Annotated in this window: 50 protein-coding genes and 1 tRNA gene (2 of these 51 cut by a window edge); 19 read left to right on the top strand and 32 right to left on the bottom strand. The window is 65.8% G+C overall.

Annotated elements, in window-relative coordinates:
• Together IP68_RS05480 and IP68_RS05475 are read right to left on the bottom strand one after the other, a co-directional pair.
• Positions 1–453 carry the 5' end (the start) of a hydroxymethylglutaryl-CoA lyase gene (locus IP68_RS05480; RefSeq protein ID WP_054133963.1) on the bottom strand. The gene continues 453 nt to the left of window position 1, outside the view, so 453 of the gene's 906 nt are visible here — the first part of the coding sequence; it begins with the start codon at positions 451–453; the stop codon falls past the left edge of the window.
• A gap of 53 nt (positions 454–506) precedes the next feature.
• Positions 507–1,193, bottom strand: coding sequence for a GntR family transcriptional regulator (locus IP68_RS05475; protein WP_054133962.1), 687 nt, complete (start codon positions 1,191–1,193; stop codon positions 507–509).
• 179 nt (positions 1,194–1,372) lie between these two features.
• On the opposite strand from IP68_RS05475, the gene IP68_RS05470 reads away from it, so the two are divergent.
• The 4 genes from IP68_RS05470 (at position 1,373) to IP68_RS05455 (ending at position 5,543) form a co-directional block, all read left to right on the top strand.
• On the top strand, positions 1,373–2,125 hold the full coding sequence (locus tag IP68_RS05470; protein ID WP_054133961.1) for an aspartate/glutamate racemase family protein: 753 nt from the start codon (positions 1,373–1,375) through the stop codon (positions 2,123–2,125).
• Entirely contained in the window at positions 2,125–2,556 is a 432-nt protein-coding gene (locus IP68_RS05465) for a nuclear transport factor 2 family protein (protein ID WP_054133960.1), read from the top strand. The genes IP68_RS05470 and IP68_RS05465 overlap by 1 nt, the downstream gene beginning before the upstream one ends.
• A complete protein-coding gene (locus IP68_RS05460) occupies positions 2,556–2,954 on the top strand; it encodes a nuclear transport factor 2 family protein (RefSeq protein ID WP_054133959.1) in 399 nt (132 codons plus the stop codon). Before IP68_RS05465 ends, IP68_RS05460 begins: the two co-directional genes overlap by 1 nt.
• 72 nt (positions 2,955–3,026) lie before the next feature.
• Positions 3,027–5,543 carry a TonB-dependent receptor gene (locus IP68_RS05455; RefSeq protein WP_054133958.1) on the top strand — a complete coding sequence of 839 codons (2,517 nt, stop codon included), beginning with the start codon at positions 3,027–3,029 and terminating at the stop codon, positions 5,541–5,543.
• Between the two features lie 73 nt (positions 5,544–5,616).
• Here the strand turns inward: IP68_RS05455 and IP68_RS05450 are convergent, their stop codons facing one another.
• From IP68_RS05450 to IP68_RS05420, 7 genes are read right to left on the bottom strand one after another with little or no spacing between them, the layout of a single operon-like run.
• A complete protein-coding gene (locus tag IP68_RS05450) occupies positions 5,617–5,943 on the bottom strand; it encodes a DUF423 domain-containing protein (RefSeq protein ID WP_054134331.1) in 327 nt (108 codons plus the stop codon).
• 2 nt (positions 5,944–5,945) lie between these two features.
• A complete protein-coding gene (locus tag IP68_RS05445; RefSeq protein WP_054133957.1) occupies positions 5,946–7,028 on the bottom strand; it encodes a PLP-dependent cysteine synthase family protein in 1,083 nt (360 codons plus the stop codon).
• Positions 7,025–9,070, bottom strand: a complete 2,046-nt coding sequence (locus IP68_RS05440) for a M3 family metallopeptidase (RefSeq protein ID WP_054134330.1) — start codon at positions 9,068–9,070, stop codon at positions 7,025–7,027. Before IP68_RS05440 ends, IP68_RS05445 begins: the two co-directional genes overlap by 4 nt.
• Before the next feature lie 53 nt (positions 9,071–9,123).
• Positions 9,124–11,199, bottom strand: coding sequence for a tetratricopeptide repeat protein (locus tag IP68_RS05435; RefSeq protein ID WP_054133956.1), 2,076 nt, complete (start codon positions 11,197–11,199; stop codon positions 9,124–9,126).
• Positions 11,183–12,592 carry a PEP-CTERM-box response regulator transcription factor gene (prsR, locus tag IP68_RS05430; RefSeq protein WP_054133955.1) on the bottom strand — a complete coding sequence of 470 codons (1,410 nt, stop codon included), beginning with the start codon at positions 12,590–12,592 and terminating at the stop codon, positions 11,183–11,185. The genes IP68_RS05435 and prsR overlap by 17 nt, the downstream gene beginning before the upstream one ends.
• 2 nt (positions 12,593–12,594) lie before the next feature.
• Positions 12,595–14,715, bottom strand: a complete 2,121-nt coding sequence (gene prsK, locus IP68_RS05425) for an XrtA/PEP-CTERM system histidine kinase PrsK (RefSeq protein ID WP_082382152.1) — start codon at positions 14,713–14,715, stop codon at positions 12,595–12,597.
• Positions 14,716–14,719: 4 nt separating this feature from the next.
• Positions 14,720–16,105, bottom strand: coding sequence for a TIGR03013 family XrtA/PEP-CTERM system glycosyltransferase (locus IP68_RS05420; RefSeq protein WP_054133954.1), 1,386 nt, complete (start codon positions 16,103–16,105; stop codon positions 14,720–14,722).
• Between the two features lie 105 nt (positions 16,106–16,210).
• Between IP68_RS05420 and IP68_RS05415 the strand changes: the two genes are divergently transcribed.
• On the top strand, positions 16,211–16,432 hold the full coding sequence (locus tag IP68_RS05415; protein ID WP_054133953.1) for a hypothetical protein: 222 nt from the start codon (positions 16,211–16,213) through the stop codon (positions 16,430–16,432).
• A 510-nt stretch (positions 16,433–16,942) separates the two neighbouring features.
• Here IP68_RS05415 and IP68_RS05410 read toward each other — a convergent pair.
• Together IP68_RS05410 and IP68_RS05405 are read right to left on the bottom strand one after the other, a co-directional pair.
• Positions 16,943–17,242, bottom strand: coding sequence for a hypothetical protein (locus tag IP68_RS05410; RefSeq protein WP_231683752.1), 300 nt, complete (start codon positions 17,240–17,242; stop codon positions 16,943–16,945).
• A gap of 78 nt (positions 17,243–17,320) precedes the next feature.
• Positions 17,321–18,718, bottom strand: coding sequence for a short-chain fatty acyl-CoA regulator family protein (locus IP68_RS05405; protein ID WP_054133952.1), 1,398 nt, complete (start codon positions 18,716–18,718; stop codon positions 17,321–17,323).
• Positions 18,719–19,111: 393 nt separating this feature from the next.
• Between IP68_RS05405 and IP68_RS05400 the strand changes: the two genes are divergently transcribed.
• Entirely contained in the window at positions 19,112–19,471 is a 360-nt protein-coding gene (locus IP68_RS05400) for a hypothetical protein (protein ID WP_054133951.1), read from the top strand.
• Positions 19,472–19,495: 24 nt separating this feature from the next.
• Here IP68_RS05400 and IP68_RS05395 read toward each other — a convergent pair whose 3' ends face one another.
• From IP68_RS05395 to IP68_RS05385, 3 genes are all read right to left on the bottom strand, one after another.
• Positions 19,496–20,089, bottom strand: a complete 594-nt coding sequence (locus tag IP68_RS05395; RefSeq protein ID WP_054134328.1) for a DUF3501 family protein — start codon at positions 20,087–20,089, stop codon at positions 19,496–19,498.
• A 17-nt stretch (positions 20,090–20,106) separates the two neighbouring features.
• Positions 20,107–21,450 (bottom strand): heterodisulfide reductase-related iron-sulfur binding cluster, encoded by a 1,344-nt coding sequence (locus tag IP68_RS05390; RefSeq protein ID WP_054133950.1) that lies wholly within the window; start codon positions 21,448–21,450, stop codon positions 20,107–20,109.
• Positions 21,451–21,579: 129 nt separating this feature from the next.
• Positions 21,580–22,005: a rubrerythrin family protein gene (locus tag IP68_RS05385; RefSeq protein ID WP_054133949.1), complete on the bottom strand. Its 426-nt coding sequence runs from the start codon at positions 22,003–22,005 to the stop codon at positions 21,580–21,582.
• 237 nt (positions 22,006–22,242) lie between these two features.
• On the opposite strand from IP68_RS05385, the gene IP68_RS05380 reads away from it, so the two are divergent.
• Positions 22,243–22,518, top strand: coding sequence for an HU family DNA-binding protein (locus IP68_RS05380; RefSeq protein ID WP_054133948.1), 276 nt, complete (start codon positions 22,243–22,245; stop codon positions 22,516–22,518).
• Between the two features lie 158 nt (positions 22,519–22,676).
• Positions 22,677–24,146 (top strand): ATP-binding protein, encoded by a 1,470-nt coding sequence (locus IP68_RS05375; RefSeq protein ID WP_054133947.1) that lies wholly within the window; start codon positions 22,677–22,679, stop codon positions 24,144–24,146.
• Positions 24,147–24,236: 90 nt separating this feature from the next.
• Here IP68_RS05375 and IP68_RS05370 read toward each other — a convergent pair whose 3' ends face one another.
• Positions 24,237–25,565 (bottom strand): dihydroorotase, encoded by a 1,329-nt coding sequence (locus tag IP68_RS05370; protein ID WP_054133946.1) that lies wholly within the window; start codon positions 25,563–25,565, stop codon positions 24,237–24,239.
• A gap of 47 nt (positions 25,566–25,612) precedes the next feature.
• Here IP68_RS05370 and IP68_RS05365 point away from each other — a divergent pair, with 47 nt between their 5' ends.
• From IP68_RS05365 to IP68_RS05355, 3 genes are all read left to right on the top strand, one after another.
• Positions 25,613–26,350: a folate-binding protein YgfZ gene (locus tag IP68_RS05365; protein WP_054133945.1), complete on the top strand. Its 738-nt coding sequence runs from the start codon at positions 25,613–25,615 to the stop codon at positions 26,348–26,350.
• 87 nt (positions 26,351–26,437) lie between these two features.
• The gene (locus tag IP68_RS05360; protein WP_054133944.1) at positions 26,438–27,085 is read left to right on the top strand and encodes a TetR/AcrR family transcriptional regulator; all 648 of its coding nucleotides are present in this window, start codon (positions 26,438–26,440) and stop codon (positions 27,083–27,085) included.
• A gap of 83 nt (positions 27,086–27,168) precedes the next feature.
• A tRNA-Val gene (locus tag IP68_RS05355) sits at positions 27,169–27,243 on the top strand.
• A gap of 76 nt (positions 27,244–27,319) precedes the next feature.
• Here IP68_RS05355 and IP68_RS05350 read toward each other — a convergent pair.
• From IP68_RS05350 to IP68_RS05305, 10 genes are all read right to left on the bottom strand, one after another.
• Positions 27,320–27,589: a zf-TFIIB domain-containing protein gene (locus IP68_RS05350; protein ID WP_054133943.1), complete on the bottom strand. Its 270-nt coding sequence runs from the start codon at positions 27,587–27,589 to the stop codon at positions 27,320–27,322.
• Between the two features lie 173 nt (positions 27,590–27,762).
• Complete coding sequence (locus IP68_RS05345) at positions 27,763–28,719, bottom strand: DMT family transporter (protein ID WP_082382151.1); 957 nt, start codon at positions 28,717–28,719, stop codon at positions 27,763–27,765.
• The gene (locus tag IP68_RS05340; protein WP_054133942.1) at positions 28,719–29,735 is read right to left on the bottom strand and encodes a low specificity L-threonine aldolase; all 1,017 of its coding nucleotides are present in this window, start codon (positions 29,733–29,735) and stop codon (positions 28,719–28,721) included. Before IP68_RS05340 ends, IP68_RS05345 begins: the two co-directional genes overlap by 1 nt.
• Positions 29,736–29,782: 47 nt before the next feature.
• Positions 29,783–31,531, bottom strand: a complete 1,749-nt coding sequence (locus IP68_RS05335) for a ShlB/FhaC/HecB family hemolysin secretion/activation protein (RefSeq protein ID WP_156317955.1) — start codon at positions 31,529–31,531, stop codon at positions 29,783–29,785.
• A complete protein-coding gene (locus IP68_RS05330; protein ID WP_054133940.1) occupies positions 31,528–34,281 on the bottom strand; it encodes a filamentous hemagglutinin N-terminal domain-containing protein in 2,754 nt (917 codons plus the stop codon). Before IP68_RS05330 ends, IP68_RS05335 begins: the two co-directional genes overlap by 4 nt.
• A complete protein-coding gene (locus tag IP68_RS05325; protein ID WP_054133939.1) occupies positions 34,278–36,575 on the bottom strand; it encodes a CHAT domain-containing protein in 2,298 nt (765 codons plus the stop codon). The genes IP68_RS05330 and IP68_RS05325 overlap by 4 nt, the downstream gene beginning before the upstream one ends.
• 84 nt (positions 36,576–36,659) lie before the next feature.
• Positions 36,660–39,272, bottom strand: a complete 2,613-nt coding sequence (gene mutS / locus IP68_RS05320; protein WP_054133938.1) for a DNA mismatch repair protein MutS — start codon at positions 39,270–39,272, stop codon at positions 36,660–36,662.
• A gap of 91 nt (positions 39,273–39,363) precedes the next feature.
• Complete coding sequence (locus tag IP68_RS05315; RefSeq protein ID WP_054133937.1) at positions 39,364–40,986, bottom strand: GMC family oxidoreductase; 1,623 nt, start codon at positions 40,984–40,986, stop codon at positions 39,364–39,366.
• 49 nt (positions 40,987–41,035) lie between these two features.
• On the bottom strand, positions 41,036–41,977 hold the full coding sequence (locus tag IP68_RS05310; protein WP_054133936.1) for a sterol desaturase family protein: 942 nt from the start codon (positions 41,975–41,977) through the stop codon (positions 41,036–41,038).
• A 10-nt stretch (positions 41,978–41,987) separates the two neighbouring features.
• A complete protein-coding gene (locus IP68_RS05305; protein WP_054133935.1) occupies positions 41,988–42,368 on the bottom strand; it encodes a hypothetical protein in 381 nt (126 codons plus the stop codon).
• 168 nt (positions 42,369–42,536) lie between these two features.
• On the opposite strand from IP68_RS05305, the gene pheS reads away from it, so the two are divergent.
• From pheS to IP68_RS05280, 5 genes are all read left to right on the top strand, one after another.
• Positions 42,537–43,628: a phenylalanine--tRNA ligase subunit alpha gene (pheS, locus tag IP68_RS05300; protein WP_054133934.1), complete on the top strand. Its 1,092-nt coding sequence runs from the start codon at positions 42,537–42,539 to the stop codon at positions 43,626–43,628.
• On the top strand, positions 43,625–46,036 hold the full coding sequence (gene pheT / locus IP68_RS05295) for a phenylalanine--tRNA ligase subunit beta (RefSeq protein WP_054133933.1): 2,412 nt from the start codon (positions 43,625–43,627) through the stop codon (positions 46,034–46,036). The genes pheS and pheT overlap by 4 nt, the downstream gene beginning before the upstream one ends.
• Positions 46,029–46,910 (top strand): aldose 1-epimerase family protein, encoded by an 882-nt coding sequence (locus tag IP68_RS05290; RefSeq protein ID WP_054133932.1) that lies wholly within the window; start codon positions 46,029–46,031, stop codon positions 46,908–46,910. Before pheT ends, IP68_RS05290 begins: the two co-directional genes overlap by 8 nt.
• 122 nt (positions 46,911–47,032) lie before the next feature.
• Positions 47,033–48,598, top strand: coding sequence for a peptide chain release factor 3 (locus IP68_RS05285; RefSeq protein WP_054133931.1), 1,566 nt, complete (start codon positions 47,033–47,035; stop codon positions 48,596–48,598).
• Positions 48,599–48,638: 40 nt separating this feature from the next.
• A complete protein-coding gene (locus tag IP68_RS05280) occupies positions 48,639–49,442 on the top strand; it encodes a 3'(2'),5'-bisphosphate nucleotidase CysQ (protein WP_054133930.1) in 804 nt (267 codons plus the stop codon).
• Positions 49,443–49,491: 49 nt separating this feature from the next.
• Here IP68_RS05280 and IP68_RS05275 read toward each other — a convergent pair whose 3' ends face one another.
• Positions 49,492–50,022: a helix-turn-helix domain-containing protein gene (locus IP68_RS05275; RefSeq protein ID WP_054134326.1), complete on the bottom strand. Its 531-nt coding sequence runs from the start codon at positions 50,020–50,022 to the stop codon at positions 49,492–49,494.
• Between the two features lie 172 nt (positions 50,023–50,194).
• On the opposite strand from IP68_RS05275, the gene IP68_RS05270 reads away from it, so the two are divergent.
• Together IP68_RS05270 and IP68_RS05265 are read left to right on the top strand one after the other, a co-directional pair.
• The gene (locus tag IP68_RS05270) at positions 50,195–50,533 is read left to right on the top strand and encodes a hypothetical protein (RefSeq protein WP_054133929.1); all 339 of its coding nucleotides are present in this window, start codon (positions 50,195–50,197) and stop codon (positions 50,531–50,533) included.
• Positions 50,534–50,742: 209 nt separating this feature from the next.
• Positions 50,743–52,836: a bifunctional (p)ppGpp synthetase/guanosine-3',5'-bis(diphosphate) 3'-pyrophosphohydrolase gene (locus IP68_RS05265; protein ID WP_054134325.1), complete on the top strand. Its 2,094-nt coding sequence runs from the start codon at positions 50,743–50,745 to the stop codon at positions 52,834–52,836.
• A gap of 10 nt (positions 52,837–52,846) precedes the next feature.
• Here the strand turns inward: IP68_RS05265 and IP68_RS05260 are convergent, their stop codons facing one another.
• The 3 genes from IP68_RS05260 to IP68_RS05250 form a co-directional block, all read right to left on the bottom strand.
• A complete protein-coding gene (locus IP68_RS05260; protein WP_054133928.1) occupies positions 52,847–53,578 on the bottom strand; it encodes a GIN domain-containing protein in 732 nt (243 codons plus the stop codon).
• Positions 53,575–54,231 (bottom strand): class I SAM-dependent methyltransferase, encoded by a 657-nt coding sequence (locus IP68_RS05255; RefSeq protein WP_369814820.1) that lies wholly within the window; start codon positions 54,229–54,231, stop codon positions 53,575–53,577. Before IP68_RS05255 ends, IP68_RS05260 begins: the two co-directional genes overlap by 4 nt.
• Positions 54,232–54,339: 108 nt before the next feature.
• Positions 54,340–55,104, bottom strand: a complete 765-nt coding sequence (locus tag IP68_RS05250; RefSeq protein WP_054133926.1) for a head GIN domain-containing protein — start codon at positions 55,102–55,104, stop codon at positions 54,340–54,342.
• A 175-nt stretch (positions 55,105–55,279) separates the two neighbouring features.
• Between IP68_RS05250 and IP68_RS05245 the strand changes: the two genes are divergently transcribed.
• Positions 55,280–56,263 (top strand): LacI family DNA-binding transcriptional regulator, encoded by a 984-nt coding sequence (locus IP68_RS05245; protein ID WP_054133925.1) that lies wholly within the window; start codon positions 55,280–55,282, stop codon positions 56,261–56,263.
• Positions 56,264–56,276: 13 nt separating this feature from the next.
• Here IP68_RS05245 and IP68_RS05240 read toward each other — a convergent pair whose 3' ends face one another.
• From IP68_RS05240 to IP68_RS05235, 3 genes are all read right to left on the bottom strand, one after another.
• Positions 56,277–56,681: a DUF2177 family protein gene (locus IP68_RS05240; protein WP_054133924.1), complete on the bottom strand. Its 405-nt coding sequence runs from the start codon at positions 56,679–56,681 to the stop codon at positions 56,277–56,279.
• A gap of 128 nt (positions 56,682–56,809) precedes the next feature.
• Positions 56,810–56,980 (bottom strand): hypothetical protein, encoded by a 171-nt coding sequence (locus IP68_RS20145; protein WP_156317954.1) that lies wholly within the window; start codon positions 56,978–56,980, stop codon positions 56,810–56,812.
• A 117-nt stretch (positions 56,981–57,097) separates the two neighbouring features.
• Positions 57,098–57,671, bottom strand: partial view of a prolyl oligopeptidase family serine peptidase gene (locus IP68_RS05235; RefSeq protein ID WP_082382147.1) — the 3' portion only. Its footprint extends 1,586 nt past the window's final position; 574 of the gene's 2,160 nt are visible here — the last part of the coding sequence; its start codon lies off the right edge, out of view; its stop codon occupies positions 57,098–57,100.

Here is a 57,671-nt window from a genome sequence, read left to right as displayed (position 1 = left end):
ACAGCCGAACGCCGCGGAAATCGTCACCTGCGCGACCAGCCCTTCGGCCTTGGCAAAGCGGATCATCTCGCTGGCTTCGGCGATCCCCTCGGCGACGGTCTGCCCCTGGTTCTTCTGGCCAAAGGTGTCGGTGGCAACGATGACGCAGCCGATCTCGTCGACGCCGCGGCGTCCGCCCTCGCGGGTGGCCAACGCGCGCAGCACGCCGCGCTTGTTGAGCGTGAGGCCGATGTACGAAACATCGTCGCGGTCGGGGAGCCCGGCGATGACGGCTTCGGCGTCCGCCATCTGCGGCACGCGCTGCGGATGAACGAAGCTTGCAACCTCGAGCCGCCGCACACCGGCATCGATCATCGCGCCGACCATCGCAAGCTTGTCAGCCGTCGATACGATGTCGGGCTCGTTCTGCAGGCCGTCCCGTGGGCCGACTTCAACGATCTGAATGTGTCTCATCGTGGAGTTTGTATACAAAATGATTTTTCCCGTCCAGCCACGTTAGTTGGCGTTCAGTCGTTTGCGCGCTGCTGCTGCTCTTTTCTCCGCAGGGCGGTTATGCTGAAGGCATGGAAGGCGCGGCGGATGTGACTGGTCATCACCGCGCGCGCCCAGTGTGAATCGCGCGCGATGAAGGCCGCAATCAGTTCGCGGTGGTCGCGCGCCGACTGCAGCAGTTCCCCTACCCGGTATTGCTTGGCGGTGCGGCTCACCACAGGCTGCTCGATCAGCATCGGCAGCATCGCGCTCAACCGGGGCGACCGCGCCGCCTCGAGGATGATGTCGTGAAAGGCGCGGTTGTGCGCCAGAAACGCCGCCACATCGGGGGGATTTGCTGAAACCGCCTCATCCAGCAGATCCGAAATCCGCGCGATCTCTTCCAGCTGGCGCGCGGTGATGTTGCGCGCTGCGCGACTGGCGGCATGCCCCTCCAGCATGCCGCGCAGCACGAACATCTCGTCGATGTCGTCGGCCGACCAGTCGGCGACGAACAGCCGCTTGGAATCGCTGCGCACGATCAACAACTCGTTCTCAAGCCTGCGCACCGCCTCGCGCACCGGGGTGCGCGACACGCCCGAGATTCGCGCCAGCTGCTCCTCGGTCAGCTGCTCGCCAGGCTCTGCATGTCCGGACAGAACGAACTGGCGAATCTTGTCATAGGCAATATCGGAAGCGCGCGGCGACGCAGCTTTTTCCATTGTTTTCAATCCCATCCCTTTGCCCGGCGTTCGTCAGGGTCCCTCGCCGGGCTGTTGCCACTTTGCATCATGCGGGCTTCAACTGAATTTGCCTATTGACGATAGACATTTGTATACAATAGCGTCAACCTGTAATGGATCGATGAGGGGGTGCTCACGATCCGGGAAGAGGGGTTTGCATGCCGGACGATTGCCGAATCAAAGTCATCGTTCCCATCCCCATGGATGCTGCAGGCGTAGCCTCGCGCGCGGCGCAGCTTCCTGCCGATTTCGTCCGCCCCGGCTTCACCCCCGAGTTCATCGCGGTGCCTTGGGGCGCGGCGTTGGGCGACAGCTATCACGACATGCTGCTGATGGACTGGACCGTGTTCCAGAGCGGGATCACCGCCGAGGAAGAGGGCTATTCCGGCGTGTTGATCGATACGGTGAGCGATTCGGGGCTGCGCGCGCTACGCTCGCGGCTGACCATCCCGGTGATCGGCCCGGGCGAAGCAGCCTTTGCCGCCGCAATGATGCTGGGCAAGAAGTTCACCGTGCTCACCATGTGGCCCGAATGGTTTCCGCTCTACCAGAAGACGCTGACCGAATACGGCCTGTGGGACCGCGTCGCCTCGCTGCGATCGATCAACACACGTCCCGATGTCACCGAACTGCTCGCGGGCAAGGAAGAGGTGATCTTCGACAAATTGAAGGCAGAGGCGACCCGCGCGATGGAGGAGGACGGCGCAGATGTCATCGTACTCGGCTCCACCACCATGCACCAGTCGGCGGCGTTCCTTGCGGCAAATCTGCCGATCCCGGTGATCAACCCCGGCCAGATCGCGTGGAAGTTCCTCGAAAGCCTGATCGAATGCGGGCTGACGCACAGCAAAAAGGCGTTTCCGATGCCGGAAGTGCCCAAGGATGCAGACATAAGAAAGGGTTGGTTCTGATGGCAGACTGGTCACCCGGATGCGGAGGCCAAGCGCCTTTGCCGTATCCGTTTTACATCGACATCGTCACAAAGCGCTATTTCGACGGTGTCGACAACAAGAACATGGACCAGGTGCTCAACTGCTTTGCACCCGATGCCACGCTGACCGAAGTCACCTCGAACACCGTGCACCAGGGCCGCGAAGCGATACGCGCGATGTTCATCAAGCTTTTCGCCGATTTTGAGCAGATCTGGCACGGCAATTTCGTGCATGTCGCCGACCCCGTATCGAATGCGGTGTGCTCGCAGTTCACCGTGCTGATCACGCCCAATGGCGGTGAGCAGCTGCGCTACGAGAACTGCAACCGCTTCTACCTCGAAGACCGGCTGTTCAAGGATGTGCATGTCTACATGAGCGGCGACAATCTGCTGAAAGAAGGGGACGCCTGATGCAATATGCACCCACGCTCAGCCGTGACGAGCTGATCACCTTCGCCACGCAGACCTATTTTGCCAGCGTCGATGCTAAGGACATGGCCGCCACGCTTGCCTGTTTCCATGACGAGGCGCTGTTCACCGTCCAGACCAGCTTCACCACCCACGCGGGCAAGGCCGAGATCGAGCGGATGTTCGTCGATTTCTTCGGCGCATGGGAAACGATCGTCCACCGCGACTTCACCTGCACCGTCGATGAGACCAACGGGCGGATAGCCGCGAGTTTCATCGCCGATCTGACCGCCGCCGATGGCAGCGTGACCAGCCTTACCAACACCAATTTCTGGCGCCTGCGCGACGGCAGGTTCCAGGAAGTCCATGTCTATATGAGCGGAGCCAATGTGCTGGTCTGACGACCACATTTGAACAGCCGCCAAAACAGCATCCGGTTCGGGGGAACCAAAGCACTTCAGGGAGTTCACAGCATGCGCCTATCCAGCCTCTTTGCCGCAGCATCGGCCACCGTTCTTGCCAGTGCGCTGGCGACGCCTGCGCTCGCCCAGGCCACCGACCAGACCGAAGCGGTGGACGATTCGGTCATCATCGTCACCGCGCGCCGCCAGAATGAAAGCCTGGCCGATGTCCCGGCTTCGATCACGGTGTTCACTGCCGATTCGATCCAGAAGACCGGGGTCGAGACCGCCGACCAGTTCGTCCAGCTGACCCCGGGCGTCACCATCGTCACCGGTACTGCGGAAGCCGGCGACACCCAGATCAACATCCGCGGCATCAACGGCGCGCGCGACGCGGAAAGCTCGGTCGCTCTGGTCGTCGACGGCATCCTCAAGACCAACACCGCGCAGCTCAACCAGAACCAGGGCACATTGAGGCAGATCGAAATTCTTAAGGGTCCGCAGGGCGCGCTGTATGGCCGCAACGCGGCAGCCGGCGCGATCGTCATCCAGACGCTGAAGCCCGGCGACACGCTCGAGGCGGGGATCGAATTGAGCGCCGCAGAACAGCAGACCTATCGCGGCAACGCCTTCATCTCGGTGCCCTTGGGCGAAAACGCCGGGTTCGTGCTGTCGGGATCGTATTTCAAGACCGATGGCTTTTATCGCAACATCTTCCTGAACAACTCCAAGACGATCGACGACCAGGAAATCTGGTCGGTCGACAGCCGCTTCGTCGCACAACTGGGCGACCGCACCGAGATCGACGCCAAGGCGCGCTATTCGGACCTGACCGGCGCCTCGATCAACTTCAACGCGGCGTTCCACCTGCCCAATTTCGCGGGTGCCAACCCGGCGTTCTTCGAGGATGTGAACCGGCACCCGTTCAACTTCTACAACAACATCCGTCCGACCAACGACCAGACGACGTTCGATGCCTCGATCAAGCTCGAGCATGAGTTCGATTTCGCCAAGCTGACCCTGTGGGGCCTGTACAGCGATGTCGACCAGTCGCTGACCGCCGATGGCACCTCGGCGGACTTTGCCCGCTTCACTTTCCCCGGCGCGACCGCGGCATCGCGTGCGGCCTCCAACGCCTGCTTTGCCAGCACCGCACAGCTGCGGGGCTTCCCGGTCAACCAGCCCGGCTTCATCGGTGCAACCCCGGTGCCGTTCATCTTCGCGCCCGCGACCGGATCGACCTTCGGTCCGTACAGCCCGACCACCTGCGATGGCACCCAGTATCAGATCCGCCAACAGGAAGACTTCAGCGGCGAAATCCGCCTGTCGTCGAACGGCGATGGCCCCTTTAACTGGCAGCTGGGCGGCTATTATCTGAACATCAGCCGCGACGTCGGGGTCAGCCTGGGCGCGGATCTGGGCCAGGGGATCATCCGCCAGCTCTACAACGCACCCAACACGACCAACCCCACCACCCAGCTGTATTTCGACCGGTTCAGCACCGACGTCTACGCCGCGTTCGGATCGGCGGATTACAACTGGAACGATGTCATCAACATCGGCCTGGCGCTGCGCTATGACATCGAGGATCGCAGCGTGTCCAACCGCGTGCCTCTGGTCACCGATCCGTTCACCGGCGGCCCGATCAACCCCGGCCAGGCGCGCGGCCCGATTGCCGACAAGTCGGCCAGCTACAAGCAGCTCCAGCCCAAGCTGACCTTCCGCTGGGCGGTGGCAGACAACGTCAACCTCTATGCCAACTGGGGCATCGGCTTCAAGGCGGGCGGCTTCAACAACTCGGGCTCGGCAGCGGTGATCGACCAGTCTTTCAACCAGTTCATCGGCTCGAACGTCCGCATCACCGACAATTACCGCAAGGAAAAGTCGAGCGCGTTCGAAGGCGGCATCAAGGGATCGGTGTTCGACGGCAAGGTCACCTTCGATCTGGCCGGCTATTACACCGATGTCGATGACATGCAGTTCTTCGAATTCTTCGTCGGTGGCTTTGGCCTGCTGCGCGTGGTGTCGAACATCGACGAGGTGCAGATCTACGGCGCCGAGCTCAACCTCAATGCAGAGGTGACCCCGGGCTGGACGATCTTCGGTGCGCTCAACGTCACCGAAAGCGAGATCAAGGCCAATGCCTCGCGTCCGCAGACGGTGGGCAACAAGTCTCCCTCGACCGCGGATTACACCATCAACCTGGGCACCCAGATCGTCGCTCCGATCTCGCGCAGCTTCGATCTGGTCGCACGCGCCGATTATCGCATCACCGGCCCGACCTGGTTCCACACGCTGCAGGAAGACAGCGTGCCGACCATCTTCAGCGGGCTGCTGCCGGGATCGGCGCTGGCGCTGCCCGCGTTCGTCGGCGATGCGGACTATTCGGTCACCCGCCGCCAGGCATTCGGGGTGCTCGATGTGCGCGCCGGGCTAGAGGGCGAAAAATGGCGCGTGACGATGTTCGCCGACAATGTGCTCAACCGGCGCTATCTCAACGAGGTGATCACCGCGGCCGAATTCGGCGGATCGTTCATATCGCCGGGCGGTCTGCGCCGCCTCGGGGTCGAGGTCGCCTACAAGTTCTGACACTGCACTCCTGGCCACCGTTGCCCGCGTGCTTGCGCAGGCGGCGGTGGCCATCCCCTTTATTGGCGGCCCTTCAGGCCTTAGCGTAGATCCAGGCCGCCCAGAGCCAGCCTGCGATCAGCAAAGTGCCGCCGATCGGGGTGACCGCGCCCAGCCAGCGTGGCGCGCCCAGCGCCATCAGATACAAAGTCACCGCAAAGATCGCAGAGCCGGCCAGCAGGGTGAGCGCAGGACCCCTTGCGGTCCCCATGATCGCCAGCGCCGCGACCGCGTGGACCAATTGATACATGCCGCCGGTGCGCAGCCATTCGGCCTGCTGCTCACCCGCGGCGGCATGCGCGCCGAACGCGCCCGCCGCCACCGCAAGGGCTGCCGACACGGCAGCCAGAACCGCGATCATCATCACAGAATTCCCTTATCGTTCGGACGCAGCATCGCAGCGATGTGATCTGCCGAAGACTGCCAGTCGATGCCGCAGCCAGCCAGCCACGCATCGTCGTAATAGGTGCCGCCATAACGCTCGCCGCCATCGCACAGCAGGGTGACGATGCTGCCGGTCTCGCCTGCGGCTGCCATCTCCTGGATCAGCGTGGCGCAGGCGACCAGATTGGTCCCGGTCGATCCGCCCACGCGCCGTCCGAGCCGATCGGAGAGAGCGCGCATGGCGCCGATGCTGGCGGCGTCTTCCACCGCGATCATCCGGTCGATCACGCCCGGAATAAAGCTGGGCTCGACGCGCGGGCGGCCGATGCCCTCGATCCTGCTGGCGCAGCCCTCGGGCAGCACCGTTGCCGATCGGTCGTAATAATGGCGGTGGAATACCGAATGCTCAGGATCTGCAACGCATAGCCGCGTGGGGTAGCGCTGATAGCGCAGATAGCGGCCGATCGTGGCCGATGTGCCGCCGGTGCCCGCGCCGCAGACGATCCAGTCGGGAACGGAGTGCTCCTCCTGCGCCATCTGCGCGAAGATGCTTTCGGCGATGTTGTTGTTGCCGCGCCAGTCGGTCGCGCGCTCGGCGTAGGTGAACTGGTCGAGATAATGCCCCCCGGTTTCCTCGGCCAGCCGGTGCGCAACATCGTAGACCGTGCGCGGATCATCGACCATGTGGATCTCGCCGCTCTGGAAGCGGATCGCATCGAGCTTGGGTGCGGCGGTTGTCGCGGGCACGACCGCGATGAAGCGCAGCCCCAGCATCCGCGCGAAATACGCTTCGCTCACCGCGGTCGAGCCCGACGACGCTTCGATCACGCAGCTTTCGGGGCCGATCCACTCGTTGCACAAGGCATAGAGAAACAATGAGCGCGCCAGCCGGTGCTTGAGGCTGCCCGTGGGGTGCGAGCTTTCGTCCTTCAGATACAATGTGATGCCGGGATAACGCGGCAGGTCGAGCCGGATCAGGTGCGTGTCGGCCGAGCGGTTGTAGTCCGCTTCGATCCGCCGCACCGCCTCGTCCAGCCAGCCGCGCGGGCACAGATCGCTCATTCGGCAACGTCCTGCAGCCCGTGCCGCACCAGCATCGCCACCGGATCGGGATCACGGCCGCGGAACGCGCGGAAGCTTTCCGCCGCAGGCCGGGTCGCGCCGCGCGCCAGCACCTCGGCGCGGAAGCGATCGCCGGTAGCGCGGTCGAGCAGGCCCGCTTCGGCAAATGCCATGAAGCCGTCCGCCGCAAGCAGTTCGGCCCACAAATAGCTGTAATAGCCCGCCGCATAGCCGCCGGCGAAGATGTGGCTGAACGCGTGCGGGAAGCGGTGCCATTCCGGCGGGCGGATCACAGCCACCTCGTCGCGCACAGCCTCGATCACCTCGACCGGATCGCTGCCCATGGTGCCCAGATGCAGCAGCATGTCGAACAATGCGAACTCGATCTGGCGGATCAGGAACAGCCCCGCCTGGAAATGCCGCGCCTTGACCAGCCGGTCGAACAGATCGCCGGGCAAGGGCTCGCCGGTGCGGTGGTGGCCCGACATCGCGGTGAGCACGCTGCGGTCCCAGGCGAAATCCTCCATCAACTGGCTGGGCAATTCGACCGCGTCCCATTCGAAACCGTTGGTGCCCGCGATGCTGGGCCGGTCGACCTGGGTCAGCAGCAGATGCAGGCAATGGCCGGTCTCGTGCAGCAGCGTGCCGACGTCGCTGTGGCTGAGCAGCGAAGGCGCATCGGCCCCGGCGGGCGAGAAGTTGCACACCATATAGGCGACCGGAACCTGACTGAGATCGCCATCGCTGCGCCTCGGTCGTGCCTCGCCCATCCACGCGCCGCCGCGCTTGCCGGGCCTTGCGAACAGATCGAGATACAGGCCCGCGACCACGCTGCCGCTTTCATCGACGACATCGAAGAAGCGCGCGTCGGGGTGATAGAGCGAGGCGTGGGACCGCTCGGCCAGCGTGATGCCGAACAGCCTGGCGAGCAGGTCCTGCCAGCCCGCCATCACGCGTTCGACCGGGAAATAGGCGCGCACCTCGGCCTCGTCGACCGCGTACAGCGCCTGACGCAGCCTGTTCGAAGCAAAGCCGACATCCCAGGGCTGCAGGTCGGCGATGCCGAGCTTTTCGGCGGCGAAGGCCCGCAGTTCGTCGAGGTCGCGCTGGGCGGCGGGGCGTGCACGGCCCGCGAGATCGCGCAGGAAGCTCAGCACCGCGCCGCCGTCCGAGGCCATCTTGGTGGCGAGCGACCATTCGACCGGATCGGCAAAGCCCAAAAGCTGAGCTGCCTCTCGCCGCAGCTCAAGGATCCGCGCGATGCGCTCGGAATTGTCGAACTCGCCCGCATTTGGTCCCTGGTCGGAGGCGCGGGTGCCGAAGGCGCGGTAGACGCGCGCGCGCAAATCGCGGTTTTCGGCGAAGGTCAGGATCGCATTGACGGATGGCATCTGCAGCGTCACCCGCCAGCCCGCCTCTCCCTTGGCGGCAGCAGCGGCGGCGAACATCGCCTTGTCGGTGTCCGAGACACCCGCAAGCTCGCCTTCGTCGGTGATCAGTTCGCCCCAGGCGTCGGTCGCATCGAGCACCGCGCTACCGAAGGTGTTGGACAGCGACGACAGCTCGACCGAGATCTGCTCGAACCGCTGCCGCGCATCGGCCTCCAGCGCGACGCCCGAGAGCCGGAAATCGCGCAGCGCATGCTCGACCGCCACGCGATCGGCCTGGGCCAAGGCGGCAAACTCGGCCGTCTGCGACAGCGCGGTGAACACGTCGAACAGGTCGCGATTCTGCCCGACCTTGATCGCGTTGGTGACCAGCCGCTGCTCGCCTTCCTGATAGGCGGCGCGCAATTCAGGCGAATCCGCCACTGCATGAAGGTGCGACACCGCCGCCCAGATGGCGCTGAGTTCGGCTTCGGCGCGCTCGAACGGCAGCCAGGTATCCGCAAAGCTTGCGGGCCGCGTGGTCGTCAGCGTTTGCACAGTCGCGGCGTGGCGCGCCAGCGCCTCGTCGAGCGCAGGCGCGATCTGGTCGGCGGTGATTTCGGCAAAGCGCGGCAGCGCGCGCGTATCGAGCAGGGGGTTGGGGCTATCGATCATGCCTTCCCCATAGCCCAAATCGGCGGGCGGTCAGGCAAAAAAATCGGGCTTCGTCAGCCGTCCCGAAGCTCGCGCAGCATCGCTGCTGCCTGCGGCCGTTCCGGAAACGCGCCAAGCGCCAGCGACGCCCTGAGCGCGCCCACCGCCTGCGCGGTCTTACCCGCCTCGGCATAGGCCTGCGCCAGATGATAGCGCAGCCAGGGATTGCGCGGATTCTTGGCGCCCGCTTTTTCGAGCATCTCGACCGCGACCATCGCCTGGCCGCCCTGCCCGGTCAGCGTCAGCCCGCGCATGTGGGTAGCAAGCGTGTTGGCGGGCTGGACGCGATAGGCCAGCCGCGCGTCATGCGCGGCGGTGGCCCCATCGCCGCTGCGCAGCCGCGCCAGCGCCAGGTCGGCGAGCAGCAGCGGCTGGTTGTTGCCCAGCCGCGCGTGCAGCGCGCCCAGCGTCAGGATCGCGCCGGGCCAGTTGCCGCGATCGATATAGGCGTTGGCGAGCAATCGCAGCCCACCTGTATTGGCGGGGCTGTAGCCGACGAACCGCACCAGCAGCGCATCTGCCTCATCGGCGCGGCCGGTTTCGCGCAGCGCCAGCGACAGGCGGCGGACCACGGGTTCGGACAGCCGGATTTCGGCCGCGCGCCGGTACAGCGGCAGCGCGGCTGCGGCATTGCCCGCAGCAAAGCGCACATCCCCTAGCAGCATCTGCGCATCGGGCACGCCGGGGTTCGCCTCGGCCAGCGGCTCGGCAAACTCGGCCGCCTGCACAAAGTCGCCATTGGCCACCAGCATGCGGACATAGGGGATCACCGCGCGGGCATCGCGCGGTGCGGCGCGCGCGGCATCGGCGAGCATCCACGGCTCGTCAGCCTCGGCCAGCCGCACCATCGGCGCGGTATCGGGCTCGGCAGCACGCGCGAGATAGTCGGTCGCCTGTGCCCCCTCGCCGATCGCCTCGAGCGACCGCGCGACCAATGTCAGCAGATAGGCGCTGGTGCCGCCCTGGTTGGCCACGCCACGGAATCGCGCGAGCAATGTCTCGTGCTCGCCTTCGGCATAGAGCGCGCGCGCCAGCAATTCCGAGGCGCGGCGGTTGTACGGCTGGGCATCGGCGAGCTTCTCGAACCGGTCGATCGCCTGGCGATAATTGCCCAGCTGGAACTCGACCACGCCTTCGACCTGCATCACCGCGGGCACACGCTCCAGCGCGCCGCCGGTCTTCTGGATCAGATTGCGCGCCAGGCTGTAGTTGCCTGCGCGCGCGGCCAGCACCGCCTGCAGGAAATAGCCGCGCGGATTGTCCGGCTGCAGCGCCACGATCTGCCGCGCGGCGGCCAGCATGTCGCGCATCCGGCCCATGTCACCCAGCGTCGCTGCATATTCGCCCAGCACGCTGACATCATTGGGATCGATGCTGAGCGCGCGCTCGAACCAGGGCAGCGATGCGGCCAGTCCATACTGGCTGCGCACCAGCTCGCCGCGCAGCTGCAAAGCACGAACATTGCCGCCATTCAGCTTGACCGCATGATCGGCCGCCTCGACCCCGCCCGCCTGATCGCCCGAAGCGACGCGGAAGCGCGCGATATCGGTCCACAGCATGCTGTCGTCGGGCGCAAACTGCAGCGCGCGGTCGAATGAGGCGCGCGCGGCATCCATGTTGCCCAGCGCCAGATGCGCGCGGCCCGATGTGCGCGCGGCAAACCCCGCATCGCCCGCGGGCACGGGGCCTTCGCTGAGCCAGGCGAGCGCGGCATCGGCGCGGCCCTGCAGCAGCAGGGCTTCGGCCATCGGCGCGCGCACGATATCGCGATCGGCGCCCAGTTCGATCGCACGGCCGAGCTCGGCTTCGGCGCCGGTGGCATCGAACAGCGACAGGAAGACGCGCGCCTGCGCGATCCGCGCGGCAGGCAGGCGCGGCGCAGCCTTGATCGCGTTCATCAGCTCGATCCGCGCGGCGCGGTTGTCGCCGCGCGCGCGATACTCCTCGGCGCGCGCCATCGCCTGACGCGCAGCGCCAAGGTCTTCTGCCTGCAAGCGCGTGGCCGGACCGCCCAGCATCAGCGCGCAGGCGACCAGCGCCAGCGTCAGCCGGCGGCCAGGACCGGATCGAGGTTCAGCTCTGGATGTCATATTGCCTGAGCAGATCGTACAATGTCGGCCGGCTGATGCCCAGCAGCTTGGCCGCGCCAGAAATATTGCCCTCGGTCCGGGCCAGCGCGTGGCGGATCGCCTTGCGGTCGGCGAGTTCGCGCACCGCCTTGAGGTTCAGGAATTCGGGCGTTTCGGGTTCGGCGCGTTCCAGATCCAGATCCTCGGCGCGGACCAGCCGGGTTTCGGCCATGATTACCGCCCGCTTCACCCGGTTCTCCAGCTCGCGCACATTGCCCGGCCAGTGCCAGGCATCGAGCATCTTGAGCGCATCGGGGGCAAAGCCCTTGACAACCGGGTTCATCTCGGCGGCGAACCTACCCAGAAAATGCTTGGCGAGCAGCACCGCATCGCCCGGCCGTTCGGCCAGCGCCGGGATGGTCACAACGATCTCCGCCAGCCGGTAGAACAGGTCCTCGCGAAAGCGCTCTTCGGCGATCATCTTTTCCAGGTTCTGGTGCGTCGCGCAAACCACCCGAGTATCGACCGGGATCGCATTGCGCCCGCCTACCCGCTCGATCACCCGCTCCTGCAGGAAGCGCAGCAGCTTGACCTGAAGCGGCAGCGGAATGTCGCCGACCTCGTCGAGGAACAAAGTGCCGCCCTCGGCCTGTTCGATCTTGCCGATTGTGGTCTTGATCGCGCCGGTAAACGCGCCCTTTTCATGCCCGAACAGTTCGGATTCGAGCAGGTTTTCGGGAATTGCAGCGCAGTTGATCGCGACAAAGGCCTTGGCCCGGCGGTTGCTCTTCTCGTGCAGACCGCGCGCGAACAGCTCCTTGCCGGTGCCGCTGGCACCCAGCAGCATCACCGAAACATTGGTGTTGGCGACACGCTCGATCATCCGCGCGGCCTTCACCATCTGAGCATCGGCGGTGATCATGCCGCCCAAGACGGTATGGTCGTCGCCCGATTTCTGACTGAGCCGCGCATTCTCGCGCTCGATCTGCTGGACGTTGAGCGCACGGCGCACGATCAGCGCGAGATCATCGATCTCCACCGGCTTGCGATAGAAATCATAGGCCCCCTGCGCGATCGCATCGCGCGCGCTCTGCCGCTCGCCATGGCCCGAGGCGATGATCACCTTGGTGTCGGGCTTGAGCCGCAGGATCTCCGCGAGCGTGGCAAAGCCTTCGCTGACGCCATCGGGATCGGGCGGCAGGCCGAGGTCGAGCGTGACGACATCGGGCTCCTCGTAGCGCAGCAGGTCGATCGCGCTTGCGCGATCGCTGGCGCACAGCACCTCGAAATCGTCGAACGCCCATTTGAGCTGACGCTGCAGACCGACATCGTCCTCGACCACCAGCAGTCGCGGCAGCCTGGGCTGGCCCTTGCCGCCGCCGTTGAGCGCTGGATTGGGGGTGAGGTCATTCATTGTCAGATTACCTTTGCAGCCAGGTGCGGCTCTTCGGCCCCGCCCTGGTCATTCTCTATCCGGGTGGCGAGCGGCAGGTGAACGGTGAACCGGCTGCCCTCGCCTTCGCGGCTTTCCACCTCGATCCGGCCATGCATCGCTTCCACCAGCAGCCGCGCCTCATAGGCGCCAATGCCAAAGCCATCCGCCTTGCTCGAGATGAACGGCTTGAACAGTTTGGCGCGGACGAACTCGGCAGACATTCCCGCCCCATGGTCGACGATCTCGATCACCCCGTTGAGGCCGTCGCGCGACAGGCTGACATACACCGGGCTTTCAGGCTCGCTGGCGTCGATCGCGTTCTGGATCAGATGGCCCAGCACCTGTTCGAGCTGGACGGGATCGGCCATCAGCGTCATGCGCGGCGCACTGCTGGCGACGAGCTTGTGGCCCTGGGCCTTGTCGGCGATGACCGCGCGCACGATGCGTTCAGCATCGATCGCGCGGATGCCGTCCCCGGTCGATCGCGCATAGCCGGTGAGGCGGCGGATCAGCGTGTTCATCTTGCCGACCGAGTTCTGCAGCGTCGCAATCATGTCGGCGCGGAATTCGGGGTTGTCGGCATGCCGCTCGGCATTGCGCGCGACCAGGCTCAATTGGCTGACCAGGTTCTTGATGTCGTGCATCACGAAGGCCATGCGGCGGTTGAACTCGTCGAACTGGTCCGCCTCGCGCAAGGCTTCCTGGCTGCGCGCCTCGGCAAGATAGCTCGCCAGCTGCCGCCCGACGAGGCGCAGCAGATCAAGATCCTCCCAGTCGAGCTGCCGCTCAATCAGCGGGCGCGACAGCACCACCAGCCCGGCCAGCCTGTCGAAATGCACCAGCGGCACGATCGCCCACGCATTGCTTTCGGCGATCACCCAGTCGGGGATCGCGCGCCGGTCGGTCAGCGTGTCCTTGCCTGAGCGCAGCGCGTCGAGCTCGACGATGCGGCCCGTCGCCTGGAAATAGCCGATCGTGCCTGCGGTGCACGCCTGCGCAGGGACATCGGCAGTGGGCCAGTTGAACCGCGCCTGCAGCTGCAGCCGTCCGCCCTCGGTGGGGGCGAGCAGCAGCCCCGCCGGGCTGTCGCTGATATCGGCCGCCGCCTTGATCACGCGTTCGTGGAACGGCGCGGTGCCATCGCCGGGCCTTCCGATGGTTTCGGTAAAGCGGATCCATTCGGCGCGGTAATCATAACGGTGCTGGAAAAAATGCTTGGTCGCCTTGACCTTGAACCAGGCACGGAAGCGGTCCGACGGCAGCAAGGCCAGCGCAGCGATCGACATCCCCAGCACCAGCAGCAGCTGAGCGCCCGAGGCCACCGTCCCGCCGACCGACCGCAGCATCTGCGCGACCGCGATCATCGTCACCAGATAGCCCAGAATCGCGAACACCGAGAGCGAGCGATAGGCGACCTTGCGCGACAAGGTGAGCTTCCACCCGCCCGGGCGGTTGGCCGCGAGCGCGAAGAACGGCACCGCCAGGATCATCATCACTCCGCGCAGCGCCACCAGATCCGCAGGCAGGGCGCGGCCCAGATAACCCACGGTATAGAGGTTGAGATCGTACAGCCACATCGCGGCAAGCGCAGTCAGCGGCAGGCGCAGGCTGGCGCGGGTCTCGGCATCGGCAACCGAATAGAGATTGTTCGCCAGAACCAGCGCGCCGACGACGAAGATCATCCGCAGCAGCATCGCGGCGGAATAGCCGAGCTCGTCGAGCTGCGGCACGCCCCGGTTGGCGACATGCCAGACATCGACCAGAGGCTGGGCGACCAGCACCACGACGAGCACCATGTACACGGCCGTGACCGTGCGCGGCTGCGCGCGGGCGGAGCGGACCATCTGGAACAGGAACGCCAGCCAGGCAAGGTTGCGCATCGTCTCGCCCAGCCCGGCAATGGCGTGGTTGCCGCCCATGCTGGCTGCGGCAAAGGCCCACAGGCTGGTCGCCAGCAGCGCCAGCAGCAGCGCGGCATCACCGAGCGAGGGGCGCGTATCGCGCAGGCCCGCCCAGCGCCGCAACAGCCAGGCCGCCACCAGCATGGTCAGCGCCGCTGCGGCGGAATGGCCCCAGAGCCCTATGTCATGCCAGTTGGCCATCGGCTCAACGCGCGCCGTCCGGCCACAGCACCACCCGCAGCGTCTGCAGGATGATCAGCAGATCGAGAAACGGGGTATAGTTCTTGGCATAATACAGGTCGTATTCGAGCTTGTGCCGCGAATCCTCGACCGAGGCGCCATAGGGATAATTGATCTGCGCCCAGCCCGTGATGCCCGGCTTCACCATGTGCCGCTCGTTGTAATAGCGCATCTGGGTTTCCAGGCTGGCCACGAACTCGGGGCGCTCGGGGCGCGGGCCGACAAAGCTCATGTCGCCCTTGAGCACGCTCCACGCCTGGGGCAGCTCATCGATCCGCACCTTGCGGATGAAACGCCCCAATCGCGTGACGCGCGGATCGTTCTTCTGCGCCCATTGCGCGCCATCGACCTCGGCATCGATCCGCATCGAGCGCAGCTTGATGATCTCGAACGGCTGGCCATAGAGCCCGACGCGTTCCTGCTTGAAGAACGCAGGCCCCTTGCTGTCGAGCTTCACCAGCAGCGCGAAGAGCAGGATGATCGGCGCGGTCAGCGCGAGCAGGATGGAGCTGACGACCAGATCGAACAGCCGCTTTGCGATCGTCGAAATGCGGCGCCCTGCGGAAAAGCCGTCGGAAAAGATCAGCCAGCTGGGATTGACGGTGTCGAGATCGACCCGGCCCGTCTCGCGCTCCAGAAACGTCGACAGATCGTTGACATGCACGCCTGTGGTCTTGATCCTGAGCAGGTCGTTGACCGGGAGCGCGTTGCGCCGCTCCTCGAGCGCCAGCACCACCTCGGTGACGTTGAGATTCTCGACATGCTTGGCGAGGTTCTTGATCGCATCGCGGTTGATCGCTTCCTCGACCACCAGCGCGCCATCGTTCATCGCGACGAAGCCGACCAGCACGAAACCGGCGTCGGGTCGGTCGGCCAGATCCTGCACCCGCTGCGCGCGCTTGCCTGCGCCCAGCACCATCAACCGGCGCTTGAACGCGGTGGTGCCCAGCAACCCGCCCAGCAGGATGCGAATGCCGATCAGAAACAGGATCGACAGGCCCATCGCGTACAGGCTGTTCGATCGCCACAGGGTGGCTCCGGGCAGGATGAAATAGGTGACCGAGAGGAAGATCACGCCCAGCGAGACCGCCACCAGCAGCCGCGCCGCGGCAAAGCGGATCGATTGCAGCGCATCGGGTCCATAGACCCCGACCGCGATCATCGCCATGTGGACGAGCAGCGCGAAGGTGATGATCGGCATCGGTCGCTGCGAGAGCGGCTCGATGTCCATCCCAATCTCGTGCGCGCGCCAAACCCAGCCGATTTCGGCCGCGAGACCCAGCAGCGCGAGGTCGAAGAAGCCGAGCAACAGCACCGCGTGCGGCACGTAATGTTTGAAGAGCCTGAACATGGCTGCGGCTATAGCCGGTCAGTCGTGAAGTGTCGGTTAATTTTACAGCCGCAACTGGGCCATCGCCGCTGATTTTCGATCAAAGTGTCAAAGGTCTTTACGCCTTTGACCAACCGCAATCATCCCAACAATGGTCCGCTATCTGATGTGCATACTATCGCCAAGCCCGACGATCTGGATAGAAAGCAGCCCACGTTGTCGCTCAAACACCCGTTCGTCCGCACCGTGATCATCCATCCAACGACGGACGCCAGCGCAAATGTCGGAGCAAAATCGGTCGACCTGCAGATTCATCTGATCGCCGACTTGGATCAGGTGAAGGCCTAGGCCGCGAGGGACAGGCTGACGAAAACTAAATCGCGCCAATGCTTCCCGTGCTCGCTGCTCTGCAATATCGTCCTGACCTTGGTGAAGATAGGCGCATCGCAGCGCATACGCATCGCGGCCACTTACAAAGACGTGGGGGTAGCCAGGAATTTTGCTTGTATACCTAGGGGCGATGTAGACGTTCCACCACGCTACGTACCGTTCCTGAGATCGTCTTTGAGGCGACTGAAGTCTGCCACAAATATTGGGAAGTGTTAGAGAAAGAGAAAGAGCAGCAAGCCAACTCTCTCCGACCAAGGCGCTTTCTACAGCTTCAACAAAAGGCAGCATTTGGTGATCATAACAGCGATTTGAAGCAGGCTCCACCCAGCATCATCGCAAAGTTCGACCGGTGCATTGCTTTCTACGCCAGTGCGCACGCTTTTCGATTTCCGCAAAGTAGGATGCGCACCAGCCGCAATTTGACAGTAGGTGTAAGTCGCGCGCTTCGCCGCCATCGAAATAAATTAGTTATTCCCCGATCTTCTGTGCGGCTTCCTGCGCGGCATCGCCGACCTTCTGCGCGGCGTTGCCGACCTCTCCGGCGGCGCCAGCCACCGCATCGGTGCGAACTTCCCCCTGCTTCATGAACTGGAACGCGAAGAACCCGCCTACCACCAGCACCAGCAGCACCAGCGCCATCATGATGCCCGATCCGCCACCCGAGCGGCTTTCGATGACGGTGGTGTGGGTCTGTGCCGGCGCGGGGGCCGCTGCGCCCGGTGCGGGCTGTTCGGTCACGATGGTTTCGGTGCGATCGGTCGGTGTCATAGCATATCCCCAAACACGTGATGTGTGGGGCGCTTACGTGCCGGACAGCAGTAGGTTCCGTCCGCCGGAGCCTGACGGTCAGTCGGTGACGAAGTCGAAGGGCGTGACCCCGCGTTCGCGATCGTCGAATTTGAGCCGGATCCCGAGCGGCGGCTTGGAGCGCTGCGGGCAATCGCCGCGTTTGCACATCGCGCAGCCCGGTCCGATCCGCGTCGCGCCGGCCGCGCTCAGGTCCAGCCCGCGCGCGTAGCACAACGTCGCTGCCTGATCGATCGCGACGCCCAGCCCGATCGCGAATTCCGCCGTGGTGCCGCCCGCGCCATAGCCCGCGCCCTGCACGCTGCGCGCCAGCGTCAGCCAGCGGCTGGCATCTTCCAGCTCGACCAGTTGCACCTGCACCTGGCTGGGGCGCGAAAAGGCCTGGTGCAGGTGCCACAGGGGGCAGGTCACCTCCGTATCGGCGAGCGGGGCGCGGTTGGCGCCGCCAAAGCGCTTCGAGACCTGGCCGGCGCGATCGACCCGGACCATGAAGAAGCCGAGGCCCCGCTGGCCGACGCGCTGCAGCGTGGTCAGCCGGTGCGCGACATGCTCGAACCCCGCGCCGAAGCGTCGCTGGAGCAGCAGCATGTCATAGCCCGATTGCTCGCACGCGCGCAGGAACCGGCCATAGGGCATCATCAGCGCTGCGGCAAAATAGCTGAAGATATGCCGCTGGTAGAGGCGCTCGGCGGTGCGATCGCCGAACTGCGCGCCTGCGACCAGCGCATTGACATCGGCGCGGTATTCGAGCTGACCGAGCAGATAGGCCGCCTGGAAAGTGCGCGAGGCCATGTCGAGCATTTCGGACAACTGCAGCTGCCGGGCATGCAGGTCGAGCCGCCGCAGCCGCCCGGGCATCACGTTTTCGGGCAGGATGCGGATCGCCAGCTGGTGCTTGGTGCGCAGCCGCTCGGCGATCGCGGAATACAGATCGCCGCTCTGCAGCCGCAGGGCATCGGCCAGTTCCTCAGCGGCGTGATCGAGATCGGCGAAATGGTTGCGCCAGCGTTGGATTTCGCTTCGCACCCGCGCCACCGGATCATCGACCGCGCCCGCCACGGGACCGGCGCCAGCCCCGCCCTGCACCCGGTCGAACAACCGCGCGAACGCGGCTGCGGTGCCCGGCGAGGACACCAGCCAGTCCTCGATCTCGCCAGGCTCTATCCCCAGATCGGCAAAGGCAGGGTCGGCGAGCCGCCGCCGCATCGGCCCCAGACCGCCGCCCGGCTCGTCGCCGGTGAGATCGCGCGGATCGACATCGAACCGCTCGGCCAGCGCCAGCATAAGCCGCGCGCTGACCGGGCGCAGGTTGCGTTCGAGCAGGTTGAGGTAGCTGGGCGAGATGTCCAGCCGCTCGGCCATCGCGGCCTGGGTGAGACCGGCATTGCGGCGCAGACGGCGGAGCGCGGGGCCCGCGTGAAGGGAGGCATCGACCATCCGCAAAGCGTGTAATAATCGTGACAAAATGACAAGCCGAAACCCGGATATGGTCGCAATATTCGCGATTTTTCTGTCAATTTGTAGTGTCACCTTGCGCGGGCACGGCTAGGCGTTTGGGCGAGACACGCGGTGGCCAAGACATAGCAGGAGAGGATGGGGGTGAGCGGGGCAACCCCGCCACCCTTGCTTGCCCAGACCGGCCCCGCGATGCCCGCCCCTTTGCCCGCCTTTGCCCGGGCCCGAGCTTTCCTGGGGAGGAAAGACATGCCGCCGGTGGCCCTGCCTCCGGCGGCATTTTCATGAAGTCTCTCCGCCAATCGCTACGGACTGTTAACCGGACCCTGCTATGCCGAGGTCCGTTTGCGACATCATCGGGATTTGGTCAGGTTTATGCTCAAAGAGGTCATGCTGGGATCGGGCGGCATCATGCTGGCTGCCGCGATATTTGCCTCATCGGTGACGACCGGCACCGGCCCTGTGCCCGCCGCACCCGCACAACCCGCACCCGTGGCCGCACCCGTGGCCGCACCGCCGCCCCCGGCAGCGGTGGCCTCTGCCCCGCGTCCTGCGGCGGTCTTCCCGGAAGATACCGGCGATGTCGACTTCGGCGCGCCGATGATCGAGGCCGTGCCGGTCGAAACCGGCCTTGCCGACCCCGCCGTCAACACCGCCGTTCCCGACAGCGCGGAGGCCGGAGGTGGGCGCCAATTCAACGCAAAGCCTGGCCGCGCCTATCCCATCCCTCGCTGAACGCCGTCGCCGCCGCCGCTTATTCTAGAGGCAGGCGCGGGTGAGGTAATTGCGGGTTTCCGCGCCGATCAGCGCGGCATGGCCGTAGGCGGGATGGGTGATCTGCACCATCGCGACATTGCCTGCATCATGCCATGCGGCAAGCGCAGCGTCGTCCATCGCGAAGTGCAGGAAGTGCACCGCGCTCGCCTTGCCCGACGCGCTCGTCCGCTCGACATCCTGTTCGGGGCTCGCGGCGATCCGCACATTACCGATGGTCAGGAAGATGTGGCTCTCCACCCCGCCGATCGTCCGCAGGAACGCATCGCGCCGCTCGGGATTCTCGATCTCGAACATCAAGGTCGCGGTCAGCTCGCTGCCATTGGGGACCATCGGGTTGTACGCAGCCAGTTCGTCGGCGAGCTGCTCATCGCCGCCCTTTTCGATGCGCAGCATCTCCTGGATCTGCAGCCACATGCTGTCCCAGCTCTCGAAGGTAATCATCGCGTGCGGGCCGATGGCCAGCCGCGAGTACTTCTTGGCAAGGATGCTCTCCTGGCGCTTGTCCTTGCGGATCAGCTCATAGTCGGCAAGATCCATGATGTCGTCACGGGTGATGGAACGGCGATCCTTGGGCATGATTGTTTCCATGTGGTTTAAAGTCCGTAGGCCTTGGCCATCAGCTCGACGGGATGGCCGATCCGCTCTGGCACCTTCTTGGAGCCGCCCATCTCCATCGTCTGCTTGAGATGCTCCCCGGCGAGCGGGCATTCGCTGACCATATAGTCGGGCGAGGTCTTTTCCAGCGCGCGCACCGTGGGCCGCGCCAGCTTCACCGCGGTGTCGAAATTCTGGGAGTAGATGCCCCATTTGCCGCCATGGCCCGAGCAGCGTTCGGTCATCACGGGCCTGGCTTCAGGGATGAGCTTGAGCATCTCCATCGCCTTGGGGCCCATGTTCTGCGCGCGCGAATGGCAGGCGAAGTGCACGCCGATGCTGGCATCCATCGCCTCGACAGGGGTCAGGCCGGCGGTTTTGGAGAGCTTGACGATATATTCGCTGATGTCGTGGGTGGCCGCCGACAGCTTGGCGATGTCGGCATTGTCCGGCTCGATCAGCGGCCATTCGAACTTCATCATCAGCGCGCAGCTCGCGGTGATCGCGACGACGTCATAGCCCTGATCGATCAGCTGCGCGAAATGCGCGGCGACGCGTGCGGCGGCGCTGGCGACAGCGGGGATATCGCCGTTCTCGAGCTTGGGCATGCCGCAGCATTCGGGATGCTCGATACGCACCTCCACCCCATTATGCGCCAGCACCTTGACCGCGGCCTCACCCGGGGTCTGGTCGTTGAACTGGTCGTAGCAGCTCGCATACAGCGCGACGCGGCGGCCGAAGCCGGGGGCATCGGGATTGGGCGCGCGCACCAAAGCGGGTGCGCGGTTGGTGAACGGAATGTCGGCAAATGCGGGCAGATGCGCGCGAGCATCGATCCCCAGCATCGATTGCATGATGCCGCGTGTCGTGGTGTTGCCGCCATCGGTCGCCCAGTTGGCGACATCGGAAAAGACGCTGCCCAGTTTGCCGTTGCGGTCGGTCTCGGCGAGCAGGCTGTCGGCTTTCGAGGTTTGCCCCTTGCGATGCTCGACCGCGCGATAGCGCAGCATCAGGTGCGGGAAATCCAGGTCGAACTCGTGCGGCGGCACATAGGGGCATTTGACCATGAAGCACATGTCGCACAACGTGCAGGCATCGACGACCTGGCCGATCTGCCCCGCGTCGAGATCCTCGACCTCTTCATTGGGGCTCTCGTCGATCATGTCGAACAATTTGGGGAAGCTGTCGCACAGGTTGAAGCACCGGCGGCAGCCATGGCAGATGTCGAACACCCGGCGCATCTCGGCATCAAGCGCGGCCTCGTCGTACCAGCTCTCCTCGCGCCACGGCAAAGCATGCCGCGTCGGCGCGTCCAGACTGCCTTCCTTATAGCCTGATGCCATCACTCATCCTCATAAGGGCACGACCCGGCACGTTCACCTCCGTGCAGGAGACGAATGCGCTTCAAGAAAAATGGCCTGCCCACCGCGCCGGAACGCAGCGGACAGGCCGAGTTGTCGTTCAACTGAAACTCAGGCTTCGGCCAGCAGCGCGTCGAGCGTCTTCTGGAACTTGCCGGCATGGCTCTTTTCCGCCTTGGCGAGCGTTTCGAACCAGTCTGCGATCTCGTCGAAACCTTCGTCGCGGGCGGTCTTGGCCATGCCCGGATACATATCGGTATATTCGTGGGTTTCACCCGCGATCGCCGACTTCAGATTGTCGACGGTGCTGCCGATCGGCTCGCCCGTGGCAGGATCGCCGCACTCTTCGAGAAATTCGAGATGGCCATGCGCATGGCCGGTTTCGCCTTCAGCGGTCGAACGGAACACCGCTGCGACGTCGTTATGGCCTTCGATATCGGCCTTCTGGGCGAAATACAGGTAACGGCGGTTGGCCTGGCTTTCACCGGCGAACGCATCCTTGAGGCTCTGTTCGGTCTTCGATCCCTTGAGTTCCATGGTTCATCCTCAGCTTGGTTTTTGGCCTGAAGCCCAAGGATTACGGGCAGGTTTGGCATTATTCCATGTGATTTTATCGCACAGCTTGATCGAGAAAATCGATCACTGTAATTGATATTAGTTCTCAGTTACGACCAATCGTCGTCATTTTGGAGGAAATTGCCCGCAATACCCGTGACGAGCCGCAAATCTGTCGCTAAACCCCCGCCACCGAATCCAATCAGAAGGACGTTACCCATGAATAATGCTGACCTTGCAGAGAAGATTGCCACCGACCACAACGTCACCAAGGCTGACGCGCGCAAGCTGGTTGACGGCGTGTTCGCCGCCATCGCCGATGCAGCTGCTGCCGGCGAAGAAATCTCGATCAACGGCTTTGGCAAGTTCAAGGTGAAGTCGACCCCGGAACGTGAAGGCCGCAACCCCGGCACCGGCGCGACCATCACCATCAAGGCATCCAAGAAGCTCGGCTTCACCCCCGCAAAGGCGGTGAAGGACAAGCTGAACGGCTAATCTGCCCGTTCCCTTGGGATTTCACGCAAAGCCCCGCCCTCACCGGCGGGGCTTTGTCGTTCCGGGCAGCGCGCCAAAGCCGCAAGGCGGCCCGGCTATCCCCAGCCAGCTTGCCGGTGCAGTTGCAACTCGTCGGGCATGGCGATAGGGCCGCAGGCGTGGGCGCATCGATCGACATTGGCCGGGATGAGACAGGACAGCCTGTCTGCATCGACATGGAAGAGCTGCTGGCGACACGGCTGCTGGTGCAGGGCAATTCGGGCTCGGGCAAATCGCATCTGCTGCGCCGGCTGCTCGAGGAAAGCGCAGGGCTGGTCCAGCAGGTGATCATCGATCCCGAGGGCGATTTCGTCACCCTGGCCGACGCCTACAGCCATGTCGTAATCGATGCGGGCGACTATAACGAGCGCGAGATTGCGCGGATCGGCGCGCGAATCCGCGAACACCGCGCCTCGGTGATCCTCAACCTCGAACAGCTCGAGCTCGAAGCGCAGATGACCTGCGCCGCCGCGTTCCTGAACGCATTGTTCGATGCCCCCCGCGAGCACTGGTATCCGGCGCTGGTGGTGGTCGACGAAGCGCAGATGTTCGCGCCTTCGGTCGCGGGCGATGTCCCCGATCCGGTGCGCCGCGCCAGCCTCAGCGCAATGACCAACCTCATGTGCCGCGGCCGCAAGCGCGGCCTCGCCGGCGCCATCGCCACCCAGCGTCTCGCCAAGCTCGCCAAGAACGTGGCCGCCGAAGCCAGCAACTTCCTGATGGGGCGGACCTTTCTCGACATCGACATGGCGCGCGCCGCCGATCTGCTTGGGATGGAACGCCGCCAGGCTGAGCGCATCCGCGACCTGCAGCGCGGTTGCTTCCTGGGGCTGGGTCCTGCGATCTCGCGCCGCCCGGTGGCGATCCGCATCGGTGCAACTCAGACCGTCTCGCGCACCGGCACCCACACGCTGCTGCCGATGCCCGAGGCCGAGCCGCAGGATATGCGCACGATGCTGTTTGCCGAGATGGAAGGCGACGCCCTGCCCCCCGCCCGCCCGGCCCGCCCGCGACCGATCGCGGCCGACGAGCTGATCCGCGCGATCGCCGAACCCGAGCCGACGACCCAGCCTGCGATCTTCACCGCGCGCCAGGAAGCCGAGGACGCCGCTGACGCGATCGACAGCGAGGCGGTGATTGTGGCGGTCCTGCGCGATATGCTCGCCGAGGCCAGCGCCTCCACCCAGCCCGATGCGCTGCTCTATCAGGATTTCTCGGTGCGCTGCCGGATGCAGCGGCTGGTGCGCGCGCCGCTCGATCTGGAAGGCTTCCGCCATCGGCTGGCGCTGGCACGTGGCGGAGTATTCGATCCTGCCGACCCCGCCTGGGCACCCGCGATCGATGCCGCCGCGCGGCTTCCGCAGGACATGTACGCCCCCTTCCTGCTGATCGCCCGCGCCGCGATGGAAGGCCAGCCCTGTCCCGACGATGCCGCCCTGGGCCGCGCTTATGGCACCAGCTCGCCGGGGCGCATCCGGCGGCTGATCGATTACATGGAAAAGCAGGGCGTCATCGTCGTGCGCGCCGATTTCGGCGGGCGGCGATCGGTGGGGATCCCGGAGCTCGGGCTGAGCACCGGGGTGGAGTAGGCCTGCTGGTCACCCTCACCCTTCCCTCTCCCGGTGGGAGAGGGAAGGAGGCGCGAAGCGCCGGAAGGGTGAGGGTGACCGGCGGCGATATCAGAACTCGGTCGCCTCGAACCGCACCGGCTCGCCGATTGCGCTGTCGGCCAGCGTGTCTTCCCACATCACCCGGTTGCCACGGATGACCGTTCCGATCGGCTTGCCGGTGAGCTCCATGCCGGTGAACGGGCTCCAGCCGCAGCGCGATTGCAGCCAGTCCTCGGTCACCGTCCACTTTTTCTTGAGATCGACGATGGTGAAATCGGCATCATAACCCGCCGCGATCCGTCCCTTGCCGACCAGCCCGAAGATCCGCTGCGCGCCCGCAGACGTCAGATCGATCAGCCGCTGCATCGACAGCCGCCCATGGTGGATGTGATCGAGCAGCAGCGGCAGCAGCGTCTGCACCCCGGGCATGCCGCTGGGCGTGTCGGGATAGGTCTTGGCCTTTTCCTCGATGGTGTGCGGAGCGTGGTCCGATCCGATGACATCGGGAACGCCCTGCGCCAGCCAGTTCCACAGCCCGTCGCGGTGCGCGCCGCTGCGGATCGGCGGGTTCATCTGCGCATAGGTGCCAAGCCGCGGATAGGCCTCTTCCCCCGCAAGCGTCAGATGCTGCGGGGTCAGCTCGCAGGTGGCGATGTCCTTGTGCTGCGCAATCAGTTCGAGCTCCGCCGGGGTGGTGATGTGCAGGATATGAATCCGCCGCTTCGCCGCGCGCGCCAGCTTCAGGATGCGCTTTGTCGCCAGCATCGCGCTTTCGTCGTCGCGCCAAACCGGGTGCGACGAAGGGTCGCCGGTGACGCGGTAACCGGCGCGCTCGTTCATCCGGAACTCGTCCTCGGCATGGATCGCGACGCGGCGCTTGCCGCTCGCGAGCACGCTCGCAAGCGCGCCATCGTCCGCCACCAGCAGATCGCCGGTCGACGCACCCATGAAGATCTTGACCCCCGCCGTGCCGGGGATCCGCTCCAGCTCGGCGAGCATCGGTGCGTTGGCGCTGGTTGCACCGACATAGAACGCATGGTCGCACCACATCCGGTGGTGCGCGCGCGCCAGCTTGTCGGCGACCCGTTCGGCGGTATCGGTGTTGGGCTTGGTATTGGGCATCTCGAACACCGCCGTGACCCCGCCCATGACGGCGGCGCGGCTGCCCGATTCGAGGTCTTCCTTGTGCTCCAGCCCCGGCTCGCGGAAATGGACCTGGCTGTCGATCACCCCGGGCAGAACGTGCAGGCCGGTGCAGTCGATGACCTCGCCGGCATCGGCAGCGAACGCCCCGATCGCGGCGATCTTGCCACCGATGACGCCGATGTCCGCCGCCACCGGGCCACCGGGCAGGTACACCGTGCCGTTCTTGATGATAAGGTCGAAGCTTCCCGTCATGTCCGTCTCCGCTTGATTAGTTGCGGTTGATACGCATGTAGTTGTCTATGTCCAGCCATAGCACATTGACCCAGCGCGCGCTCGTCCGCCTCTCCCCCACCGCCCCGGCCGAAGACGTGCGCGGCTTTCTGCAGGGGCTGGTGACGCAGGACATGCGGCGGGTGTTGCCCGGAAACCCGCAATATGGCGCGCTTTTGAGCGCCCAGGGCAAGACGCTGTTCGACTTTATGCTGTGGGATGACGGGGCAGATGTATTGATCGATTGTGCGCGCGATGCGGCAGGGGACCTTGCAAAACGGCTCACTCTCTATCGCCTGCGTCGCAGGATTTCTATCGCCCGGGAAGAAACCTTGTGCGTCCACTGGTCGCCCGAGCCGGTCGAGGGCGCCAGCCCCGACCCCAGGCTTGCCGCGCTGGGCTGGCGCTGGCTGGCCCCGGAGTCGGGTGACACAGGCGCGGACGAACGCTGGCGCGCGCACCGGCTGGCGCTCGGCGTTGCCGAAGGCGCAGGCGAGCTGGGCGATATCCTGTGGCTGGAGACCAATGCGGTGGAACTCAACGGGGTGAGCTTCGACAAGGGTTGCTATGTCGGCCAGGAAAACACCGCCCGGATGAACTGGCGTCAGAAGGTCAACCGCCGGATCGTCGTGCTGCCGATCGCAGCGGCCGACCCCAAGCGCCAGAAGATGGTGTACGAGGACCTGGGACTGTCGGTCGAGCACCGCCGGACCGAGGATCTTGCCGCGCTCGACCTGCCGCAATGGCAACGCGCGGCGCTTGCCTGACCTTTTCGCGGCATAAAGCAACATTTGATAATCTTGGAATTTTATCGTATAACCGCCTTATCCCCATAAGTCAGTCAGGCTGATTCCATGTCTCGCCCCCTCAATGACCATGATGCCATCCGCGCCCAGCTCATGGATGCGGCCGAGGACATGGTGCGCGCGCGCGGCGCGATCAACCTGTCGCTGAGCGAGGTCGCCGCGGCCTGCGGGATGTCGCAATCCAGCTTCTATCGCTATTTCCCCTCGAAGGAGGCGTTCTTCGAAGCGATCGCCGGGCGCTGGTTCGAGGAGCTCAACCAGATCATGGAAGAGGTCGTGGCATCGGACCTGCCGCCGCGCGAAAAGCTGTTCCAGTTCTTTGCCCGCCGCGTCGCGGTCAAGCGCGCGCGGTTTGAAGCGGACCCGGCGCTGTTCAAGGCGAACATGGATCTGGGCGAAGAGCACTGGGAGGTCATCCGCGGCTATGTCGACCTGGCCGACCATTATATGGCAATGATCCTGGGCGAAGCGATGGCCGAAGGCTATTTCCCGGGCTACGATCTCGACCATGTCGTGTCGCTGACCAACCTGATGGTCCAGCCGTTCTGCAACCCGACGGTGATGATGGACATGATCCGAATCGCAACCCCGGACAATTTGCGGATTGTCATCGACACATTGTTCGAGGGGCTTGCCGTCCATCAGGCAGCGTCATCCGATGCTACCAATGTGACCGCACTGCGCGCGATTTCGTGATCTCTTCGCCCCCTTGCCAAGCGACATCGCTTCTGGCAATGGGGCGCTCCGCACTGGCCGCCGCAACCGGCAGAGCCGCAGGCGGGCGCGTAGCTCAGTGGTAGAGCACACCCTTCACACGGGTGGGGTCGCAGGTTCAATCCCTGCCGCGCCCACCATCTTTCCGGTCCTCTGGAACAGATGGTCACGTCGATCGGGATAACCGCGCGACGGGCAACTTTACGTCTGTTCGCCTCAGTCGAACAATTCCTCGAAGAACGATTTCTTGCGCTTACGATCAGGATAAGGCGAGCTGCCGTGGTGGCTGCCGGGATGCTGGCGTTGGGCATAAGGGTCGGCGCGGGCTGGTTGCGGGGCAACAGGGGCAATCTGAGCACTGCGTTCGATGATCTTGTCGAGCTCGCCACGATCAAGCCATACACCGCGGCAGGTCGGGCAATAGTCGATCTCGATACCCGAACGTTCGCTCATGACCAGCGTGGTGCCGTCGAGCGGGCAGGCCATGGCAGTCTGGTGGTCTTTCGTCGTCGGGTTCTCCTGTAAGGCAGTCCATCAAGAAGATAGGCCGGGCGATCGATCTGACAACCAAGGATCCGCCGAAACAGCTGCGGGCCGACGGGTGGGCCCGCCCATCCGCGCCGCTGGTCTTTTCGGCAGCGGCAATGTCGCGCGCGGATCTACCCGGTCAGCCGTGGCGTCCTGGGGCTTCTCGCGCGCATCGCGATGACCAGGCCGATCATGCCCAGCACCGCGCCGCCAGCGGCCAGCGCGCTCCAGACATAGCCTTCAAACAGGGTGGAGAGGATCATCGCCACCACCGGAACCAGCACGCTGCTATACGCGGCGCGGGCCGGGCCGATGTCGCGGATCAGCGCGAAATACATCGGGAAGGTCACCACCGAGCCCAGCAGCCCCAGATAGACGATCCCGCCCAGATACGCGGTGCGGGTCTCGATCACAGGCGGGCCGTACAGCGCCCAGCCCAGCACCGCATTGCCCAGCGCGCCCCAGAGCATCGCCCAGGCGAGCAGCGAGAGGATCGGCATGCGCCGCACCCGCTCGGCCGATTGCATGACATTGGCGATCGAGGCCGACAGGATCGCGCACAGCGCAAGGCCCAGCCCCTTCATGACATCGCCAAGGTCCGCGGGCATCGCGCGATATTCCTGCACGAAGAGCAGCGCGATCCCCGCCAGCGCCACCGCGGTGCCGAGCACGAATCCGCCCGCGATCCGCTGCCCCAGGAACACCCGCGACAAAATCGCGTTGGGCACCATCAGCATCGCAAACAGCACCGCGAGCAGCCCTGAGGTGATATACATCTCGGATCGGTAGACGAAGTTGAAATTGGCCGAGAACTGGAACAGCCCCAGCGCCAGCGCGATCAGCTGCCCCTGCCGGTCGAGCTTGAGCGGCGCGCCGCGCCACCAGGCGAGCGCGAACATGCCGATCGCCGCCACCCCGAAGCGGTAGCTGACCGACCAGGTCGGCGGAACGCTGGAAATCTGGTCCTTGATCACCAGCCAGGTCGATCCCCAAATCAGCGACACCAGCAGGAACGGCACCAGCACACGCGCCGACAGCATCGAGGGTTCTTCGCGTATCTCGGGCGCGGCGGCGGCAGGGCTCGCCATTACAGGGCAGCGATGGCGGCGGCGAGCGGCGCGACGGTAGCGGCGTCCTGATCCCAGGCGGTGACCAAGCGGGCCTCGCCGCCCTCCTCGGTCATCTCGCCCCAATCGTAGAATTCAAACCCCTGCGTGCGCAGCGACGCGGCCTCGCCAGCGGTGAGCCGGACGAACACCTCGTTGGCCTCAACCGGATAGAGCAACCTGTCGCCGGCGGCCTGCGCGATCGCCTGCGCGCCGGCATTGGCGGCAGCCGCGTTGGCGAGCCACAGATCGTCCTCGAGCATCGCCAGCAACTGCGCGGCGAGGAACCGCCCCTTGGACTGCAACTGCCCTGCGCGCTTGCGCAAATAAGGCAGCTCGCGCGCCAGTGTCGGCTCGAACACGATGATCGCTTCGGCGTTCATGCCGCCGTTCTTGACGCAGCCGAAGCTCAGCATGTCGACGCCTGCGCGCCAGGTGATGTCCGCAGGGTGCGCGCCGGTGCTGGCCACCGCATTGGCAAAACGCGCGCCGTCCATGTGCAGCTTGAGGCCCTTGGCCTTGCACAGATCGCCGATCGCGGAGACCTGCTTGGGCGTGTAGACGAGGCCATATTCGCTGGCATTGGTGATCGAGACGCAGGCGGGCTGCACCTGGTGCACATCGTCGCGGATGTTGCCCAGCACCCGCGCAATGTCTTCGGACGCGAGCTTCGCTCCCTCGCCATCGGCCAGGATCAGCTTGGCACCGTGCATGAAGAAGCCGGGCGCGCCGCATTCGTCCTGCTCGATATGCGCCATCTTGTGGCAGATCACGCCCTTGTGCGGCGGGCAGAGCGCCGACAGCGCGAGCGCGTTGGCCGCGGTGCCGGTGGCAACCCAGAGCGCGCGCACGCGGGTGCCGAAGACCTGGCTGAACCGGTCGTCGAGCGCCTGGCTGAGCGCGTCGCCATCATAAGGCGAATCGAGCTGGTTGGCAGCGATGATCGCGTCCATCACCTGCGGGTGGACCGCAGCGGCATTGTCGGAAAAGAATTTCATGGCTCGCTCTGGTAATGGTCCGCAGGCCAAGGTCAAGCCGCCGGTCCCTAAAACTCAAGGTTCCAGGCGAGCGCAAAGGACAGGCCATCGTCCTGGATGTCGCGGCTGCCAGTGACCGGCGCATCGATCAGCGCATGGCCATAGATTACGCGCGCGGTCAGCGAGGGCGCCGGGGTCCAGGCGAGCGCGGCGCCGATGCTGGCGAGCTCGCGCGGAACCGGCTGGAATGCGGCATCGGAATTGCGCGCCAGCGCGCCATCGGCAAAGATCGAGGGCGTGAAGCTGCCCCAGCGCAGCCCCAGCGGACCCCTCGCGCCCGAGCCCAGCATCAGTGGCCTCGCCAGCTCCACCGATCCGGTTAACCCCCGGTCGGCGAGCAGCAGGCTCTCGCGATAACCGCGCACGCTCTGGCTGCCGCCAGCGACGAAGCGCTCGCCGGCATAGAGCGCACCTTCGCCATATTGCCCGGCGAGCCGCGCGCGCAGCTCGAACCCGCTGCGGCCCAGACGGCGGGCGTGGCTGATCTGGCCCGACCAGCTGCGAAACCTTGGCGATGGAGCAACGATGCCGACGACGTCCGATCGGCTGCCCTCGATCCCCCGGGTGAAGCGGGCCTGCGCGATCCACACGGTGCCCGAGCTGCGCCGGGTCCATTCCGCGCCCAGCCGCAGCGCGGTGTATTCCGCAAGACCGCGCACCGATCCGGGGCTGAACGAAAAGGGCTGGCCAAGCAGGAAGGTGCGGGTCTCGCGGTGGATCAGCCCCGCGCGCAGCACCAGCGACTGCGCGCTGGTTTCCGCGCCGCCATCGATCGAGGCGGGCGACAGCGGACGCTGCCACACGGTGAGCCCGAAGCCGGCTTCGACAAACCAGTCGCGCGCGCGAATGTTGAGGTTGCGAAGCGGCGCATCGACCACCGCGGCGCGGTTGTACCCGCCGCGCACGTCGAGCGTGAGCGCAGGGTGGACGAACGGTGCGGAATAGTCCGCCAGCAGATCGGGGCGTCCGGCGGTGAGCCCGGCATCTAACGCGATCCGGTCGCCGGGCATCAGCGCGTTGCGTACCGCCAGCCCGGTGCCGAAGCGCAGACCCCCCACCGCGGGCGAGCGGCTGTTGGCGATGCTCGCCTGCACCGCAAAGCGCGGGGCGGGATCGACCAGCAGCGCCAATCGCGCCTCGCCGGGCCGGGTGCCGGGCTGCAGATCGGCCTTCACCGTCGCGATCGCATCATCGGCGGCGAGCGTGCGGAAATCGCGCTCGATGGCGAGGCCATTGAGCGGCCAGACGCGCGCCGAGGGCATACGCGCCAGCACATAGCGCGCGCTCAGTCCGCGCCGGTGTCCGTCCTGCCACTCCACGGCCACGCCCGCCTCACCCAACCGCCCCGCCACCAGCCGCAGCACCAGCGGCGATGCACCGGTCGAATCGGTCGCAGGGTCGATCAGCACGCCCGAATTGACAAAACCGTTGCGGACATAGGCCAGGCTGATCTGCTGGACGGCAGCGGCAATGCGGTCGAGCGGCGCCGGGGTTTCGATCAGCCCGTTGGCGATTACCTGCTCGCGCACCCACTGCCCGTCGAGCCGGTCGCCCTTGCGATAGCGGACCTGAAAGCCGCCAAAGTCGAGCCCATCGCTGTCCGTGGTCGCAATGGCGATAGCGCCAGGCTCGGCATGCACCTCGACCGCGCAGAAGGTGACGATCCCCGCATCGGCGGCCGATGCTGCCGCTGCGGGATCGCACGGCGGTACGACAGGCTGCGCGGCCTGCAGCGCGAGCGCCAGCGCGAGGGTCAACGGCATCCTCCGTCGGCGGCAGGCTCGGCACCTTCCAGCGCCAGCGGGCCGACGGCATCGATCGCAAGGCGGCTGACCGATCCGCTGCTGCGCGCCGCGCGGCACTGGCCCGCAAGCACGCCTGCGGCATCGCCGAAGCTGATATCAGGGGTGTCGATGCCGCTGCTGACATTGCCGACCTGGCTGTCGACCACCAGATCGCCATCGACCAGCAACAGATTGCTGTTGTCGGCCGAGCGGATGAAGAAATCGGTTGCGAGCTGGACGTTCGCGCCGCGCTGCTGCCCCAAAGCCTCGATCCGCCCGCCATCCGCGATCAGCGCATAGGGGCGGCTGATCGTGATCTGCCCGCCGGTGCCGGGGCCCGACGACGTGGCGATCGCCGCCGGGTTCGTTCCGCCCGCCAGCCTGAGGAGACCTGTTGAGGGCAATAGCAGGTCGATCTGTCCCGCCGCGCCAGCCAGCGAGCTGGTGGTGATCAGCCCGCCCGGCCCCAGAGTGATACGCGGCGCGGAAACCATGATGTTGCCCGCTGCGCCGCCGCCGGCTGCGCTGTTGGTGCTCGCCACCCGGCTGCCCATACCTGTGATGGTGATGCTGTCTTCCGCCACCAGCGCGACGCCGCCGGCGGTGGTGGCATTGGCCGATCCGGTGGTGACCTCCGCCCCGTCGGCCAGCGTGATCTGCCGCGCGATGAGCACCACGGTGCCCGCCTGGCCGGGCGCAAGGCCGCCCGCATCCGAGCTGATCCGGCTCCCGGCGCCGAGCAGGATGCGATCGGCGGCAACGGTGACGGCTCCCGCGTCGCCAAAGCCCTCGGTGGCGGTGGAGATGGTGCCGCCCGTCATGGTCAGCGTGTCGGCGACGGCGAGCGTGATGGTCCCCGCCCTGCCCGGACCCGGCACGATCCTCAGCACCGGATCGAGGTCGGGATCGGCCTCGAATTCCTCGCGCGATGGCGGAACCTGCAGCACCTGGGCCGAAGAGGTGATCTCCGCCTCGCCCGACATCGATATCCTGCCGGCCGTGATGGCGATGTCTCCGGCATTGCCCAGGCTAGCGCTGGAGGTCGTGATCGTGCTGCGACCGATCATCTCGAGGGAGTCCGTCATGATCGATATGCGGCCCGCAGAGCCGGTATAGTCACTCAGCCGAGTGAATTCCTGCGCGCGTGGCAACTCGGTCTGTGAGGAGATCGATGGCCCCCCCATGTCGTCGACCATCCGGATCGCGCCCGCGCGGATGGTGATCGAACCGGCATCGCCCAGCCCCTGGCTGACCGACTGGATCCCGCCGAAACCGGTCATGTCGAGCAATCCGCGTACCGTGATGTCGATAGATCCGGCGGCGGTGGAGCTGGCGGTGCCGGTGGAAACCAGCCCCAGACCAATTGCCATGGTGTCGGCGCGGATGGTGATGCTGCCCGGCCCCGATGCGGTGCTCGACTGGCTCTGCGCGAGGATCAACCCTGTGCTGTCGATCTCGATCCGGCCCGCATCGATAACGATGTTGCCCGTGGTGCCGGTGGGCATGGTGTCGCCGGTCGCCTGGAACAGCGTGGTCGACAGCAGGCCGATTTCGCTGATCTTCAGCAACCGCGCCCGGACGACGATATCCCCTACCGACTGGCCGGGTGCGGACAGGCCGGTCGCAGTCACGCTGCCGCCATCAATATGCACCAGATCGCCGTCGAGCAGGATCGTGCCCCCGCCGCCTGCCAGCATCGATTCGGTGCGGATCGCGCCTAGGCGGCGCACGATCAGCTCGCTGGCGCGAACCCAGATGTCGCCGCCGCGTTCGGCCAGCCCCGCCACGCCGCTGACGCGCAATTCGCCGCTCGCCAGATCGACCAGGTCGGCGCGCACGTCGATCGCGGGCCGTTCGCTGGCGCTAGTCGTCACCCCGATCTCGCTGAAGGTGTCGAGCCTTAGGCTGCCCGCGGCCAGCGCGACATGGCCGCCGGTGTCGATGAAGATACTGCTGTCGTCGAGATCGATGCGTCCGCCGCGCAGGCCCTGGTCGGGCGCTGCGGATATCCCGACATTGCCCCGCCCCTGCCCCACCGCGCGCAGCGCCAGCGTGCTCGCGGCAAGGCTTGCGCTGGCAAATGTGATGTCGCTGGCGCTCAGCGTCAGGCGGCCTGCCGCCACCCCCCGCGCCAGCCCGTCGCCCAGTTCGCCGGTGGCGAGGAAAGCGATCGGCTGGTTGTTTCCGCCCAGAAAACCGAAGCGCGCAGGGTCTGCCATGCTGAAGGTCGAGCCCGATGCGGTGCCTGATACCAGCACGGTACCGTCTGCAAAACCGAGCTGGTGCGCGGTCGAAAAATGCGCGGTGCCGCCGACATCGACGAACGCACCATCGCCGAAGACGATGCCCGCCGGGTTGATGAAGTAAAAATCCGCCCCCGGCATCGCGCTCGCATCGATCGTCCCGCCGATGAACGAGCGCTCGCCGCCGGTGACGCGGTTGATGACATTGCGGATGGTAGCTGAATCGCTCGCGCTCCAGCGTGCGATGTCGCCCGGGCCAAGGCTGAAGTGCGCAAAGCTGTGGAACAGGTTGTCGCCGGCGCGCACCCCGCCGCCGATCGTTGTGGTCGCGCCGTCGGTGGTGGCGGTTGTGCCGGTGCTGAGCGAGGGCAGCGTATCGGGGGCGATCGCGGTCTGCGCGGTCAACGCGTCCTGCGCCGCCACGGGCATCGCGCCCGCCGCGAGCGCCAGCGCCGCACTAGCGATCAGCCAGCGCCTCATCGCCAGCTCCCCACCAAAGTGAACGCGCTCCAGATGCCGGGATCGGCCCATTGCCCGTCGAGCCCCCGCGCCAGATCGACCTGCGCCATCTGCAGCGCACGAGCGCGGCCGACGCCCGCGCGATAATGCCTGTAGAACGCCTCCATCAGCGCCGCAGTCCCCGCATCATCGACCTCCCACAGCGATGCCAGCGCGCTCGACGCGCCCGCCTCGACCGCTGCGCCTGCCAGCCCCATCGCCTGGTCGTCATCGCCCACCGCGGTCTCGCATGCGCTGAGCACCAGCAGCTGCAGCGCTTCGCCGCGAAGCTGGTTGGCGCTCAGCATCGCGCGCAGATCCGGCAGCGTGATCGCCTCGCCATTGGCGACGATGAACGAGCGTTCGGTGCGGCCGTTGAACGCGGCATGCGTGGCCAGATGCAGCACGCTCGCCGGACGCCGCGCCAGCGCGCCTGCAAGCGATGCGCGGTTGAAATCGGTGAGCAGCACGCCGTCGCTGCCCGCCGCCATCGCCGCCTCCGCCGCGGTGCCCTCCAGCCTGCTGAACCGCCCGACGGCAAGCTCCATCTCCTTTTCCAGCGAGGCTGCGATGATCGACGGGTCGACATCGCGCCTGCCGGGCGCGGCAAAGCTGAGCGCGGGAACCACCGCAAGCTGCACCCGCTCCATCAGGAAGGTGCCGTTCGCATCCATCAGCGCGGCAAAGCTGATCTGGCGCAGCGCCCCATCGGGAACGATCACCAGCGTGCCGCCAGCCTGCAACTGGTCTGCGATCGGAGCGATCAGCGCCGCATAAAGCGCGCGCGATGCCGCCTCCCAGTCGCTGCTCTCGCCGCTCAGCGATGCCGTCATCCGCTGCGCGAGCGCGGTGATCTGGGCGCGGTTGATGCTGCGATCGGGCGGCATCCGGCGATAGCGGCGCTCGCCCGCCCCCGTGCTCTGACCGCCGGTAGCGTAGATAAGCTCGACCCGGTCTTCGAGCAGCAGCGGATAGAGCAATATCTCGCCCGGCAGCAGATCGGCGGGCGTCACCGGATTGCGCAGCGGCACGCATTCGGCGCCCAGGCTGTTCTGCAGTTCGGCCGAGCGATAGGCCTCTGCGATCCGCTGCGCCTGCCCCAGCGTGTTTGCGTCATCCCCCGCGAATGCGAGCGTGGTGGCGATCGCGCGCTCGAACACCGGGCGCACCACCAGATCGAACCGGCTTTCCTCGCTCAAGGGATCGACCGGCATCAGTACGGTGCGCACCCGCTCTAGGGCCCGATACGCGGCGAGCACATGCTCGCCTGCGCGTTCGGGCTCGGCATCGGCGAGGGTGAGCGTGTATTGTGGCAGATGCTGGGGCAGCGGCTGCTGGCTTTCGAGAAACACCGCCTTGCGTAGCGCCGCACGGGCTGCCGCACCCTCGCCGTGTGCCAGCGCGATCCGCCCCTGCAGCGCGGCAAGCGTGGCTGCATCACCCAATCCTGTCTGTACCAGATAGGCGTATGATTGTATGCTCTCACGAACCATATCGGTGTTGCACAGCCCCGCATCGCACGCCAGCATCAGCAGAGAGCGGAGCAGCGCAGCGCGTTCGGATGTGTCCGCGATACCGGCGGCCGAGCCGAGGCCCGTCGCCAGATGCGCGGCAACATCGGCCTTGCGCGCCTTTTCCAGCCGCGCCAGCCGCAGCGCGGAGAGCGCCGTCAGCCGCGCATCGCCTGCCAGCTCGGCGCGGTTGAGCGCACAGGCAAAGGCGGCCTCCAGCCTGCGGCCGCCTGCCTCGCCAATTGCTGCAGGATTACCGCATCCAGCCACGGCCCGTGTCTCGCCCGCGCGCCGGATTGCGTCGCCGCGCTTGCGCACGCCCGGCTGGCTGGGCGGCGCGCCACCGGCCTGGGCCAGCGCTGCCTCCCACGCGGCGCGCGCGGCGAGCGGAGCGTCGCCGGCCCGGTCCGCCAGCATCAGCGCGGTGCGCAGAAAATCCTGCGCGCGCGACTGGCTGCCCGATCGCGCGCGGCGCATCGCCTCGCCCGCGACGAGGCAATATTCCGCGATCTGCCGGGTGTCGGAGGCCGCCTGCGTTGAAGGATCCGCCGCAACGCCGAGCAGCAGCGCGAGCGCCGCATCCGCGCCATCCGCGCCGCCGCGCATCAGCGTTCGGGCCCGGTCGGTCTGCTCTGGCAACGCAAGGGCAGCACCGGCGGCAGGCGCTGCGGCCTCGCACAGCGCGATCACCTGCGGGACGGAGGGCGCAACCTCTCCCGCACCGCCCAGCGCAGCCACCATCATCCATGTCTGCAAGATCGCCATCGCGCGTGTGCCCTCAACCCGTTGCAGAATAACCGGTTTTACAAATGGTGAGAACGGCCAATTTCGCGGCGGCTGCGCCAGCCTTTATGACCCAAGCAATCCCTTGAGCCGGTACAGCGCCTCCAGCGCATCGCGCGGGCTGAGATTGTCGACATCGATCCCCGCCAGCGCCTCGCGCAGCGCATCGACCGGTTCGGGCTCCTTGGCGAGAGCAGCGGCAAACAGCGGCAGATCGTCGAGCCCCGCGGCCAGCCCCCCGGTCGCCTGACGCCCGGCCTCAAGCTTGGCCAGCACCGATTTTGCGCGCGCGACTACCACCGGTGGCACGCCTGCCAGCTTGGCGACGGCGAGGCCATAGCTGCGATCGGCAGGGCCATCGGCCAGCTCGTGCAGCAGCACCAGATCGCCCTTCCACTCGCGTGCGCGGACATGGTGCAGCGACAGCGCGTCGAGCCGGTCGGTCAGCCGGGTGAGCTCGTGATAGTGCGTCGCGAACAGGCAGCGGCAGCGGTTGGTGTCATGCACCGCTTCGGCAATCGCCCATGCGAGCGCGAGGCCATCGTAAGTCGAGGTGCCGCGCCCGACCTCGTCGAGGATGACGAACGAGCGTTCGGTCGCCTGGGAGAGGATGGCGGCGGTCTCGACCATCTCGACCATGAAGGTCGAGCGCCCGCGCGCCAGATTGTCCGATGCGCCCACCCGGCTGAACAGTCGGTCGACGATACCGACCCGCGCCGAGCGCGCAGGAACGAACGCGCCTGCCTGCGCGAGCAGCACGATCAGCGCGGTTTGGCGCAGGAAGGTCGACTTGCCGCCCATATTGGGGCCGGAGACCAGCCAGAGCCGGTCGCGCTCGGACAGCGCGCAATCATTGGCGACGAACGCCTGGCCCTGCTTGCGCAACGCCGCCTCGACCACAGGATGGCGTCCGGCTTGGATCGCGATGCACGGTTCCTGCGTCAGTTCAGGGCAGGCATAATCGCCTTCTGCGGCCATCGCGGCGTGGCCGGCTGCGACATCGATCCGCGCAAGCGCGGCTGCGGTGCGGGCAATCGCGTCGCGGGATGTGACCACCTCCTCGCACAGCGCTTCGAAATGCGCTTCCTCTGCCGCCAGCGCATGACCGCCCGCCTGCGCGATGCGCATCGCCTCGTCGTGCAGCGCGGGGGAATTGAACCGCACCGCGCCCGCCATCGTCTGGCGGTGGGCAAAGCCGCTGTCGGGCTTCATCAGCGCATCCGCGCGCGCGGCGGGAACCTCGATGAAATAGCCGAGCACCGCGTTGTGGCGGATCTTGAGCGCCTGCACGCCGGTCGCCGCCTTGTAGTCCGCCTCGAGCGCGGCAATCGCGCGGCGAGCGTTGCCCGAGGTGTCGCGCAGCGCATCGAGCGCCGCGTCATAGCCGCGCGCGACATAGCCGCCCTGGCCGCGCTCGGTCGGCGGGCTCTCGACCAAAGCGCGCTGCAGATGCTCGACCAGCGCGCCATGGCCCTGCATGTCGGGTAGCAGTGCCTTGAGCAACGGCGGCAGGTCATCGCCGCGCGCCAGCCGCTCGCGCAGCGTCCGCGCGGCGCTCAGGCCATCGCGCAATTGGCCCAGATCGCGGGGGGAGCCGCGTCCCGCCACCACCCGGCCCAGCGCGCGCGCCAGATCGGGAATCGCCTTCAACGCATCGCGCACGCCGTCGCGGCGCAGCGAATCCTCGTGAAACCATTGCACCAGTGCCAGCCGGTCGCGGATCGCGGCGATGTCGGTGAGCGGCGCGCCCAGATCGCTGGCGAGCAGCCGTGCGCCTGCGCCGGTAACGGTGCGGTCGATCGCATGCACCAGCGACCCTGCGCGCCCGCCCTGCTGGCTGGTGAGAATCTCGAGGCTTTCGCGCGTTGCCGCGTCAACCGCCATATGCTGCGCAACCTCGTGCCGCCGCGGCGGGGCAAGGAACGGCATATTGCCCCGCGAGACATGCTCGAGATAGGCCATCAGACCGCCCGCTGCTGCGAGCTCCGCGCGGCTGAAGCTGCCGAAGCCATCGAGCGTTGCGACGCCGAAATGTGCCTTGAGCCGCCGTTCGCCTTCGATGCTGCTGAATGCGCCCGAGGGCCGCAGGATGGCATCATCGGTGAACGGGTCGGTGCGGTCGGACTGGATGAGTTCGCTTGCGGAAAGCCGCGCGATCTCCGCGGACAGATCGTCGGCGCTCGCCTGCATCAGCTCGAACCTGCCGGTCGAGATATCGCACATCGCCAGGCCATAGCCGCCCTCGGCGCTGGCCAATGCGACCAGCCGGTTTTCGCTGCGCGAATCGAGCAAGGATTCCTCGGTCAGCGTGCCAGCGGTGACGAAGCGGACGATCGCGCGCGCGACCAAAGCCTTCGATCCGGCACGCGCCTTGGCCTCGGCGGGCGTTTCGGTCTGTTCGGCAATCGCGACGCGGTGGCCAGCCTTGATCAGCCGTGCGAGGTATCCCTCGGCGCTGTGCACGGGCACACCGCACATCGGCACCGGATCCCCGCCATGCGCCCCGCGCGAAGTCAGCGCGATATCGAGCGTTGCCGCCGCCGCCTTGGCATCATCGAAGAAAAGCTCGAAGAAATCGCCCATCCGATAGAACAACAGGCAATCGGGCGCCTCGGCCTTGAGCGCATGATATTGCGCCATCATCGGCGTGGGGGCGCTGTCGGAGGGAGGTTGGCTCATCCCGGTTCAACTAGCCGAGAGGGTGTTCAGGTGGAAGGGCGAAGTCTTCTTTAAATCCTCCCCCAGCGAGCTGGGGGAGGATCTGATCGCCTTACGCAGCCACCATTGCCCCCACCTTCAGATCCTCCGCGACAAACGCAGCGCAGCGTTCGCCGATCATGATGCTGGGCGCGTTGGTGTTGCCGCTGACGATCTTGGGCATGATGCTGGCGTCGGCGACATACAGCCCCTCGACCCCGCGCAGCTTGAGCCTGGGATCGACCACGCTGGCCTCGTCCGAACCCATGCGGCAAGTGCCGACCGGGTGATAGACGGTGTCGGCGCGGTTGCGGATCAGGGTGTCGAGCGCCGCGTCGTTATACAGATCCACCGGATGGCGATCGACCGGGTTGTAATCCGACATCGGCGGGGTTTCGAAGATGCGGTGCATGAAGCGAACGCCTTCGCGCAGTACCGCCATGTCGCGGTCGTCGGCGAGGAAATTGGGATCGATCCGCGGCGGGGCTGCGGGGTCGGCGCTGTTCAGCGTCACCGTGCCCTTGCTCTCGGGGCGCAGCACGCAGGCGTGGCACGAAAAGCCGTGGCCCTTCACATTCTCGCGGCCATGGTCCTCGAGCACTGCGGGGACGAAGTGGAACTGCACGTCGGGCGCTGGCGCATCGGGCATCACCTTCCAGAAACCCCCGGCTTCGGCCCAGCAGGTGGTGAGGATGCCGGTGCGCTTGCGGCGATGTTCCACCACCGCGCGTGCCATGCGCATCGTCCCGGCGAGCGAGCTGCCAAAGCTGTCGTTCGACTTGGTGGCAAAGCCCGAGACATAGTCGATATGGTCCTGCAGGTTCGCGCCCACCTCGGCGCGGTCGGCGAGCACCGGGATACCGTGCTGCCTGAGCATGGCCGCAGGGCCTATCCCCGACAATTGCAGGATCTGCGGCGACCCGAAAGCGCCGGCCGACAGCACGACTGCGCCGCGCGCGAACACCTGCACCACCTTGCCGGCGCGCTCATATTCCACCCCGCGTGCGCGGCCATCCTGGATGATGATCCGGCGAACCAGCGCGTGGGTTCGCACGTCCAGATTGGCGCGATCCCGGGCGGGCTCGACATAAGCGCGCGAGGCGCTCCAGCGTTCGCCATCCTTCTGCGTGGTCTGGTAGATGCCGAAGCCTTCCTGCCTGGCCCCGTTGAAATCGGAGTTGAGCGGAAGCTGCAGCCGACGCGCCGCCTCGACAAAGGCGTGGCTGCCGGGGTTGGCCCATTTCTGGTCGACCACCGACAGCGGGCCATCCCCGCCATGATGCGCGTCGAACTCCTTGGACGACCCGGCGCGGGAATTGCCTTCGGACTTGCGGAACCAGGGCAGCACATCCTTGTGGCTCCAGCCGGTTGCACCCAGCGTTTCCCAATTGTCGTAATCCCAGGCGTTGCCGCGGATATAGACCATCGCGTTGATCGCCGACGATCCGCCCAACCCGCGCCCGCGCGGCTGATAGCCGGTGCGCCCGTTGAGGCCCGGCTGGGGGACGGTATCGAACTTCCAGTTGGTGTTGGCAGGGAGGAAAGGCATGAACCCGGGGGTCTTGACCCGCACCCCATTGTTGCGACCGCCAGCCTCGATCAGGCAGACCGACAGCGAAGCGTCCTCGCTCAGCCGCCCGGCAACCGCGCACCCGGCGGACCCGCCACCGATGACGATGATGTCAAATTCGTTCATGCTCTCTCCTTTGGGGCTCTTTTTTGTCGGCCCTCTCGATTCAGGTCATTCACTCGGCAGGGGTCAGGCTCCCACCGGGATAGGGTTCGCCCGGATCGTTGCGCCGCTGCTGGCGCGCGGCCCAGGCCGATTTGATCGTATCGCTGGTCTCGCGGCTGCCATCATGGCTCCAGCCCGGAGGGCGCAGCAGATAATTGAGCTTGTTGCCAATCCCCGGCGCGCTCCACATGTCGCGGGCGATGGCGATCCATTCATGGAACGCTGCCCACAGCACGTTGAAGCTGCCCAGCTGCTTGACGATGCCATAATGGATCGGCTCATCGTCGCGCTCGGGCACGAAGGTGCCGAACATCCTGTCCCAGATGATGAAGACCCCGGCGTAGTTCGAATCGAGATAGCGCGGGTTGATCGCGTGGTGGACGCGGTGGTGCGAAGGCGTGTTCATCACCGCCTCGAACCAGCTTGGCATCCGCTTGACCGCCTCGGTGTGGATCCAGAACTGATAGATGAGGTTCAATCCGCCGCAGAACGCCACCATCAGAGGATGGAAACCCAGCCAGAACAAAGGCAGTCCGATCAGCAATCCGGGGGTGAAGAATCCGGTCCAGGTCTGCCGAAGCGCGGTCGAAAGGTTATAATGCTGGCTCGAATGGTGGATGACATGCGCCGCCCACATCCAGCGGACGCGGTGAGCCAGCCGGTGCGACCAGTAATAGGCGAAATCGTCGAGCACGAACGCGACCGGCCACGCCCACCACACCCAGCCGATGTCGAAAATGCGGTGTGCGTAAACCTGAAACGCGATCAGCAGCGCAAGCCCGCCGGTCAGCGCACCGGCGACCGTGCTGCCCAGCCCCAGCGCCAGCGATGTCAGCGTGTCGCGCGGCTCATAGGCTCTACGGTCGCGCCGCCGCACCCACCATATCTCGATCAGGATCAGCAGCACGAATGCCGGGATCGCGAGCTCGGTCGGGTTGGGCAGATCGGCCATGGACGCCTGCTTACATCATTGTCAGCAGCTTGTCTTCATCCTGTTTCGAAAGGCTGAGTGAAACATGTCCGAAGCGCGGATCGCCGGTTTCCACCTTCCACCCCCCGCTGCAACGGTGCGCACGCAAGGGCTTTGCGAGCACCCGCCCGGCGCAATGTGCGCCGTGCCGCTTCAGCAGGACGATGCGCCCGTCGGTGCCTTCGATCAGCGCTGCCTCGCCATCGCCTGACATCAGCACCGGCCCCGATTCGAACCCCGCGATCTGCTCCTCGGCAATCCGCGCGGCGTCGGCAACGTCGCCGATCCGGTTCTCGCCCAGTTGAAGCAGCCAGACCAGTCCCGCAACCGCAAGGATTGCAGCCAGCGATGCGAACAGCAGCATCAGGTTCATCGGCGATCGTCCCCCAACCGTGGCCGGGTCTGTGCCCGGTCCTCGCCGCGATGATAGCACCTTGCGCGGCCTCATGAAAAGCACGCCACGCACCGGCAGGGGTTGATTTGTGGCGGGCCCCGTGACTACGGCTCGCGCACGGAATTTGACAGATGGGAAAATCACACCGTGGCCGACGTTGAACAGTTGCAGCAGGACTATCTGGCGCAGATCGCCGGCGCAGACCTTGCGGGCCTCGAAGAGATCCGCATCGCCGCTTTGGGCAAGCAGGGCGCGATCTCCGGGCTGCTCAAGACGCTCGGGGCGATGAGCGCCGAGGAGCGGCAGGAACAGGGCCCGCGGATCAACGGCGCGCGCGAGGCGGTGACCACCGCAATCGCCGCACGCAAGGACGCTCTGGAGAGCGCAGCGCTCAACGCCCGCCTTGCCGCCGAAGCCATCGACCTCACACTGCCCGCCGCCGCCACGCCGCAGGGTTCGGTGCACCCGGTCAGCCAGGTGATGGACGAGCTTGCCGAGATCTTCGCCGACCTCGGCTTTGCTGTCGCCACCGGGCCCGAGATCGAGTCGGGCTGGTACAATTTCACCGCGCTCAACATGCCAGAGACGCATCCGGCGCGCGCGATGCACGACACCTTCTACTTCCCCGACCGCAACGCTGCGGGCGAGGAGATGCTGCTGCGCACGCATACCTCGCCGGTGCAGATCCGCACGATGATGGCGCAGAAGCCGCCGATCCGCATTATCGCGCCAGGCCGCACCTATCGCAGCGATTCGGACGCGACCCACACCCCGATGTTCCATCAGGTCGAAGGCCTCGTCATCGACAAGGGCATCACCATGGCGCACCTCAAATGGACGCTCGAGACCTTCGTGAAGGCGTTCTTCGAGCGCGACGACATCGTGCTGCGGCTGCGCCCGAGCTATTTCCCGTTCACCGAGCCTTCCGCCGAGGTCGATGTCGGCTTCACGGTCGAAAAGGGCAAGCGGGTGATCGGTGGTGATCCTACAGGCCCCAATGGCGGCTGGATGGAGATCCTGGGTAGCGGCATGGTCAACCCCAAGGTGATCGAGCATTGCGGGCTGGACCCCGACGAGTGGCAGGGCTTTGCCTTTGGCTGCGGCATCGACCGGCTGGCGATGCTCAAATACGGCATGGACGACCTGCGCGCGTTCTTTGACGGCGATCTGCGTTGGCTGAAGCATTACGGCTTCTCCTCGCTGGATGTCCCCACTTTGAGCGGAGGAGTGAGCGCATGAAGTTCACGCTGAGCTGGCTGAAAGAGCATCTCGATACCGATGCGAGCCTCACCGAAATCACCGACCGGCTGACCGCCATCGGGCTGGAACTCGAAGGCGTGGAAAACCCCGCCGACGTGCTGCGCCCGTTCAAGGTCGCGCGCGTCATCGAGGCCGGGCCCCACCCCAATGCGGACAAGCTGCGGCTGCTCAAGGTCGATGACGGGTCGGGCACGCCCTGGCAGGTCGTCTGCGGCGCGCCCAATGCGCGTCAGGGCCTCGTCGGGGTGTTCGGGCCTCCCGGGACCTATGTCCCCGGCCCCGCCTTCACATTGAAGCCCGCGAAAATCCGCGATGTCGAAAGCTTCGGCATGATGTGCTCGTACCGCGAACTCGAAATGGGTGAGGATCACGACGGCATCATCGAACTGCCCGAAGACGCGCCGGTCGGCACCAGCTTTGCCGATTACGCCGGACTCGACGATCCGGTGATCGATGTTTCGGTGACGCCCAACAAGCAGGATTGCATGGGCGTGCGCGGCATCGCGCGTGACCTTGCGGCGTCGGGGATCGGCACATTGAAGCCCTTGGTTATCGCCGATGTGGCGCGCGTGGGCGCAGGGCCCGATGTGCGCACCGAGGATGCGGACGGTTGCCCGGCATTCTACGGCTGCACCGTCAAGGGCGTCACCAATGGCGTCGCACCCGACTGGATGCAGGCGCGGCTGAAGGCCGTGGGGCAGAAGCCGATCTCGACGCTGGTCGATATCACCAACTATGTGATGATCGATCTGGGCCGCCCGCTGCACGTCTATGACATGAGCACGCTCTCGGGCGGGCTGGTCGCGCGCAAGGCGAAGGACGGCGAAGAGGTGCTCGCGCTCAACGGCAAGACCTACACGCTGGATGCCAGCATGACCGTGATCGCCGACGCGGCCCAAGTCCACGATATCGGCGGGATCATGGGCGGCGAACATTCGGGCGTCGCCGAGACCACGACCGACGTGCTCATCGAGTGCGCCTATTTCGACCCCGAGCATATCGCGCGCACCGGGCAGAAGCTGATGCTGACCTCTGACGCGCGCCAGCGTTTCGAGCGCGGGGTGGACCCTGCGTTTCTCGACGATGGGCTGGCGATTGCCACCGCCTATGTCACGCAATTGTGCGGCGGCACGGCGAGCGAGATCACCCGCGCCGGGGCTGCTCCGGCTGAGCCGCGCACGGTATCCTACGACCCGGCCTATTGCGCCGCGCTCGGCGGCATCGATGTGGCGGCGGACGAGCAGAAGGCGATCCTCAAGCGCCTGGGCTTCGGTATCGACAGCAGCGCTACCCCGTGGACCATCACCGTCCCGACATGGCGGCGCGATGTCGCAGGCAAGGCGGACATCGTCGAGGAAGTGGTGCGGATCACCGGGATCGATGCGATCCCCTCGACCCCGCTGCCGCGCCCGCCCGGTGTCGCCAGGCCCACCGCCAGCCCCGCGCAGCTGCAGGAGCGGCGCGTGCGCCGTCTGGCGGCGGCGCGCGGGCTCAACGAGGCGGTCAACTGGTCGTTCATTTCGGAAAAAGAGGCCGCACCCTTCGGCGGCGGCGACTGGACGCTCGCCAACCCGATCAGCGAAGACCTCAAGGTCATGCGGCCCTCATTGCTTCCCGGCTTGCTCTCTGCCGCCAAGCGTAACCTTGATCGCGGCGCGGGCTCGGTGCGGCTGTTCGAGATCGGACGGCGCTATTTCAAGGCAGAGGACGGCACCAGCATCGAGCGCGCGACGCTCGGCATTGTGCTTGCGGGCGACAAGATCAGCCGCGACTGGCGTGGCGGCAAGGCGCAGGCCTTCACCGCTCATGACGTCAAGGCCGAAGTGCTCGCGCTGCTCGATGCGGCGGGCGCGCCAGCCGCCAAGCTGATGGACTTTGCACCCGATAGCGCAGGGCCGGGCGATCACTATCACCCCGGCCAGGCGGCGACACTGCGGCTTGGGCCCAAGAACGTGCTCGCCGCCTATGGCACGCTGCACCCCGGAACCGCCAAAGCCTTCGGCTTCAAGCCGGTGCACGGGGCGGTGATGGTCGCCGAATTGTTCCTCGACGGGATTCCGCTCAAACCGCGCGGTTCTGCGATGCGCGAGGCCTTCGCGCCCCCCGCGCTGCAGGCCGTGACCCGCGACTTCGCGTTCCTCGTCGATGCTGGCGTGCCGGCGGGTGATCTGGTGCGCGCAGTCAAAGGCGCGGACAAGAAGCACATCACCGATGCCCGCGTGTTCGACAGCTTCGCAGGCGCCGGCGTGCCCGAAGGCAAGCTCTCACTCGCGATCGAGGTAACGCTGCAGCCGGTGGACAAGAGCTTTGCCGACGAGGAGCTGAAAGCCATTGCCGACGCGATCGTCAAGGCGGCGGCGAAACTCGGGGCGGAGCTGCGTGGCTGATCTGGTTTCCCTCCGCTCGGACACGCTGACCGCCACCATCGCCCCGCTGGGCGCGGAGCTTTGGTCGCTGGCCGATGCGAAGGGCCGCCAGCTGATGACCGATGCGGACCCGGCGTTCTGGACGGGACGTGCGCCCTTGCTGTTCCCGATCGTCGGTGCGCTGGCAGGGGACCGGTACCGGCTGGACGGGCAGACCTATGCGATGGCCAAGCACGGCTTTGCCCGGCGGTCGGAGTTTGCGCTGCTCGAGGCGGACGCGCAAAACGCACTCTTCCGGCTGGAGGCCAGCGAGGCGACGCGCGCGCACTATCCGTTCGATTTCAGGCTCGACATGCACTTTGCGCTCGAAGGCGCGACGCTGGCGATGACCGCGACGGTCAGCAATCAGGGCGATGTGCCGATGCCGTTCAGCTTCGGCTATCACCCCGCCTTCGCCTGGCCTTTGCCTTTTGGCGGCGCGGCGGAGGATCACCGCGTGGTGTTCGAACGCGACGAGCCCGCGCCCATCCGGCGGCTGGATCTGGCGACGGGTCTGGTCTTGCCCGAAACGCAGCCCAGCCCGGTGGTGGGCAACATCTACGCGCCCACTCACTCCGATTTCGAAGCCGATGCGCTGATCTGGGACCAGCTCGCCAGCCGATCGCTCATATATGGCGTCCCCGGCCAGCCGCGCCTGCGCATCGATTTCCCCGATACGCCGATGCTGGGAATCTGGCAGAAGCCCGGTGCGCGCTATCTGTGCATCGAACCTTGGGCCGGGATTGCCGACCCGCTCGGTTTCTCTGGCGATTTCACGCAAAAGCCCGGGGTGATGACGCTCGCCGCGAACGCACAGCAGCGTTTGCGGATGGATGTGACGCTGCTAGAGAGCTAGCCGTCCCCCACGGTCCCCTGCGAAGGCAGGGGCCCATCACCGGACCGTCCCGCCAGACGCAACCATAAGAACACGGACGCCCGGCTTCCCAGGTTTCCGTAATAATCAGCAAAGCCCCCGATATGACCGCCCTCAACCGCCGCACCTTCGCCATCATCTCGCATCCTGACGCGGGCAAGACCACGCTCACTGAAAAGCTGCTGCTGACCGGCGGCGCGATCCATCTGGCGGGCGAGGTCAAGGCACGCGGCGCTGCCCGACGCGCCCGGTCGGACTGGATGAAGATCGAACAGCAGCGCGGCATCTCGGTCACCTCGTCGGTGATGACCTTCGAGCGCAAGGGCATCACCTTCAACCTGCTCGACACGCCGGGGCATGAAGACTTCTCCGAAGACACCTATCGCACGCTGACCGCGGTCGATTCGGCGATCATGGTGATCGACGCCGCCAAGGGTATTGAACCTCAAACGCGCAAACTGTTCGAGGTCTGCCGGCTGCGCAGCGTTCCGATCATCACCTTCGTCAACAAGGTCGACCGCGAGGGTCGCGATCCGTTCGAATTGCTCGACGAGGTCGCAGACGCGCTCGCGCTCGACGTGTGCCCGATGAGCTGGCCGGTCGGCATGGGCGGGCAGTTCGAAGGGGTTTACGACTTCGCGCGCAACCAGCTGATGCAGCCCAGCGGGCCAAGCCGCGAATATGACGACAAGCCCGCGCAGTTCACCGGCATCGACGACCCGAAGCTCGCCGATGTGTTGTCGGCGCAGGCACTCGCGCGGCTGACCGAGGAGGCCGAGCTCGCCCAGGGCGGCTATGCCAGCTTCGATCTGGAGGCCTATCGCCATGGCGACCTGACCCCGGTCTATTTCGGATCGGCGCTCAAGCGCTTCGGCATCGAGGAGCTGATCAACGCCATCGCCGATCACGCCCCGCCGCCGCGCAGCCAGCCTGCGCAGCCCGAAGCTGTCGAGCCGACCCGCAAGGACGTCACCGGCTTCATCTTCAAGGTGCAGGCCAATATGGACCCGCAGCACCGCGACCGCATCGCGTTCATGCGGCTGGTATCGGGCACGTTCAAGCGCGGCATGAAATTGGTGCCCTCGGGCCATGGCAAGCCGATCGCGGTGCATTCGCCGATCCTGTTCTTCGCGCAGGACCGCGAGCTGGCCGACGAGGCTTTGCCCGGCGACATCATCGGCATCCCCAACCACGGCACGCTGCGGGTGGGCGACACCCTGTCCGAAAAGAACGACGTGCGCTTCACCGGCCTTCCCAACTTTGCGCCCGAAATCCTGCGCCGTGTGCAGCTCAAGGACCCCACCAAGACTAAGCAATTGCGCAAGGCATTGGATGACCTGTCCGAAGAGGGCGTGATCCAGGTGTTCTACCCCGAAATCGGCAGCCAGTGGATCGTCGGCGTGGTCGGCCAGCTCCAGCTCGAGGTGCTGATCAGCCGTCTCGAGGCCGAATACAAGGTCGAGGCGGTGCTCGAGATGTCGCCGTTCGATACCGCGCGCTGGATCACCGGCCCTGCCGATGCGCTCGAGGCGTTCAAGCGGATCTCGATGAACAACCTGGCCAAGGACCGCGACGGAAACCCGGTGTTCATGGCGCGTTCGGCCTGGGACATCGGCTATCAACAGGAAAAGAATCCCGACATCGCGTTCAGCGCCACGCGCGAGCGTTGAGGGGACTGTTGCGACGGCGTGCTCCGCGCTAGAGCAGGCTATGCAGTCGCGCACCAAGGTCTCTCCCGACACCATCAAGCACATCGTCGAAGAGGCGAGCACCATCGCCGTCACCGCTTTTGCGCGCGCCGGGGGCGATCTGCAGGTGTGGGACAAGATGCCTGGCGATCCGGTGAGCGAGACCGATCTTGCCGTTGACAATTTCCTGCGTGATCGCCTCGGCGCGCTGGTCCCCGATGCCGGCTGGCTGTCGGAAGAGACCGCCGACGACGTCTCGCGGCTCGATTGCAGCCGGATCTGGCTGGTCGATCCGATCGACGGCACCCGCGATTTCGTGCGCGGTCGCAACGGCTGGGCGATATCGGTCGCGTTGGTCGAGGACGGGCACGTGGTGATGGGCGTGCTCGCCGCCCCTGCGCGGGGCGAATACTGGATCGGCGCGCGCGGTCGCGGCGCGTTCCTCAACGGCAAAAGGCTGAAGGCGAGTCGGCGTCAAAGCTTCGCGGGATCCCGCGTACCCACCGACAGCCTGCCCAAGGCGGATGTCGACCTGACCGTGGTCGAAAAACCCAACAGCATCGCACTGCGCATGGCGATGGTCGCCGACGACCGCGCCGATCTGCTGGCGACGCTGCGCTGGGGCTATGAATGGGACATCGGTGCCGCCGCGATCATCGCCGAGGAAGCCGGCGCGCGGGTGACCGACGCGCTGGGCGGCGAACTGCGCTTCAACAAGCCGCGCGCCAATGCCTTTGGCGTCCTGTGCTGCGCGCCGGATATCCATGACGCTGCGGTCGAGCGGTTGCGCGAACGCGCGGTGCGGTTGTCCGCAGGCGGGGGGTAGAGCGAAACTCTCTCCACTCCCGCAGGCGGGAGGGGAGAGGGCTTGCCGCTCAAATCGTGGCGATGCGCTTGACCACGCCTTCGTGGTCGTCGTCACCCGCGCCGGTGTTCAGATCACCAATGTCGATCCAGCACAGGTCGTGATGGGTGAGCACCCGGCCGTCATGCGCGCGGATCGAAATCGGCTGGATCGCGCGGCGGTCGCGCTCGTCGACCAGCACCGGGTTCGATGGCACGCCGCTTTCCCACTTCTCGCCCCACTGACGCAGCGCGATCATCGTCGGCAGCAGGTCCAGCCCCTTGTCGGTCAGCCGGTATTCGATCTTGCGGCGGTCGTCGACGCATGGGGCGCGCTTGAGGATGCCGCTTTCGACCAGCCGGGTCAGCCGGTTGGAGAGGATGTTCCGCGCGATGCCAAGCTCCTCGAGGAATTCCTCGAAATGGTGCAGCCCGTTGAACGAGGCGCGCAGGATCATGAACGACCATCGCTCGCCCATCGTCTCCAGCGCCTGCGGCAGGCTGCAACAGGCAGCGATCTCGGCAAGCGGTTCGCGCAGTTTGGCAGGAGGGGTCTGGGTCATGGTCATTCAAATCCGTTGCAGGCTGCCATCTTTATCCAAAATTGCAGCAAAGCCAATGAAAATTCAGTTTCTAGTTGCAACTCGAAACCTATTTATGTAGGTAGTGATTCGCAACCTAAATTACACCCCCCGGTTTTCCTCCCCCCGGGACATTGCTGAAAGGACAAACCTCATGCCCCGTTTTACCAAGGCCCTCACCCAGATCGTGTTCATCGCCGCGGCGTCGCTCTCCAGCATGGTAATGCTGCAGGCCAGCACCGCCAGCGCCCAGACCCCCGGCGCCAGCTATTTCAGCGCGGAGCTTGCCGCTCCGGTCGAAAAGACCACCAAGATCATCCAGGGCGTGGTGTGGCAGTGCGAAGGCACGGTCTGCTCGGGTTCGAAGGCGACCTCGCGCCCGGTCAATGCCTGCACCCGCCTCTCCCGCAAGATGGGTGAGGTGACCGCCTTTACAACCCGCAGCGAGCCGATGGCCCAGGAAGACCTGGCCGCCTGCAACGCCAAGGGCTGACCCGCCCGCTTTCTTCCAGCTGGTCGGCGGCGCCCGCGGTTCTCCCACATCCTGGGTGTCCGCCGACCGGCAAACCTTGCGCGCCTGTGCAGACCCTTTGATGGCCCTGCCCGCTTGCCCTGCCCCCGGCCTTTCGGCGAAACGGGGCATGACCCTGCACAGGCGCGTTTTTCTGTTGCATTTGAAGGCAAAGCACCGACATTCAGATGGTGCTGAGACAATATGAACTGGTCGAACGGGTCAAGGAGTACGACCCCGATGCTGATGAGGCGTTGATCAATCGCGCCTATGTGTTTTCGGTCCAGAAGCACGGCAGCCAGAAACGCGCCAGCGGCGACCCGTATTTCAGCCACCCCATCGAGGTGGCAGGTCTCATGACCGACCTGAAGATGGATGTCGAAACCATCATCACCGCGTTGCTGCACGACACGGTCGAGGACACGCTGACCACGATCGAGGAGATCGAACGCATGTTCGGCCCGAAGGTCGCCGAGATGGTCGATGGCGTAACCAAGCTCTCCAAGATCGAGGCGCAGACCGAAAACGAGCGCGCCGCGGAGAACCTGCGCAAGTTCCTGCTCGCGATGTCCAACGACCTGCGCGTGCTGCTGGTCAAGCTCGCCGACCGGCTGCATAACATGCGCACGCTGCATTTCATTTCAAGCGTCGACAAGCGCAAGCGCATCGCGCGCGAGACGATGGATATCTTCGCCCCGCTCGCAGAGCGCGTCGGCATGTACGAATATATGCGCGAGATGCAGATGCTGGCGTTTCGCGAGCTCGAACCCGAAGCCTATGACACGATCGTCGGGCGGCTCGACCAGATCAAGGCCAATGCCGAAAACCAGGTCGAAAGCATCGCAGAATCGCTCAAGACCGAGCTTGGCGCACACGGTCTGACGGCGGACGTCAGCGGGCGCGAGAAGCACCCTTATTCGATCTGGCGCAAGATGGCCGAACGCCACGTCTCGTTCGAGCAGATGACCGACATCATCGCCTTTCGGGTGCTCGTCGACAGCATCGACGATTGCTATGCCGCGCTTGGCCATATCCACCGCAAGTGGAAGATGATCCCCGGCCGGTTCAAGGACTATATCTCCACCCCCAAGCGCAACGGCTATCGCTCGCTTCACACCGCGATCATCCATGGCCGGTCGATGCGGGTCGAGATCCAGATCCGCACGCATGAAATGCACCGCCAGAGCGAATACGGCCTGGCGGCACACTGGGCGTACAAGCAGGGCGGCACCCGGCCAGATGGCCAGGCCGGCTGGATCCGCGACCTGATCGAGATTCTCGACACCGCGCAGGATGCCGACGAGTTGCTCGAGCATACCCGCATGGCGATGTACCAGGACCGCATCTTCGCCTTCACCCCCAAGGGCGCGCTGCACCAGCTGCCCAAGGGCGCGACCGCGGTGGACTTTGCCTATGCGGTGCACACCAATCTGGGCAATCAGGCGGTGGGCGTGCTGATCAACGGACGCAACGTTCCGCTGCGCACCGCGCTGTCCAACGGCGATATCGTCGAGATCCTCAAGTCCGAAGGCCAGGAGCCGCAGACCAGCTGGCTGGGCTTTGTCACCACCGGCAAGGCGCGCGCGGCGATCCGCCGCTATGTCCGCGACAAGGAGCGCGAAGAGACCGCCGCGATGGGCCGGGTGATCTTCGACGAGATTGCCGGGCGGCTGCCGGTCAAGATCGGCAAGAAGGCGCTCAAACAGGCGCTCGAGCGGCTGGAGATGGAGGACGAGACCGATCTTCTCGTCGCGATCGGCACCAACCAGATCACCGACCAGGATCTGATGGACGCGCTGGTCCCCGGCAGCAGCAACGAGATGACCGCGCTGCGCGAGTTCCCGCGCCAGGACCGCGCGATCTCGATCCGCGGGCTGACCCCGGGCGTCGCCTTCCAGCTGGCCGAATGCTGCCACCCGGTTCCGGGCGACCGCATCGTCGGGCTGCGCCGCCAGGGCGAGCATATCGAGGTTCACACCATCGATTGCCTCAACCTTGTCAGCGGAGTGGATGCCGACTGGATCGACCTGTCATGGGAAAGCGATTCCGAAGGCGCGACCGCGCGCATCCGCGCGATCCTCTACAACCGCCCCGGCACGCTCGCCGACATGGCGGGCATCTTCAGCCACCACAAGGCGAACATCGTCAACCTCAAGCTGACCAATCGCGACCAGCCGTTCCACACCTATGAATCCGACCTTGAGGTGCACGATGTCGCGCATCTGATGCAGATCATCATGGCGCTGCGCGCATCGGAATCGGTAGCGCGCGCAGATCGCATCTAGCGAGCCGGATCTAGCGCACGGCCAGACCGCCGCCGCAGATGATGGCGTTCGTGCCGGTCTGGCGTACGGTGCAATCGGGCTTGCCGCCGATCTGGATATCGGCATCGCCCTTCACCGCGATCCGCGCCGGGCCGTTCACCGTCAGCCGTGCGCGCACCGGGCCCTCGCCGATGAATTCGAGCGCGCCGAGCGTCAACCCGCCGCCTTCGATCAATCCCTCACCCAGCATCACCGCACGTGCGCGCGCTGCGGTGCCGCCGACCTTGAGGCTGCCGTTGCCGTTGACGTTGATCGCCATCGCATCCGCGCTGACCGAGCCGATCTCGACCGATCCGTTGCCATCCATCGTCGCGCTGGGCCTCGCGCCTGCCAGCCGGTCGATCCGCGCGCTGCCATGACCCAGCACGGTCAGCGACTGCACCGCGCGGGCGCTCAGCCGCACCAGCGGCAGCGTATCGGGCAAAGCCGCGCGCTTGCGCGCCTCCACCGGGGCGTTGCGCCGTGCGCGACGGATGTACAGCGTGCCGCCCTGCACCTTCAGGCTCAACGCCTCCAGCGCGCGCGGATCGCCGCTGGCCAGCGCAAAGGGCGCGGCGTCAGAGCTGATCTCGACCGCGACATCGCCCTCGATGCGGACCTTGTCGAACCCCGACAGCGTGAAGCGCCGTTCGGCCGCCTCGGCACTGCCCAGCCCGGCAAGACAGCCCGGCAGCGCCGCCAGCGCGATCACAAGGGCCTTCATACGCGCGCTTCCCCCATCTCGATCCACCCCAGAAAACGGGGAGTCTTGGGCATATAGCGGTTGTGGCAGTCGCTCAAGCGGAACCCCTGCGCGCGAAACGCCTCGCTGACCGGCCGGGTGAGATGGCAGCCGCCTGCGATCTTTTTCCACGCCGGCTCGATGCGCTGCTGCCAGCGCGCCGGTCCCGCATCGGGCGCAGCGCCATGCTCCAGGAACAGGATGGTGCCGCCGGGCTTGAGCACCCGGCGCATCTCGCCCAGCACGGCGCGCGGGTCCTGCACCGAACACAAGGTGAAGGTGGTCAGCACGGTGTCGAAACTTGCATCCGTGAAGGGCAATGCCTCGGCGATACCGGGGCGGAAATCGACGTCGAACCCGCGCGCCTGCGCCTTGGCCCGCGCGGTGTCGAGCAGCTGCGGCGAGGGATCGACGCCCGATAGCCGGGTGATCCGCGACCGGTCATAATGATCGAGGTTGATCCCGCCGCCACAGCCCAGTTCGAGCACCTCGCCGGACGCGCGCGGCACGATGCGGCTGCGCGCCTTGGCGACCGCGGGCTGGCCGCAGCAGAAGGTGATGAGCCGCGGCATGATGTGCCGGTCCCAGAAACCGGGATCGGCCTGTGGCTGGCTGCTGGCTTGCGATGCGCTCAAATCGACCTCCCCGGCGCGGCGCCTGCGACACCGCTCTGCGGGAGACATTCTAGCAAGCCAGCACCGTGCGCAACGGCTTTCGCGCACGCGCGCCGCAGGGCTGCTGCATCAGCCGCAGGTCAGCGTGCCCGGACCCATCGTGCTGCTCATGCACTTGGCCTTGCCCTTGATGGTGACATCGCCCGATCCCATCAGGCTGGCATCGACCACGCCATCGGACTGCATCGTCACATCGCCCGATCCTGCGATCGACACATCGACGGCATCGCTGCGGAAATTCTCTCCCTTCACGCTGCCCGAGCCTGCGATCGAGATATCGGTCGAATCGGCGCTGCCCGCCAGCCGCAGCGATCCGCTCCCCGCGATCGAGCCATCGAGTTCCTTCGCAGTCAGTCGCCCGACCGCGGCATCGCCCGATCCTGCCACAGTGAGCTTGACCTCATCGCCCTCCATCCGGTCGACATTGGCCGAACCCGATCCGGCGAGCACCAGCCCGCGCAAGGCTGGCGCGCTGACCGCGATCATTGCCTCGCCGGAATCTCCCAGCGTCCATCCGGAGGACTTGCGGCGGATGCGCAGCTCACCGTCGCGCACCTTGAACTGCAAGGTCTTGAGCGCCTGAGCGTCTCCGGTGGCGCTGACTGCATGCTCGCCCTGCGTGACGAAGGTGAGGTTATCGGGCCCGGCAAGCGTGATCCGGTCGAACGGTTCGCCCGACCAGCTCGACGCCCAGTCGCCGCTGTCCGATTCCTTGCCTGCCGATTCTTCCATGTCGGCGATGAAATCGAACTCGGCAGCATCCGACATCTTCCACGCGCCGATGGCGACGACGCCGACGATCAGGACAACAACGGGCTTCCAGTTCACGGCCATTTCGGCGACTCCATCGCATGTGTATTGCTGTATTAATACACAGCGGCCATCAGGATGCAAGCTGTTCCGGCACGTCTTCTTGGCTCGACGCGCGCGCCACTTGTGATTAGACGTAAACTCCTTCCGGGGACGCACGCATCGGGCAGGAAAGGCGCAGGTCATCAGCAAGATCGGGATGCAGGAACTGGCCGAGCTGGCGGGGGTATCGGTTTCGACCGTTTCGCGCGCGCTGGCGGGCAAGACGATTATCAACGCCAAGACACGCGAGCGGGTGGTCGAACTCGCGCGCGCGCACGGTTTCAAGCCAAACCAGGCCGCGCAGAACCTGCGGCTGCGCCGCGCGCAGGCGATCGGCGTAGTCATTCCGATGGGCCACGAGATCGACCAGCACCCGTCCGATCCGTTCTTCATGACCATGCTGGGCCATCTCGCCGATGCGCTCACCGACCGCAATTTCGATCTTTTGCTCTCGCGGGTCATCCCCTCGGGCGATGACTGGCTCGACGACCTGCTCGATTCCGGACGGGTCGATGGCGCGATCGTCATCGGCCAGTCGGACCAGACCGCAGTGCTCGATGCCGCAGCCGCGCGGCATCGCGGGCTGGTGGTGTGGGGCGCGCAGGTTCCGGGGCAGAAGCACGTGTCGGTGGGGTCGGACAATGTGCTGGGCGGGCTGATCGCCGGGCGTCACCTGATCGCGCGCGGCAAGCGCAAGCTGCTGTTCCTGGGCAACCCCAGCCCGCCCGAGTTTGGCCAGCGCCAGCAAGGGTTCCTGCAGGCAAGCGCCGAAGCCGGGCTGGCCGACGATGTCTACACCCTGCCGATCCACCTGACATCGGAGGCGGCCTATGCCGCCGCCAGCGCGTTTCTGGACGAGCACCCCGGCATCGACGGAATCTTTGCCGCGTCTGACGTGGTGGCGATGAGCGTGCTGCGCGCGCTTGCCGAACGGGGCCTTGCCGTGCCCGGCGATGTCGCGGTGATCGGCTATGACGACATCATGCTCGCCGCGCACACCAGCCCGCCGCTGACCACGATCCGGCAGGATCTGGAGAAAGGCGCGCGGCTGCTGGTCGACATGCTGTTCCGCCAGATCGATGGCGAGACCTGCGAGTCGGTCCAGCTCGAGCCGCAACTGATCGTGCGCGCCTCAAGCTGAGCTGTCGTGCGGTCTATTTGAAGACCGCCCTGGTCACCATGAACCCTGCCAGCGCCGACGAGCCGGTGAGGAATGTGCCCCAGATGATGTCGAGCACGGTGATCTTGGTGCTCCACACCGCCAGCGTCGCCTGGTTGGTGAGATCATAGGTCATGTAGCAGAAGAAGCCAAGCAACGCGCCGTTGACCAGCGCGGTCTGCCAGCGGCCATCGGCTAGCGCCGGGCCGATCGCGAAGATCTGGATTCCCAGGATATACAGCACATAGAACACCACCGCCGGGGCCAACCGGAAAGAAGGCGCCAGCATCTCGCCCAGGATCGGCTGATACAGCCGCGGCGCCATGGTCTTCAGCCAGACACTGTCGATCAGCGCAAAGGCAAGGCCGGTGGCAAGATAGGCAACGATGTAGCGGAACATGGATGGGCTTTCGTGCTGCGGTCGCCTGATGCCATCGGGCCTGCTGCGACCTGGTCCGGGGTCATGCCAATAGTGGCACATCCGGGCCGCGCCCACCACCGGCAGATCGCCGCTCCGCTTGCATCACCTCATGCGTCGAGATCGGTCCGCCGCTGCTGGAGATCCGCCCTGAGCGCCTGCTCGCGCTTCTGGTCCTGCACACGCCCGCGGCGGTGCTTCTGCCGCACCGAATTGTAACGGAAAAAGGCGATGGTGCCTGCAATGGCAAGGCCAAGCAGCAGTGCCAGCCCATAGGCCATGAGCGTTCTGGTATCGATGTGGAAAATCCCTCGCGGCGGCAGAAATGCGCCGCAGTCAGTCTACGCGGCGCAGGGGCCATCGTTCCTGTGGCGCTACCATATAGCTGCGGCACGTTGCTAGACGAGATCGAGCGCCTTGAGCGCAAAGGCCACGCGCTCGGCCCGCCATAGGTCACGCGTTTCGCGATCGGCGGGGCCCCAGTGGTTGCCGTCGCGATCAAGACGGAGGGCAACGGCATTGTCCGGGTGCGCCGCCCGCAGCCGGGCGACATATTTCAGCACCCCGCTCCATGGAATGCGCACATCGGCGAGCGAGGCGGTGAGATAGACCGGGGGAAGCTTGCGCGCCGGGACATTCTGATAGGCGCACAGGCGCAGCACCCGGGCGAAGGCCGCGGGATCCTGGATGACATCGCCGACTTCGGAGGTTTCGGTGGCGGAAAGCGGCCTCTCCGGGTCGAGCAGCGCGTTCAGGACATCGACATAGGGCACGTCGGCCATCACCCCTGCCCACACATCCGGCGCGCGGTTCAAAGCTGCGCCGACCAGCCATCCCCCGGCGGATCGCCCTGTGCTGACGATCTTGCCGGGCGGGACGATGCCCTGCGCCACCAATGCCCGGGCGCAGGCGATGAAGTCATCGACCGGTTTGCCGCGCGCCTCCCCGCGCCCGGCATCGTGCCATGCCCCG

Source organism: Blastomonas sp. AAP25 (assembly GCF_001295965.1).
GTDB classification, from domain to species: domain Bacteria; phylum Pseudomonadota; class Alphaproteobacteria; order Sphingomonadales; family Sphingomonadaceae; genus Blastomonas; species Blastomonas fulva.
Note: the sequence above shows the minus strand (reverse complement) of the source record. Positions and strands in the feature narration are given on the sequence as shown.

Excerpts from the sequence above, each read along its gene's own strand:
- IP68_RS05405 (WP_054133952.1), bottom strand. The coding sequence starts at position 18,718 with ATGGTCGATGCCTCCCTTCACGCGGGCCCCGCGCTCCGCCGTCTGCGC.
- IP68_RS05350 (WP_054133943.1), bottom strand. The coding sequence starts at position 27,589 with ATGGCCTGCCCGCTCGACGGCACCACGCTGGTCATGAGCGAACGTTCG.
- IP68_RS05465 (WP_054133960.1), top strand. The coding sequence starts at position 2,125 with ATGGCAGACTGGTCACCCGGATGCGGAGGCCAAGCGCCTTTGCCGTAT.
- IP68_RS05305 (WP_054133935.1), bottom strand. The coding sequence starts at position 42,368 with ATGAACCTGATGCTGCTGTTCGCATCGCTGGCTGCAATCCTTGCGGTT.
- pheT (WP_054133933.1), top strand. The coding sequence starts at position 43,625 with ATGAAGTTCACGCTGAGCTGGCTGAAAGAGCATCTCGATACCGATGCG.
- IP68_RS05330 (WP_054133940.1), bottom strand. The coding sequence starts at position 34,281 with ATGAGGCGCTGGCTGATCGCTAGTGCGGCGCTGGCGCTCGCGGCGGGC.
- IP68_RS05240 (WP_054133924.1), bottom strand. The coding sequence starts at position 56,681 with ATGTTCCGCTACATCGTTGCCTATCTTGCCACCGGCCTTGCCTTTGCG.
- IP68_RS05325 (WP_054133939.1), bottom strand. The coding sequence starts at position 36,575 with ATGGCGATCTTGCAGACATGGATGATGGTGGCTGCGCTGGGCGGTGCG.
- IP68_RS05315 (WP_054133937.1), bottom strand. The coding sequence starts at position 40,986 with ATGAACGAATTTGACATCATCGTCATCGGTGGCGGGTCCGCCGGGTGC.
- IP68_RS05285 (WP_054133931.1), top strand. The coding sequence starts at position 47,033 with ATGACCGCCCTCAACCGCCGCACCTTCGCCATCATCTCGCATCCTGAC.
- IP68_RS05245 (WP_054133925.1), top strand. The coding sequence starts at position 55,280 with ATGCAGGAACTGGCCGAGCTGGCGGGGGTATCGGTTTCGACCGTTTCG.
- IP68_RS05445 (WP_054133957.1), bottom strand. The coding sequence starts at position 7,028 with ATGAGCGATCTGTGCCCGCGCGGCTGGCTGGACGAGGCGGTGCGGCGG.
- IP68_RS05270 (WP_054133929.1), top strand. The coding sequence starts at position 50,195 with ATGCCCCGTTTTACCAAGGCCCTCACCCAGATCGTGTTCATCGCCGCG.
- IP68_RS05410 (WP_231683752.1), bottom strand. The coding sequence starts at position 17,242 with ATGACACCGACCGATCGCACCGAAACCATCGTGACCGAACAGCCCGCA.
- IP68_RS05310 (WP_054133936.1), bottom strand. The coding sequence starts at position 41,977 with ATGGCCGATCTGCCCAACCCGACCGAGCTCGCGATCCCGGCATTCGTG.
- IP68_RS05475 (WP_054133962.1), bottom strand. The coding sequence starts at position 1,193 with ATGGAAAAAGCTGCGTCGCCGCGCGCTTCCGATATTGCCTATGACAAG.
- IP68_RS05400 (WP_054133951.1), top strand. The coding sequence starts at position 19,112 with ATGCTCAAAGAGGTCATGCTGGGATCGGGCGGCATCATGCTGGCTGCC.
- IP68_RS05385 (WP_054133949.1), bottom strand. The coding sequence starts at position 22,005 with ATGGAACTCAAGGGATCGAAGACCGAACAGAGCCTCAAGGATGCGTTC.
- IP68_RS05450 (WP_054134331.1), bottom strand. The coding sequence starts at position 5,943 with ATGATCGCGGTTCTGGCTGCCGTGTCGGCAGCCCTTGCGGTGGCGGCG.
- IP68_RS05365 (WP_054133945.1), top strand. The coding sequence starts at position 25,613 with ATGTCCAGCCATAGCACATTGACCCAGCGCGCGCTCGTCCGCCTCTCC.
- IP68_RS05380 (WP_054133948.1), top strand. The coding sequence starts at position 22,243 with ATGAATAATGCTGACCTTGCAGAGAAGATTGCCACCGACCACAACGTC.
- IP68_RS05395 (WP_054134328.1), bottom strand. The coding sequence starts at position 20,089 with ATGCCCAAGGATCGCCGTTCCATCACCCGTGACGACATCATGGATCTT.
- mutS (WP_054133938.1), bottom strand. The coding sequence starts at position 39,272 with ATGAGCCAACCTCCCTCCGACAGCGCCCCCACGCCGATGATGGCGCAA.
- IP68_RS05280 (WP_054133930.1), top strand. The coding sequence starts at position 48,639 with ATGCAGTCGCGCACCAAGGTCTCTCCCGACACCATCAAGCACATCGTC.
- IP68_RS05370 (WP_054133946.1), bottom strand. The coding sequence starts at position 25,565 with ATGACGGGAAGCTTCGACCTTATCATCAAGAACGGCACGGTGTACCTG.
- IP68_RS05390 (WP_054133950.1), bottom strand. The coding sequence starts at position 21,450 with ATGGCATCAGGCTATAAGGAAGGCAGTCTGGACGCGCCGACGCGGCAT.
- IP68_RS05345 (WP_082382151.1), bottom strand. The coding sequence starts at position 28,719 with ATGGCGAGCCCTGCCGCCGCCGCGCCCGAGATACGCGAAGAACCCTCG.
- IP68_RS20145 (WP_156317954.1), bottom strand. The coding sequence starts at position 56,980 with ATGGCCTATGGGCTGGCACTGCTGCTTGGCCTTGCCATTGCAGGCACC.
- prsK (WP_082382152.1), bottom strand. The coding sequence starts at position 14,715 with ATGGCCAACTGGCATGACATAGGGCTCTGGGGCCATTCCGCCGCAGCG.
- IP68_RS05420 (WP_054133954.1), bottom strand. The coding sequence starts at position 16,105 with ATGTTCAGGCTCTTCAAACATTACGTGCCGCACGCGGTGCTGTTGCTC.
- IP68_RS05470 (WP_054133961.1), top strand. The coding sequence starts at position 1,373 with ATGCCGGACGATTGCCGAATCAAAGTCATCGTTCCCATCCCCATGGAT.
- IP68_RS05275 (WP_054134326.1), bottom strand. The coding sequence starts at position 50,022 with ATGACCCAGACCCCTCCTGCCAAACTGCGCGAACCGCTTGCCGAGATC.
- IP68_RS05455 (WP_054133958.1), top strand. The coding sequence starts at position 3,027 with ATGCGCCTATCCAGCCTCTTTGCCGCAGCATCGGCCACCGTTCTTGCC.
- prsR (WP_054133955.1), bottom strand. The coding sequence starts at position 12,592 with ATGAATGACCTCACCCCCAATCCAGCGCTCAACGGCGGCGGCAAGGGC.
- IP68_RS05435 (WP_054133956.1), bottom strand. The coding sequence starts at position 11,199 with ATGACATCCAGAGCTGAACCTCGATCCGGTCCTGGCCGCCGGCTGACG.
- IP68_RS05340 (WP_054133942.1), bottom strand. The coding sequence starts at position 29,735 with ATGAAATTCTTTTCCGACAATGCCGCTGCGGTCCACCCGCAGGTGATG.
- IP68_RS05460 (WP_054133959.1), top strand. The coding sequence starts at position 2,556 with ATGCAATATGCACCCACGCTCAGCCGTGACGAGCTGATCACCTTCGCC.
- IP68_RS05360 (WP_054133944.1), top strand. The coding sequence starts at position 26,438 with ATGTCTCGCCCCCTCAATGACCATGATGCCATCCGCGCCCAGCTCATG.
- IP68_RS05250 (WP_054133926.1), bottom strand. The coding sequence starts at position 55,104 with ATGGCCGTGAACTGGAAGCCCGTTGTTGTCCTGATCGTCGGCGTCGTC.
- IP68_RS05260 (WP_054133928.1), bottom strand. The coding sequence starts at position 53,578 with ATGAAGGCCCTTGTGATCGCGCTGGCGGCGCTGCCGGGCTGTCTTGCC.
- IP68_RS05440 (WP_054134330.1), bottom strand. The coding sequence starts at position 9,070 with ATGATCGATAGCCCCAACCCCCTGCTCGATACGCGCGCGCTGCCGCGC.